The sequence below is a fragment of the Mediterranea sp. An20 genome, from assembly GCF_002160055.1.
In the GTDB taxonomy this organism is placed as follows: Bacteria; Bacteroidota; Bacteroidia; order Bacteroidales; family Bacteroidaceae; genus Bacteroides; species Bacteroides avicola.
In genome coordinates this window covers 1-57671 of sequence record NZ_NFJV01000023.1, presented here as the reverse complement: position 1 = coordinate 57671, position 57671 = coordinate 1, and the positions used below count along the sequence as shown (strand labels likewise).

39 protein-coding genes and 5 tRNA genes (1 of these 44 running past the window's edge) are annotated in these 57671 nt (G+C 53.3%); 35 read left to right on the top strand and 9 right to left on the bottom strand.

All coding sequences use genetic code 11. The features are described from left to right. The 3 genes from B5F34_RS12695 to B5F34_RS12685 form a co-directional block, all read right to left on the bottom strand. Window positions 1-891 carry the start of a glycoside hydrolase family 2 TIM barrel-domain containing protein gene (locus B5F34_RS12695; protein WP_087339621.1) on the bottom strand. Its footprint begins 2706 nt before the window's first position, so the window shows 891 of its 3597 coding nt (coding positions 1-891); its start codon is at window positions 889-891; the stop codon falls past the left edge of the window. 130 nt (window positions 892-1021) lie between these two features. Then, entirely contained in the window at window positions 1022-2854 is a 1833-nt protein-coding gene (locus B5F34_RS12690; protein ID WP_087339618.1) for an alpha-L-fucosidase, read from the bottom strand. Window positions 2855-2876: 22 nt separating this feature from the next. Continuing rightward, the gene (locus tag B5F34_RS12685) at window positions 2877-5198 is read right to left on the bottom strand and encodes a family 20 glycosylhydrolase (protein ID WP_087339615.1); all 2322 of its coding nucleotides are present in this window, start codon (window positions 5196-5198) and stop codon (window positions 2877-2879) included. Window positions 5199-5438: 240 nt separating this feature from the next. Between B5F34_RS12685 and B5F34_RS12680 the strand changes: the two genes are divergently transcribed. From B5F34_RS12680 to B5F34_RS12665, 4 genes are all read left to right on the top strand, one after another. Further along, window positions 5439-6029: a TetR/AcrR family transcriptional regulator gene (locus B5F34_RS12680; RefSeq protein ID WP_087339613.1), complete on the top strand. Its 591-nt coding sequence runs from the start codon at window positions 5439-5441 to the stop codon at window positions 6027-6029. 73 nt (window positions 6030-6102) lie between these two features. Further along, entirely contained in the window at window positions 6103-6849 is a 747-nt protein-coding gene (gene fabG, locus B5F34_RS12675; RefSeq protein WP_087339610.1) for a 3-oxoacyl-[acyl-carrier-protein] reductase, read from the top strand. Window positions 6850-6958: 109 nt separating this feature from the next. Next, window positions 6959-7642, top strand: a complete 684-nt coding sequence (locus B5F34_RS12670; RefSeq protein ID WP_087339645.1) for an RNA pseudouridine synthase — start codon at window positions 6959-6961, stop codon at window positions 7640-7642. Window positions 7643-7652: 10 nt separating this feature from the next. Further along, window positions 7653-10187 (top strand): S9 family peptidase, encoded by a 2535-nt coding sequence (locus B5F34_RS12665; protein ID WP_087339608.1) that lies wholly within the window; start codon window positions 7653-7655, stop codon window positions 10185-10187. Between the two features lie 765 nt (window positions 10188-10952). On the opposite strand, the gene B5F34_RS12660 is transcribed toward B5F34_RS12665, so the two are convergent. Then, the gene (locus tag B5F34_RS12660; RefSeq protein ID WP_087339642.1) at window positions 10953-12281 is read right to left on the bottom strand and encodes a sigma-54 dependent transcriptional regulator; all 1329 of its coding nucleotides are present in this window, start codon (window positions 12279-12281) and stop codon (window positions 10953-10955) included. An 89-nt stretch (window positions 12282-12370) separates the two neighbouring features. Here B5F34_RS12660 and B5F34_RS12655 point away from each other — a divergent pair, with 89 nt between their 5' ends. From B5F34_RS12655 to B5F34_RS12600, 12 genes are all read left to right on the top strand, one after another. Beyond that, the gene (locus B5F34_RS12655) at window positions 12371-13216 is read left to right on the top strand and encodes a peptidylprolyl isomerase (RefSeq protein WP_087339607.1); all 846 of its coding nucleotides are present in this window, start codon (window positions 12371-12373) and stop codon (window positions 13214-13216) included. Further along, complete coding sequence (locus tag B5F34_RS12650) at window positions 13206-14450, top strand: pitrilysin family protein (RefSeq protein WP_087339604.1); 1245 nt, start codon at window positions 13206-13208, stop codon at window positions 14448-14450. The genes B5F34_RS12655 and B5F34_RS12650 overlap by 11 nt, the downstream gene beginning before the upstream one ends. Continuing rightward, a complete protein-coding gene (locus B5F34_RS12645; RefSeq protein ID WP_087339601.1) occupies window positions 14443-15792 on the top strand; it encodes an MATE family efflux transporter in 1350 nt (449 codons plus the stop codon). The genes B5F34_RS12650 and B5F34_RS12645 overlap by 8 nt, the downstream gene beginning before the upstream one ends. Window positions 15793-15900: 108 nt before the next feature. Beyond that, window positions 15901-18234, top strand: a complete 2334-nt coding sequence (locus B5F34_RS12640) for an ATP-binding protein (protein WP_087339639.1) — start codon at window positions 15901-15903, stop codon at window positions 18232-18234. Between the two features lie 11 nt (window positions 18235-18245). Further along, a complete protein-coding gene (locus B5F34_RS12635) occupies window positions 18246-19388 on the top strand; it encodes a Gfo/Idh/MocA family oxidoreductase (RefSeq protein WP_087339599.1) in 1143 nt (380 codons plus the stop codon). A 295-nt stretch (window positions 19389-19683) separates the two neighbouring features. Beyond that, window positions 19684-24276, top strand: coding sequence for a translocation/assembly module TamB domain-containing protein (locus B5F34_RS12630; RefSeq protein ID WP_239448949.1), 4593 nt, complete (start codon window positions 19684-19686; stop codon window positions 24274-24276). A 43-nt stretch (window positions 24277-24319) separates the two neighbouring features. Then, the gene (locus B5F34_RS12625) at window positions 24320-26698 is read left to right on the top strand and encodes a BamA/TamA family outer membrane protein (protein ID WP_087339596.1); all 2379 of its coding nucleotides are present in this window, start codon (window positions 24320-24322) and stop codon (window positions 26696-26698) included. Between the two features lie 343 nt (window positions 26699-27041). Next, window positions 27042-27953 carry a nucleotidyltransferase gene (locus B5F34_RS12620; protein ID WP_087339593.1) on the top strand — a complete coding sequence of 304 codons (912 nt, stop codon included), beginning with the start codon at window positions 27042-27044 and terminating at the stop codon, window positions 27951-27953. 376 nt (window positions 27954-28329) lie between these two features. Beyond that, window positions 28330-29640, top strand: coding sequence for a TolC family protein (locus tag B5F34_RS12615; RefSeq protein ID WP_087339590.1), 1311 nt, complete (start codon window positions 28330-28332; stop codon window positions 29638-29640). Between the two features lie 19 nt (window positions 29641-29659). Next, window positions 29660-30694, top strand: coding sequence for an HlyD family secretion protein (locus tag B5F34_RS12610; RefSeq protein WP_087339587.1), 1035 nt, complete (start codon window positions 29660-29662; stop codon window positions 30692-30694). 1 nt (window position 30695) lies between these two features. Continuing rightward, entirely contained in the window at window positions 30696-32315 is a 1620-nt protein-coding gene (locus B5F34_RS12605; RefSeq protein ID WP_087339584.1) for a hypothetical protein, read from the top strand. A 257-nt stretch (window positions 32316-32572) separates the two neighbouring features. Then, on the top strand, window positions 32573-33355 hold the full coding sequence (locus B5F34_RS12600; protein WP_087339582.1) for a glycoside hydrolase family 16 protein: 783 nt from the start codon (window positions 32573-32575) through the stop codon (window positions 33353-33355). Window positions 33356-33499: 144 nt separating this feature from the next. Here the strand turns inward: B5F34_RS12600 and carB are convergent, their stop codons facing one another. Next, window positions 33500-36727, bottom strand: a complete 3228-nt coding sequence (gene carB, locus B5F34_RS12595) for a carbamoyl-phosphate synthase (glutamine-hydrolyzing) large subunit (RefSeq protein ID WP_087339579.1) — start codon at window positions 36725-36727, stop codon at window positions 33500-33502. Between the two features lie 660 nt (window positions 36728-37387). Between carB and B5F34_RS12590 the strand changes: the two genes are divergently transcribed. Both B5F34_RS12590 and B5F34_RS12585 read left to right on the top strand, forming a co-directional pair. After that, a tRNA-Val gene (locus tag B5F34_RS12590) sits at window positions 37388-37465 on the top strand. 30 nt (window positions 37466-37495) lie between these two features. After that, a tRNA-Val gene (locus B5F34_RS12585) sits at window positions 37496-37573 on the top strand. 85 nt (window positions 37574-37658) lie between these two features. Here the strand turns inward: B5F34_RS12585 and radA are convergent. Next, window positions 37659-39026, bottom strand: coding sequence for a DNA repair protein RadA (gene radA, locus B5F34_RS12580; RefSeq protein WP_087339576.1), 1368 nt, complete (start codon window positions 39024-39026; stop codon window positions 37659-37661). Between the two features lie 360 nt (window positions 39027-39386). On the opposite strand from radA, the gene thrA reads away from it, so the two are divergent. From thrA to B5F34_RS12560, 4 genes are read left to right on the top strand one after another with little or no spacing between them, the layout of a single operon-like run. Further along, window positions 39387-41825: a bifunctional aspartate kinase/homoserine dehydrogenase I gene (gene thrA, locus B5F34_RS12575; RefSeq protein WP_087339574.1), complete on the top strand. Its 2439-nt coding sequence runs from the start codon at window positions 39387-39389 to the stop codon at window positions 41823-41825. 37 nt (window positions 41826-41862) lie between these two features. After that, the gene (locus B5F34_RS12570; protein ID WP_087339572.1) at window positions 41863-43074 is read left to right on the top strand and encodes a cofactor-independent phosphoglycerate mutase; all 1212 of its coding nucleotides are present in this window, start codon (window positions 41863-41865) and stop codon (window positions 43072-43074) included. Between the two features lie 4 nt (window positions 43075-43078). Then, on the top strand, window positions 43079-44380 hold the full coding sequence (gene thrC / locus B5F34_RS12565) for a threonine synthase (RefSeq protein WP_087339570.1): 1302 nt from the start codon (window positions 43079-43081) through the stop codon (window positions 44378-44380). A 38-nt stretch (window positions 44381-44418) separates the two neighbouring features. Then, window positions 44419-45261, top strand: a complete 843-nt coding sequence (locus tag B5F34_RS12560) for a mechanosensitive ion channel domain-containing protein (RefSeq protein ID WP_087339568.1) — start codon at window positions 44419-44421, stop codon at window positions 45259-45261. Between the two features lie 140 nt (window positions 45262-45401). Here the strand turns inward: B5F34_RS12560 and B5F34_RS12555 are convergent, their stop codons facing one another. Together B5F34_RS12555 and B5F34_RS12550 are read right to left on the bottom strand one after the other, a co-directional pair. After that, window positions 45402-46052, bottom strand: coding sequence for a DUF4840 domain-containing protein (locus B5F34_RS12555; protein WP_087339564.1), 651 nt, complete (start codon window positions 46050-46052; stop codon window positions 45402-45404). Window positions 46053-46255: 203 nt separating this feature from the next. Then, window positions 46256-46329 (bottom strand) — tRNA-Met (locus tag B5F34_RS12550). 154 nt (window positions 46330-46483) lie between these two features. Between B5F34_RS12550 and B5F34_RS17390 the strand changes: the two genes are divergently transcribed. The 5 genes from B5F34_RS17390 (at window position 46484) to B5F34_RS12530 (ending at window position 51679) form a co-directional block, all read left to right on the top strand. Continuing rightward, window positions 46484-46861: a hypothetical protein gene (locus B5F34_RS17390; protein ID WP_162609335.1), complete on the top strand. Its 378-nt coding sequence runs from the start codon at window positions 46484-46486 to the stop codon at window positions 46859-46861. After that, the gene (locus B5F34_RS12545) at window positions 46825-47211 is read left to right on the top strand and encodes an START-like domain-containing protein (protein WP_087339561.1); all 387 of its coding nucleotides are present in this window, start codon (window positions 46825-46827) and stop codon (window positions 47209-47211) included. The genes B5F34_RS17390 and B5F34_RS12545 overlap by 37 nt, the downstream gene beginning before the upstream one ends. Window positions 47212-47286: 75 nt before the next feature. Next, window positions 47287-49191, top strand: a complete 1905-nt coding sequence (locus tag B5F34_RS12540; RefSeq protein WP_087339558.1) for an LptF/LptG family permease — start codon at window positions 47287-47289, stop codon at window positions 49189-49191. A 38-nt stretch (window positions 49192-49229) separates the two neighbouring features. Beyond that, window positions 49230-50444, top strand: a complete 1215-nt coding sequence (locus B5F34_RS12535) for a bifunctional 3,4-dihydroxy-2-butanone-4-phosphate synthase/GTP cyclohydrolase II (protein WP_087339555.1) — start codon at window positions 49230-49232, stop codon at window positions 50442-50444. Between the two features lie 41 nt (window positions 50445-50485). After that, entirely contained in the window at window positions 50486-51679 is a 1194-nt protein-coding gene (locus tag B5F34_RS12530; protein WP_087339552.1) for a pyridoxal phosphate-dependent aminotransferase, read from the top strand. Window positions 51680-51797: 118 nt separating this feature from the next. Here the strand turns inward: B5F34_RS12530 and B5F34_RS17610 are convergent, their stop codons facing one another. Continuing rightward, window positions 51798-51959, bottom strand: coding sequence for a hypothetical protein (locus B5F34_RS17610; RefSeq protein WP_162609334.1), 162 nt, complete (start codon window positions 51957-51959; stop codon window positions 51798-51800). 144 nt (window positions 51960-52103) lie between these two features. On the opposite strand from B5F34_RS17610, the gene B5F34_RS12520 reads away from it, so the two are divergent. The 8 genes from B5F34_RS12520 to B5F34_RS12485 form a co-directional block, all read left to right on the top strand. Continuing rightward, window positions 52104-52178: transfer RNA gene (locus tag B5F34_RS12520), tRNA-Pro, on the top strand. A 20-nt stretch (window positions 52179-52198) separates the two neighbouring features. Next, window positions 52199-52273: transfer RNA gene (locus B5F34_RS12515), tRNA-Asp, on the top strand. A 299-nt stretch (window positions 52274-52572) separates the two neighbouring features. Then, window positions 52573-53814, top strand: coding sequence for a site-specific integrase (locus B5F34_RS12510; protein ID WP_087339546.1), 1242 nt, complete (start codon window positions 52573-52575; stop codon window positions 53812-53814). A gap of 74 nt (window positions 53815-53888) precedes the next feature. Then, window positions 53889-54296 (top strand): virulence RhuM family protein, encoded by a 408-nt coding sequence (locus tag B5F34_RS12505; protein ID WP_087339544.1) that lies wholly within the window; start codon window positions 53889-53891, stop codon window positions 54294-54296. A 238-nt stretch (window positions 54297-54534) separates the two neighbouring features. Then, window positions 54535-54885: a helix-turn-helix domain-containing protein gene (locus B5F34_RS12500; RefSeq protein WP_087339633.1), complete on the top strand. Its 351-nt coding sequence runs from the start codon at window positions 54535-54537 to the stop codon at window positions 54883-54885. Then, a complete protein-coding gene (locus tag B5F34_RS12495; protein ID WP_087339631.1) occupies window positions 54878-55285 on the top strand; it encodes a helix-turn-helix domain-containing protein in 408 nt (135 codons plus the stop codon). Before B5F34_RS12500 ends, B5F34_RS12495 begins: the two co-directional genes overlap by 8 nt. Before the next feature lie 26 nt (window positions 55286-55311). Further along, entirely contained in the window at window positions 55312-56892 is a 1581-nt protein-coding gene (locus B5F34_RS12490) for a DUF4099 domain-containing protein (protein WP_087339541.1), read from the top strand. A gap of 152 nt (window positions 56893-57044) precedes the next feature. Continuing rightward, a partial coding sequence (locus B5F34_RS12485; protein ID WP_239448948.1) for a DNA topoisomerase occupies window positions 57045-57671 on the top strand: 627 nt, incomplete at its 3' end.

Below are 57671 nucleotides of genomic sequence, written 5' to 3'. Positions count from 1 at the left end.
GTTGTCATTGAATTTGGGGCGGGCGTTGATGTAGGGCGGCGTGTTATCGTGTGGATATTCCACGTTGGCGTAGATGGGGTGGTCATACCCTTGCATTTCCCAGTTGGAGGGAACGGGAATCTTGTCCCAGCCGCTTACGTCGTAGTCTTCTTTGTAGAAGTCGAGCGGACGTTGCGACGGTTCAGATACCAGGTGGAAAGACCATTCGCCGTTCAGCAGGAAATATCGTGAACTATGTACATCGGTCCAAGGTGTAGCATAGTATTCCTTGTCGGCCAGCATTTCGCTTTCCGAGGCGTAGGGCATGTAGGTGGCATGGCCCGGCTCTTTGTTTTCGGCAAAGATGGTTTCGTTTTCCCAATAGTTCTTTGAGCGGTCGCTCATGTTCTGCTCAGCCCCGGCCGGCATAGGCATTTTGCTCTCTTGAATCAGGAATAGAGTTGCCTCGTCGTTGCCAGCCTTGTCTTGGGGGAGCAGTGCCAGATGCCCGTCTTTGTCGCAGGCCAGCAACAGTTCCATGCCGTTGGAAGGAATCAGTTGCATGTATTTTCCCTTCTTTTTCAGCGTCCACAGTTGCGATTCGTCGGAACCGTTGTTTTCGGTGATGCCCAGCTTCTTGTCCGAGCGAGCGTGGAGTGCTTTGTTCTCGAAGGGATTGATGAAGCGGTAGCTGCCAGACAGCAGACTGATGCTCCATTGTTGCAGCCGGTCGTCTGCATCGGCAGGTTTCAGTACGGAGAGGTCATTGCCCGTGCGGTAACCGATGGCTTGTCCGTTGTGCGAGACCGGGATAAGGTTATAACATTTGTTCTTGTCGAATTTTACCTGAGCCTGCAAGATGCCGGCGGCACACAACAGCAGGAGCAGGAAGAGGGAAGATAATCGTTTCATAATAAAGATGGGATTGGATGAGGTTATAGCAAGGGGGAGAACAGTGATATACTGCTGTATGAATGGGTAATATCCTGTTCTCCCCCTTTTGTCGGATTGTCAGTTCACGGGCAGACCGTCCTGTGACTTATCATTTCTTGATAGCAGGTGCGGGAGTAGTCACGCCGATTTCGTCTGCGCTGACTTTGGCGGCTTGTCCGTCGGTGGTCTGGGCATCCAGCTTGATGAAGCGTGCCTTGACGTTGCTTTCAAATGATACGGTCTGCGGCACGGGGTTGTGCATGATATTGCTGAACTCGCCGGATGTCTTTACTTCAGTCCATTGCTGGCCGTCGGTGCTCACTGAGAACTTATACTTATAGGCCATAGTCGGTTTGGCTTCGCCATTCAGCGGCGCATAGGTGAATGCCTTCAGCGATACCTGTTTACCCAGGTCGATGGTCAGAGGCTGTTCGGCTGTCACCTTCCACGTGTCGCGTGGCAGATTGTTCCACTGCGCTTCGTCCTGCGTTTCAGCCAGCGGAGCAGCGTAATAGGCAGCCACGTTGCAGATGTTGGCTTTCAGTCGGGTAGAGCGCAACGTCAGGCGTAAGCTGGAAGCGTTTACTTCCGGGAAGCGGAGCAGGCGTTTGTAACCGATGGTCGTTCCTTTGCCCACCGATTTCCATTCGCCGTCGACGAGTGCTTCTACTTCGAATTCTTCCACGCGTTGTCCCTTGGCAATGTCTTCCTGCAGCAGCACCACATTGACGGGCGCGGCTTCTTTCAGTGCATATTCGCGGCTTTCGCCTCCTGCTGCATTCCAGAGCACTTGTCCGTCGGCCACGAGGTTGTTGGCGAATGTGCGGTCGCGGTAGTCGGCAAACTCTTTCAGGCGCTTCACATCAGCTTCGTGAATCAGACCACGACGGTCGGGCGGGATGTTGAGCAGGAGTACAGAGTTGTAGCCTACAGATTGAAAATAGATGTCTGTCAAGTGCTTCAGACTCTTCACCTGATTGTCCTGGTCGGCATGGTAGAACCATCCCGGACGGATAGATACGTCCACCTCCGAAGGATACCAGAACAGTTCGTTGGCTTTGGCCAGAATTTCGCGGCTGCCCAAGTCGGCAGAAGTAGAGCCGACGCCCAGAGCAGAGTTCACACTGTCCGAGCGGGTATAGATGCCCGGTGCCAGGACGGTAGCGCTCCATTCGGTTTCACGGCCCAAACCACGTTCGTTGCCCACCCAGCGAACGTCGTCGCCCATGATGGCCATTACGGCTTTGGGTTGCAGTTTCTGGATGGTCTTGTAGAAGGCATCCCAATCGTAGATTTGTTTCCTGCCGTTGGGGCCTTCGGCGTTGGCACCGTCAAACCACACTTCGTGCACTTCGCCATAATTGGTGAGCAGTTCGGTCAGCTGGTCAATGAAGAACTGGTTGTAGCGCGGAGAGTCGCCATAGCATTCAGCATTGCGGTCCCACGGCGAGAGGTAGACACCGAATCGCATGTCGTACTTGGTACATGCGTCGCGCAATTCTTTCACCACATCTCCTTTGCCGTCTTTCCATTTCGACGATGCCACACTATGTTTCGTCGTCTTGGTGGGCCACAGGCAGAAGCCATCGTGGTGTTTGGCTGTCAGGATGACCATTTTGAATCCCGCTTCCTTGAGCGAGCGTACCCACTGTTCAGCATCCAGTTCCGTGGGGTTGAACAAGGCGGGGTCTTCGGTTCCATCGCCCCATTCGCGGTCGGTAAAGGTGTTGATGCCGAAGTGCAGGAAGGCGGTCAGCTCCATCTGTTGCCACTCCAGCTGTTGGGGAGTGGGCACCAGCCGGGCTGCCATGTCCACTTTCTGTTCCATTGTGGCACCTTCGGGAAACTCCAGATGCTTCACGTAATACTCTTCGCTCCGTTGCGAGCATCCTTGCAACGAGGCGGCTGCCAGCAGGCAAGCTGCTGCCATCAGTCGGTTCATTCTTTTCATGGTTCTCTATTTATTATTTAATAATGACTTCGTCTATGTAAATCTTCGATGGCTGGCCGGGGCGTACATGGTCTGGCGGACAATTGCCGGGTGTTTCCAGGGTGAATTTCACGTAGCGTGCCTTTCTTCCATCGGTCTTTATGGCCAGGTCTTCAATGAAGTTGCCTTCCTTGAAGATGTCGGCGTCGGTAAATGCCAGGATCCCTGCCTCAGTGAATGTCTGATTATCAATGGACAACTCCACTTTGACGGTGCGGGGCTTGTGTACACCCATGCCGTAGTTGGTGATGCAGCCGATGGTACATTCCCGGATGTCTTTTTCTTCCTGTAAGTCAACCGTGAATGAGATGTCTTTGCCCAGGTCGCCGGTGTACCATTCGAAATCCGTCTGTTTCAGGCTGCCCCGCAGGCCGTTCACCAACACGTTGGCTGCTTGCGGTATCCCGTTCAGCGGGCGGGCAGTGGCCTCATTCCAGGTAATCGGAAGCACCAGTAGCTTGCCCTGCTGCTCATTATGGGCAAAGGTAACAGCTTTTATTGTAATATCCTTGTCAATCACTAACTTTTTCTCATACAAAGGTGATTGTGCTGTCGGCGTACTGCCGTCCGTTGTATATCTGATTTCCATGTCGGGACGTTCGCATTCCAGCTTCGCTTCCAGCTTGCCGTCCGCCGTGGGGGTCACGGTGTGCTGGATGTTGAACATCGAACGGGCGCTGGTGATACCTTGGGCGGACAAGTGGGCGATGTAATTGTCTAATCCTTTCAGGAACGAAGGCCAGTCTTTTTGTCCTTTGGGTGACCAGGCTGTTTCGGCTAATGCGGCCAGACGGGGGAAGGTCAGGTAGAATACGTCTTCGGGCTTGTTGCAGAATTCCGTCCACATACAACCTTGCACGCCCATCAGCAATGGTTCGTATTCCGGTTTCCAATCGGGCTGCACAGGTTCGTAGTCATAAACGTTCTTCAGGGTATTGTTGCCGAAATAGGTGAACGGTTCAAACCATTGCGGTCCCTGGTAGCGTATGAGGTAAAGTACCCGGGCAGGTGCCATGATGAAGCGGTGTCCTTGCGCGGCAGCTTTCAGGGCAGCTTGTCCGTAGCCTTGCCAGCCCAGGATGATGGATTCATCGGGCAGTTTGCTGTTGGTCAGTTCGTCCCAGCCGATGACTTGCTTACCTTTGCTGCGGACGTAGTCGGCCATGCGCCCCATGAAGTAGCCTTGCAAGGCTTCTTCGTCTGCCAAGTGCTCGCGGTGGATGCGTGCCTGGCAGAGCGGGCACTTCTTCCAGTTGGTTTTCCGGGCTTCGTCTCCTCCTAAATTTACATAACGCGAGGGGAAAAGACTCATCACTTCATCCAATATGTCTTGCAGGAAGGTGTAGGTCTTGTCATTACCGGCGCAGAAAATGATTTCAGAATTGTTTCCGCCCAATCCCGGCAACACGCCGATGAAGTCTTTTACCACTGGGCAGGCATATTCGGGATAGGCAGCCAATGCGGCATTGGAGTGGGCGGGGATGTCTATTTCCGGTATGACTTCAATCTGTCTTTCAGCGGCGTAGCGGATGATTTCTTTCATGTCTTCCTGCGTGTAGAATCCACCGATGGGTGTTGGCTCTCCCGGTTTGGGATTGCGTCGTTCGGGGAAGGTCTTGCCGGGGCGGTCCACACGCCAGGCGCCTACTTCCGTCAGCCGCGGGTATTTCTTGATTTCCAGTCTCCAGCCGTTGTCATCGCTTAGGTGGAGGTGCAGGCGGTTGATTTTCAGCATGGCGATGCAGTCTATCATGCGTATCACGTCTTCCTTGGGCAGGAAGTAGCGGGCCACATCGAGCATATAGCCACGGTAGCCAAAGCGTGGTTCGTCTTTGAGGGTTACAGCAGGCACGGCCCAGACGGCATCCGTTTCGGCTTGTTCTTCCACAGCGGGGGGCAGCATCAGGCGCAGGCTTTGCAGGGCATAGAAATAGCCCCGGTTGTCAGCAGCCTTGATGGTTATTTGCCGGAGCGTAACCTTCAGTTCATAAGCCTCCGCTTTCATCGTGGAGTCGGGGATAAGCACGATGTCACCTTCTTGCCCCGTCTGTACAGTGGGAGTAAATCCGGCGGAGCGGGTGAACAAGGCGGCGAAGTTTTCGGCCATCGGTCGTTGGGTCTCGTCGGCGATAGCCAGGATTGTGTTTCGATTGAAACGGAAAGCTCCATCGGATTTTTCCACGGATACAGGTCGGGGAACGAGTGTAGTCTCTTGGGGAGAAGTTGTCCCGTTGCAGGCGGCCAAGCCCAGTGTCAGGGTAGCCCAGCAGGCGGTAATCCATTGTTGTATCTTCATTGCAATGATGTTTTTTTAAGAAGAGATTGTGAATTTGGGACAAAGGTATAAAAAAGCCCGCACGATTGCAAACCGTAAAAAACAGAAAGCCATCCTGCGGGCTGAATCCTTTGCTCCTTGTTTGGAATATTGTTTGGAATATGCCTCCTTTGATAAATATATGGGCAGACGATTTGCTCGTTTCCGTTAAATGTCTTACTTTTGCTCAAATTATTACGCAGAATTGCAAGTAAGGAGTTTATGCCCGTATCGAAAACAAGAGAAAAACTGGTGGATGTGGCCCGTCAGCTGTTTGCCAAGATGGGAGTGGAGAATACCACGATGAACGACATTGCCATAGCCTCGCAGAAAGGGCGGAGAACGCTCTATACCTACTTCAAAAGCAAGGAAGACATCTATCTGGCCGTGGTGGAATCAGAATTGGACATCTTGTCGGACACCATGGAGCGAGTGATTGAGAAGAACGTTTCACCGGACGAGAAACTGATGGAGATGATTTACACCCACTTGGATGCCGTGAAAGAAGTGGTTTACCGCAACGGCACGCTCCGCGCCGATTTCTTCCGCGATACGTGGCGCGTGGAGACCGTCCGCAAACGGTTCGACACGAAGCAGGTGCTCCTTTTCAAGGAAGTGCTTCGCGAAGGGTGGGAGAAAGGCCTGTTTCGGATAGACGACCTGGACATGACGGCGGAGATTCTCTACTTCTGCGTGAAGGGCATCGAGGCACCTTATATCCGCGGCCACGTGGGTTCGAACCTGGATGACAATACGCGCGACGTGTTTGTGCGCCGCCTGGTGTTGGGAGCCTTGGGCAGGAATGTGGGATGAGAGCTTTGCAGAAAGATAACTCCTTCACTCCTATAAAGAAAAGATAGTTACTTAATATTTAAATATAGAAAATATGGGATTATTAGACGGAAAAGTAGCCATCGTCACGGGCGCAGCCCGCGGCATCGGCAAAGCCATTGCGTTGAAGTTTGCTTCTGAAGGCGCCAACGTGGCTTTTACGGACTTGGTGATTGACGACAATGCCAAGGAAACGGAGAAAGAAATCGCTGCTTACGGAGTGCAGGCCAAAGGCTATGCCTCGAACGCAGCCAATTTTGAAGATACGGCCAAGGTTGTGGAGGAAATCCACAAGGACTTCGGCCACATCGACATCCTGGTGAATAACGCCGGCATTACGCGCGACGGACTGATGATGCGCATGAGCGAACAGCAGTGGGACATGGTGCTGAACGTGAACCTGAAATCGGCTTTCAACTTCATCCATGCCTGCACGCCCATCATGATGCGCCAGCGTGGCGGCAGCATCATCAACATGGCTTCAGTGGTAGGCGTGCACGGCAATGCCGGACAGGCCAACTACGCCGCTTCCAAGGCCGGGCTGATTGCTTTGGCCAAGTCCATCGCCCAGGAACTGGGCTCACGCGGCATCCGTGCCAACGCCATCGCTCCAGGCTTCATCATCACGGCTATGACCGATGCTTTGTCTGACGAGGTTAAGGCTGAATGGGCCAAACGTATTCCTCTCCGCCGGGGCGGCACACCCGAAGACGTGGCCAACATCGCTACGTTCCTGGCTTCTGACATGTCTTCGTATGTGTCCGGACAAGTTATTCAGGTAGATGGCGGCATGAATATGTAACTGTTTTCCAGTGAAGAATGATGGATGAAGGATGAAGGCCCCAAGGCTGGTAGGCCGCTTTATGTCCTTCATTCATCATTCTTTGTTTCCTTATTTTATAAGTTATAAGATGACTGTCCTTTACGAAGACAATCACATTATCATTGTCAACAAGACCGCTTCCGAAATCGTCCAAGGAGACAAGACGGGCGACATTCCCCTTTCAGAAACTGTCAAGCAGTATCTGAAAGAAAAATATGCCAAGCCCGGCAATGTATTCATTGGTGTCACTCACCGGCTGGACCGACCGGTAAGCGGGCTTGTTGTATTTGCTAAGACCAGTAAAGCCCTATCGCGTCTGAATGAAATGTTCAGGGGAAGCGAGGTGCAGAAAACCTATTGGGCGGTGGTGAAGGAACGACCGCCTCGGGATGAGGATGAGCTTGTGCATTACCTGGTGCGCAACGAGAAACAGAATAAAAGCTATGCTTACGATACAGAACGTCCTCATAGCAAGAAAGCTGTGTTGCACTACCGGCTTATTGGGCATTCGCAAAACTATTACTTGCTGGAAGTCGACCTGAAGACGGGGCGTCATCATCAAATCCGGTGCCAGCTTGCCAAGATTGGCTGTCCCATCAAGGGAGATTTGAAGTATGGGTTTCCACGCTCCAATCCCGACGGCAGCATCAGTCTGCATGCCAGGCGTATCAGTTTCATCCATCCCGTTTCGAAAAAAAAGGTCGATGTGGAGGCTCCTCTTCCTCCTGGTAATTTGTGGAACGGATTTGAGTTTATAACCTTTACTGATTAGTTGTTTTTCCATGAAGAAAAAAATGATTTTCTTGTCAGGCTTGCTGCTGGTAACCGGTCTGACTGCCCGCTCACAAGAGAAAGTGACGGAATATGAAATGCGCCCTGCGGTGGTGGTGCGTACTCCCCTGCAAGGCGACAGCATCAACCAGAAAGGAGAAAAGTTTGGCGCAGCCCAGTTGCTGCAGACCGGCATTCCTCTCGATTTTGACCAAGCCACGCGGGTGACTGCTGATACGGCCGGTTATGTGACCGTGGACAAACCGGCTGCTGACAATCTGCTGTATCTGTTTTCTACTCGTTTGCGTGCCGAACGCTTTATGAAAGGCAAGTTGAAGATTTCTTCGCCTGCCCGCTTCGAAGTCTTTGTAAATGGAGATTCCAAGCGTAGCAAGACTACGGCAGAAGACAGTCTCTCGCAGGTGCAGCCGGTCGTTGTCGATTTGCGCCTGGAGCCGGAAGCAGATTATGACATTGTCATCAAATTGCTGTCCGCTTCTGATGACAAGGCGCAGCCTGTGTTGAAATGCGAACTGGAGAAAGACGCCGCCTACTCAGACGTGCCGTGCCGCATGGCTCCCGACCTGAAGCGACGCCTTTCGCTGTTTAACACCAATTTCGGTTGCCGTGTGGCTTCTGTCTCACTGTCTCCCGATGGTAAATATTTGCTGACGCGTTACAGCGACAGCTACGACCTGAACCGTGGCCGTTCGCATACGGAACTGACTGAAGTGAAAACAGGGCGGGTGTTGCTGCCCAATGTCAATGAGGGCATGAGGTGGATGCCTACAGGACATAAGCTGTATTATACGGTTACGGGACGCGAACGCAACGACTTGCTCGTCTACGATCCGGAAACCGGCACCGAAGAAACGCTTTACCGCAATATCCCGGAAGGGGGATTCTCTTGGTCGCCCAACGGAGATTACCTGATTTATGTGCAGACAGACGAAGGCGAGAAAGTGAACGGACCGTTGAAACGCATGTTGCATCCGGACGACCGTATTCCCGGTGCGCGCAACCGTTATTACATCATGAAGTACGACCTTGCCACCGGAGTGTCCGAGCGACTGACGTATGGTAGCCACAGCGTTTACCTGAATGATATCTCGCCCGACGGCAGTAAGTTGCTTTGCATGTCTTATAAGCCCAATATCACGAAGTGTCCTTATTCGCTCTCTGCCTTGTTCGAGATAGAACTGGCTACACTGAAGACTGATACTTTGGTGGACTGGGAACCCTACCTGAACGGTGCTTCTTATTCACCCGACGGCAAGCAGCTGTTGCTCTTTGGAGGACCCGATGCCTTGGGCGGTGTGGGGCGCAATTGTGGTAATCATCCCATTGCCAACTCGTTTGATGTGCAGGCTTTCTTGATGGATCGTGCCACACGGGAGGTGAAGCCCATTACCCGCAACTTCAATCCGACCATTATCAACGGTACATGGAACCGTGCCGATGGTTGTATCTATTTCAATACGACCGATAAGGATTGTCAGCACATCTACCGCTATACGCCTTCGGAAGATGCTTTCGAAATGCTGGTTTTGGAGCAGGATGTTATCGGTAGTTTCTCTGTGCCCGACGACAATGCTTCGCTCATGGCATACGTGGGTGGCGGAAACACCAGTGCGGGGGTGGCTTATCTGTATGACCGCAAGAAAGGTAAGTCGACCTTGCTGGCCGACCCGATGAAGGAGGCTTTGGATGAGATTGAACTGGGAGAAATGCAGGAGTGGAATTTCACGTCGGCTGACGGCACGCTGATAGAAGGCATGATGTGTCTGCCGCCCGACTTTGACCCACAGAAGAAATATCCGCTCATTGTTTATTATTACGGAGGCACTACGCCTACTACGCGCAGCCTGATGACGCCCTACAGTCCGCAGCTTTTTGCTTCGCGCGATTATGTGGTCTATGTGATTAATCCCAGCGGTGCCATCGGCTACGGGCAGGAGTTCTCTGCCCGCCATGTCAATGCTTGGGGCGATTGGACTGCTGACGAAATCATCGAAGGCACGAAGAAGTTCTGCGAGGCTCATCCGTTTGTCGATGCCAAGCGTATCGGTTGCCTGGGAGCTTCCTACGGAGGCTTCATGACTATGTATCTCCAGACCAAGACCGACCTCTTTGCCGCTGCCGCTTCGCATGCCGGTATCAGCAATGTCACCAGTTACTGGGGCGAAGGTTATTGGGGATATTCTTACAACGCCGTAGCCGCTGCCGACAGTTATCCGTGGAGCAACCCGGAATTGTTTACCAAACACGGTGCTTTGTTCAATGCCGACAAGATTAAGACTCCGTTGCTGTTGCTGCATGGTACGGTAGACACGAATGTGCCCATCGGCGAGAGCATCCAGTTGTATAATGCCCTGAAAATTCTGGGTAAGCCTGTAGAATTCATCACGGTGGATGGCGAAAACCACTTCATCAGCGATTACGAGAAGCGGGTGCAGTGGCACAATTCCATCATGGCTTGGTTTGCCCGCTGGCTGCAGGATAGTCCGGAGTGGTGGAATGACCTCTATCCGGAGCGTCACTGGTAAAATTCTTCCCTGTCGGGGTTTCCCGATGGGGAGGAGTTGAAAAAGATGCATTCGCATCTGCATGGATGCAAAAAAGCCGTTCCCCAGAATAGACAAGGAGGGAACGGCTTTTTTGTGTTAGTGTGCTTACTGTTCTTCGGCTGCTTGGGTAGCTGTCGGCATCTGTTCGGATTTGGTTTTAGTCCCTTCCCGTCCCGCCCAGTGTCACCACTAAACGGAAACGGAAAGGAACCACCACAAACAAACATAAACAGGACTGCTACTAATACTAACTTTGGGGTTAACTTATCTAATTCGTATGCTTGATAAGAGGTATGGGTTTAAAGTTAGTTCTTAAATTATCAACTCACTGAATATTCTTCTATCAAATACTGTGCCAAAGTCTGAGAAAAGAACAGAACCGGCAGGATTTCTTTTGCGATTCGGACATTTAGGCGGTCATGCCGGCTGCTGACTTCCCACCGTGTCAGGGCTGTCATGGAGGCTGTCAGGCTTCGCTCAGGTATATCTTTGTCAGACAGCCGATTACTTCTTCGGTATATGGAGCTTGCTTCTTAGCGCTTGGAAGTCAGCTTCTTAGCGCTTAGATGTTTCTTGCTTAGCGCTCAGGTATTCTGTTTTGTTGCCAAGAGGCCGGATAAACTCCGTGTGCGCTCTGTGCTGCAGCATAAAAAGTGCAAGTTCTTCCATTATGACTGAATGGCAGAGTGTGGAAAGTTGTGGAAAGTGTGGAGCGGGTTCGTGGAATTATTCCACACTTTGCGGTTACACTTCGATGCCATATAGCTTCAGTTTGTTGTATAAGGTCTTTCGGTCGATGCCCAACAGTTGGGCGGCTCGGCTCTTATTGTTGCCAGTTTGACGGAGTGCCTCGATGATGTGTTGTTTTTCTGTCTCTTCGTTGCGCAGGGGCAGGGTGGCAGCCGGTGTGTTGGTCTCAGGCAGGTCGCTCAGTTCGAGAGGTGTGATGTATTTGCCGGTAGCCAGCAGGGTGGCGCGGCGGATGACGTTTTTCATCTGCCGCAAGTTGCCGGGCCAGGGATAGTCCAGCAGTAGGCGGCAAGCCTTGTCGTCGAAGCCCACCAGTTGCTTGTCCATTTCGCGGTTGGCCTGGTCCAGGAAGAAATTGGCGAAGAGCAGGATGTCTTCTCTGCGGTCCTTCAGCGGAGGCATGCGCAGGGTAAATTCGTTGATGCGGTGATAGAGGTCCTCCCGAAAGGTGCCTTTCTCAATGGCTTGCTCCAGGTTTTCGTTGGTGGCCGATACTAAGCGGACGTCTACCTGTATTTCCTTGCTTGAGCCTACGGGTCGGATTTTCCGTTCCTGCAAGGCACGCAACAGTTGTATCTGCACCTCGTAGCTCAGGTTGCCTATCTCGTCTAAGAAGATGGTTCCACCGTTGGCTTCCACAAAAGCCCCTGTCTTGTCGGTCAGTGCGCCGGTGAAGGCACCTTTCACATGGCCGAAGAATTCGGATGCAGCCAGTTCTTTGGGGATGGAGCCGCAGTCAATGGCCACAAAAGGCTGGCTGGCCCGTTTGCTCAACTGGTGAATGCGGTGTGCCACATATTCTTTGCCCGTTCCGCTGGCGCCGTTGATGAGCACCGACATATTGGTGGGAGCCACTAATTTCACGTAGTTGTAAAGTTGTCTGGCAGTGTCGCTTTCGCCTTCCAGGAAGTCGGAGGATTCTGCGGCCGGTCGGGTGGGGGTGGCTACCGGTTGCGGGGTAGCGGCAGTCTGTAGGGCTTCGTTGATTTTCTTGAGCAGTTCGTCGGGGTTGACCGGTTTGGCAATGTAGTCGCAGGCACCTAACTTCATGGCCTGAACCGCCGACTGTATGTCGGCATAGCCGGTCATGATGATGAGGGGGATAGGCAGCTTTTTCTCTCCTAACCATTTCAGCAGGTCGGTACCGTCGCGGTCGGGCAGTCGGAGGTCGGACAGAATCAGGTCCACGCTTTCCGTTTCGATGTACTTTTGTGCGCGGGCTATGCTGCTGGCCGAAGCCATCTGGAAACCTTGTTTGCCCAGCCATGTTTTCAGCATCATGGCGTAGGTGATGTCGTCTTCTACGATTAAAATAGATTTCATTGCCATCTCTTTAGTTCTTTTTCTATACAAAGGTAAGCGGTTTTGGCTGAAAGTCGTATATTTGCAGACTTAAATTAAACAAAAAGAAAATGAGACGAAATATCATTGTCATATTAACCCTGCTGCTGACGTGTGGGCTAAGTGCTTGCAAGCCGGGAGCTAACCGAGGAGAAAACATGGAAAAAGAAACCCGATTGAAAATCGAAACCACTGCAGGCGATATTGTGGTGAAACTCTACAACGAAACGCCGAAACACCGTGACAACTTTATCAAGCTGGCTAAGGAGGGAGTGTACGACGGTACGCTCTTCCACCGTGTCATCAAGGATTTTATGATTCAGGCCGGAGACCCTCAGAGCAAGAGCGCGTCCAAGGGCAAGTCGCTGGGAGCTGGCGATGTGGGCTATACCATTCCCGCCGAGTTTGTCTATCCCCAATATTTCCACAAGCGCGGTGCCTTGGCTGCCGCCCGTCAGGGAGACAATGTCAATCCGGAGAAAGCTTCGTCGGGCTGCCAGTTCTATATTGTGACAGGCAAGGTGTATAATAATGGTTCGCTGGCCAACATGGAGGAACAGATTAACCAGATGCGCCTGCAGAGTGTCTTCAACGCACTGGCGCAGAAACATCTCAAAGACATCTATAAGATGCGCCGGGCGGGCGACGAGGACGGACTGATGAAGTTGCAGGATGAACTGATTGCCGAAGCCGAGAAAGAAATGGCAGGAAAAACCCGTTTCCAGTTTACGCCCGAACAGCAACAGGCTTATACCACGCTGGGCGGTGCCCCTCACCTGGACGGAGAATACACCGTATTTGGTGAAGTGGTGGAAGGAATGGATGTCGTAGACAAGATTCAGCGTGTGAAGACGGACCGCAACGACCGGCCCGAGGAAAATGTAGTCATCAGCAAAGTTACTGTCCTTGAAGATTAACCGTCACATATTGGATAACGGTCTGCGGCTGGTACATCACGAAGATACCGGCACGCAGATGGTGGCTATGAACATCGTCTACGATGTGGGTGCTCGCGACGAGCATCCCGACCACACCGGCTTTGCCCATCTGTTTGAACATCTCATGTTCGGGGGATCGGTGCATATCCCTGATTATGACACGCCCCTGCAGCATGCCGGCGGTGAGAACAATGCCTGGACTAACAACGACATAACCAACTATTACCTCACTGTGCCTGCTGCCAATGCGGAGACAGGTTTCTGGCTGGAGTCGGACCGTATGCTGGCGCTGGCGTTCAGCCCCCGCAGTCTGGAGGTACAGCGGGGTGTGGTGATGGAGGAGTTTAAGCAGCGTTGCCTCAACCTGCCCTATGGCGATGTGGGGCATCTTATCCGTCCTTTGGCCTACCAGGTGCATCCTTACCGCTGGCCTACCATTGGCAAGGAGTTGTCACACATAGCTCAAGCCACGCTGGACGAGGTGGAGGAGTTCTTCTATCGCCATTATGCACCCAACAACGCGGTGCTGGCTGTGACGGGACATATCTCCTGGGACGAGACACGGCGCCTGGCCGAAAAATGGTTCGGACCTATACCGTGCCGGAAAGTACCGTTGCGTTGCCTGCCTCAGGAACCGATACAGACAGAGGAGCGCCGGTTGACAGTGGAACGTGAAGTGCCGGTAGATGCTTTGTATATGGCTTTCCATATCTGTGGACGCGATGAGGCCGACTTTTACATCTATGATGCGCTGTCGGACATATTGAGCAACGGACGTTCCAGTCGTCTTACCCAGGCTCTGTTGCTGGAAAGGAAACTGTTTTCGGCTATCGATGCTTATGTGTCGGGGTCGAGGGAACCTGGTTTGCTGCACATCAGCGGGAGACTGGCGGCAGGCGTGACCTTGGAGCAGGCAGAAACGGCTGTGTGGGAGGAACTGGGGCGGCTGAAGGAGATGCCTGTGGATGAGACGGAATTGGAGAAGGTGAAGAACAAATTCGAGTCTACCCAGATATTCGGTAACATCAATTATCTGAACGTGGCCACCAACCTGGCCTGGTTTGAATTGACGGGGAAGGCAGAAGACATTGACCAAGAGGTAGACCGTTATCGGGCTGTTTCTGCCGAGCAGTTGCAGAATTGTGCCCGTCGGACTTTCTGCCGTTGCAATACCAATGTGTTGTATTACAAGAGTTGCGTTTCTCATGAATAGACTTCTGAAGAATTACGGTGATCATTATCGGGCATTGCTCAAGTTGGGGTTGCCCATCGTGGTGGGACAACTGGGTGTTATTGTGTTGGGCTTTGCCGATACCTTGATGATAGGGCACCATAGCACGGTGGAACTGGGAGCCGCCTCTTTTGTCAACAACATGTTCAATCTTTGTATCATCTTCAGTACGGGTTTCAGCTATGGGCTGACTCCTGTGGTGGGTACGCTCTATGGAGGAGGCCGACTGGCAGAAGCAGGTAGCGCCTTGCGTTGCAGTCTGGTGGCCAATACCCTGGTGGCCCTGCTGGAGATGGCTGTAATGACGGTGCTTTACTGCAACGTGGAGCGTTTAGGGCAGCCGGAAGAACTCATTCCCCTCATCAAGCCCTACTACCTGGTGTTGTTGGTGTCGTTGCTCTTTGTCATGCTGTTCAATGCCTTCAAACAGTTTGCCGACGGCATTACAGATACGCGTACGGCGATGTGGATACTGCTGGGGGGTAATGTGCTGAACATAGCCGGCAACTATGTCCTTATCAACGGTAAGCTGGGGCTGCCGGAACTGGGTCTGTTGGGGGCGGGGCTGAGCACACTCCTGTCACGCATCCTGATGGTGGTTGCCTTTGCCTGGATTGTGCTGCGTGCTCCGCGTTTCCGTCGCTATCGGGTGGGATTGCTGCGCAGCCCCTGGTCGGGTGTTTTGTTCCGTCGGCTTCAGGCTTTGGGGTGGCCCGTAGGTTTGCAGATGGGCATGGAAACAGCATCGTTCAGCCTGAGCATCATTATGGTAGGATGGCTGGGAACCATAGCTCTTGCCTCTCACCAGATTATGCTGACCGTATCGCAGTTCACCTTTATGATGTACTACGGCATGGGGGCTGCGGTGGCTGTACGAGTCAGTAACTATCGTGGGGTGGGCGACGTGCTTAATGTGCGCCGTTCTGCCAAGGCCGGATTTCACCTTATACTGGCCATGGCGGTAGTCTTGTCGGCCATAGTGTTTGCCTGCCGCAGAGAAGTAGGCGGATGGTTTACGGATAATGCCGAGGTAACCATGCTTGTGCCTGCCCTGTTTGTACCCTTCTTGCTATACCAGTTCGGCGACGGGTTACAGATAACATTTGCCAACGCTTTGCGCGGTATTTCCGATGTAAAGCCAATGATGTTCATAGCTTTCATAGCTTACTTTGTCATCTCTCTGCCTTTGGGCTACCTTTTCGCTTTTGTGGCAGACTGGGGGTTAGTAGGAATATGGGCGGCTTTTCCCTTTGGACTGACTACGGCCGGTCTGCTCTTCTGGCTGCGTTTCCGGAGGAAAACGATGCTGCATAATGCCTGCTGAGGTTGTCGGATGTAGCCTGTCGGGCAACCTTACGGGATGTTGGTCGCTTGTGTTTAAGAAAGACTTTCTTTCTTTTTCAGTACATATAATAATCAAAGTATGGGAACAATAAACAAGGTATCCAGGCTCAAGGTGGTGGCCGGCTTCACGCTACTGTTGGCTGTCTTGTTCTATTCTCTGGATTTTGTGCAAAAGGAGGTGGATACCCTCTTGCATACCGAGGGGCAGGACACGCAATGGATGGACAGTCTCTCGGTGCTCCTGAAGCAGAAGGACGAGAACACGGTGCGTATACTGCGCACGTTGACCGAGGTGAACGACAGTCTTATATCGAAGTCGCAAATCGAGAGCATTATAACCAGTCAGGATACCATGCTGGTGCGTCCGCGGGTGCAACGTCGGGTGGTAAGGCATGAAGACACGTTGGTGACGCAGCACGAGAAGAAAGGATTCTTCCGCCGCCTGCGAGATGCCTTCGTGCCTCCCAAGCAAGACTCTGCCATACAGGTAAAGACCAGGGTAGAGTACGTAGAAGACACGTTGCTCGAAGCTTATAACCCTGTGGATACCTTGCAGGCACGACTCCGTGCGGTGGTGGAGCGGGAGCGCAGGGCCGACACCGTTATTCGTCGGCGCAGGCGACGCCTCCAGGCTGTCAATTCACGCCTCTCTGCCCGTATTGACACCCTGCTCAAGCATTACGAAGAAGGCCTGCTGCTGCGGGCACGTGCTGAGGCCGAACACAGGCAAGAGGTACGCTCACGCTCGGCACAGACCATAGGCGGCATTGCTACGGGAGCTGTAGTCTTGGCGGCACTTTTCCTCCTGCTTATCGGGAGAGACATCGGGCGAAACAACCGCTATCGGAGAGAACTGGAGGAGGCACGCCGCCGGGCCGAAGACCTGCTGGCTGTGCGCGAAAAGATGATGTTGGCCATCACACACGATTTCAAGGCACCGCTCGGCTCCATCATGGGCTATGCCGACCTTCTGTCCAGACTGACAACGGATGAACGCCAAAGGTTCTACCTCAATAACATGAAGACCTCGTCGGAGCATTTGCTCAAGCTGGTGACCGACCTGCTTGACTTCCATCGCCTCGACTTGCACAAGGCAGAGATAAACCGTGTGCCTTTCCATCCAGCCCGCCTGCTGGAGGAGATACGCGTGAGCTTCGAGCCACTCACGGCAGCCAAGGGGTTGGAACTGCGGTGCGATATTTCCCCCGAACTGCATGCCACTTACATCAGCGACCCTTTGCGGATCCGTCAGATTGTGAGCAACCTGCTGTCCAACGCCGTGAAGTTCACCGAACACGGCAGCATCACTCTCCGTGCTTCCTGGCGGGAGCATCGCCTGATCCTGGCAGTGGCCGATACCGGATGCGGGATGGACCCTGCTGACCGCGACCGGATATTCCAGGAGTTTACCCGGCTACCCGGTGCCCAGGGACAGGAAGGTTTCGGACTCGGCCTTTCTATCGTGCGTATGCTGGTGAACCTGCTTGGTGGCAGCATCAAGGTCGAGAGTCGGTTGGGGCAAGGAAGTACCTTCACCGTAGACCTGCCGTTAGACAAAGCTTTAGTCAATGAAGAAGTAAGCGTGGAGAAAGAAGAACCTGCCCGTCTTTCTGTCCCTGCCGCACAAGCCAGACACGATCATCCTTCTCACGCTTTTCCACCGTCTTCCCCTAAACGCCTGCTGCTGATAGACGACGACCGCATTCAGCTTACTCTGACCGTGGCGATGCTCCGTCAGGGAGGGATAGAGGCCTTAGCTTGCCAGCAGGTAGACGAGTTGCTGGAAGCCCTGCGCACGCAAGATTTCGATGTACTGCTTACTGATGTGCAGATGCCCGCCCTCAACGGGTTTGAGTTGTTGCGTCTGTTGCGTGCATCCAACATCTCTCTGGCACGTACCATTCCCGTGGTGGCCGTCACCGCACGTAGCGATATGCAGCGTGCCGACTTCGAATCCCACGGCTTTGCCGGTTGCTTGCACAAGCCGTTCACGGTACAGGAACTGCTGGGCGAATTGCAGCGCATCGGTGGCGACAATGCTTTCGTGTCTCCCTCTCCACCGCCTTCTTCCACCCCGTCTGCCGGTATCGACCTCTCTGCTCTTACTGCCTTTTCGGCCGACGATCCCGAAGCTGCCAGTTCCATCCTCCGTAGTTTTGTCGAGGAAACCCGCGGCAATGCCGACCGCCTGCGCCGGGCAATAGAAGCAGCCGATGTAGCAGGCTCGTCTGCAGTGGCCCATAAGATGATACCGCTCTTCACCCTCATAAAAGCCACCCGTATAGTGCCGCTGTTGCGCAGGCTGGAGGCTGCCCGTACCGGTACCCTCACCCCGGAGTTGCATGCCGTTGCCGATGAAGTGCTGGCAGGGGTAGAGCAAGTGTTGAAGGAGGCAGAACAAACAGTCGAACCCATTAAATAGACGATGAGATTATGAAACAGATAAGAACTGCCTGTATAGGCCTTGGATACCGTGGACGCCAGCTTTTTACCCTTTTGTGCCGCATTCCTTCTTTCCGGCTGGTGGCCGTGGCCGACCCCTGCCTGGAAGGAAAGGATTTGCCCGATGAGGTGGCCCGTTACGACCGGGGACCGGACGATTATTTGCGTATGCTTGATGAGCAGCACCCCGACTTGGTGGTGGTAGCTTCGCCCTGGACTTTTCATCTGCAACATGCCTTACATGCGGTGCAGGCCGGTTGCCATGTGGCGCTTGAAATCAAAGGTGGCTTGGCCGAAGGGGAGTATGAACCGCTCTCGCAGCTGGCCAGGCAGACCAGGCGTTGTGTATTGCCGCTGGAAAACACGCTCTTCCTGCGCGAAGTGCTGGCGGTATATACCCTGGTGCAGGCAGGCGTGCTGGGCGACCTGGTTTATCTGCGCGGCGGATACCGACACGACCTGCGCGATTTGTTGCTGGACGACCAGGGGCGCTTGGGCAATCGGGCGAATACGGAGAGCATCTGGAGAGCACGTTTCTACCGCGAAGCGAACGGCGACATTTACCCCACGCACGGACTGGCACCGCTCTGTCTGTGGGCAGGCATCAATCGGGGCGACCGCCTGCGAAGGCTGACCTCGTTTGCCTCCCGTTCCGCCGGACTCCTGCACCGCATCCGCCTGCTGGGTGGCGACGAGCAGGTGCAGGTGACGATGGGCGATGTGGTAGTGACCCAACTGGAGTCGGAGAAGGGCGTGCTGATGTCGCTCATACACGATACCACGCTTCCGCGCCCGCGCAGCCTGGACTTTGAAGTGCAGGGCACACGGGGAATCTGGCAGGGCGATACGCGCCGCATCTATGTGGAAGGCGACGGGCAAACCGAAACCTGGCAAGACGATGCGCCTTACGTGGAACGATACGAACACGAGTATTGGAAGCGCTGGGGCACAGAAGCGCTGGATGCCGACCGGCATCACAAGGGCATGGACTACATTATGTTGCGGGCCGTGGCAGAGGCTCTCTTGGGTGGTATGCCTTATCCGGTGACAGTGGACGACCTGGCAACGTGGACGGCTGTCACACCGCTTTCCTGTCGCTCTGTCAGGGAAAGACGCACGGTGGATTTTCCTTGATTGCTCTTCATCCGGGTAGAAAGGTATAAGGCTTTTGTTCCATCTATATATCGAGCCCGCTTCCTGTACCTTGGAAGCGGGCTTCTAAGGTATAAGGACCATCGCATGTGAGAGGGGGCATGCCGGAGGGTTGGCAACCTTGTTCGCAGTCGGTTCAGTGCTCTGTATTTCTGTTCGTTTGTCCCAAAAAGAAAAAAAGGGGATGCTTTCTCCGAGCCGGTTAATTTTCGTTTCTCCAGAATGGCTTTTCTGCAAAATATTTGTTTACTTTGTATTTCATAAGCACAGATGTGTTATGACCGAAGAAGAAAACCTTGACATAAAGAAGAGAAGACCTTGGCTGCGGGTGGCTTTGTGGATAGTGCTCACGCCGCTCATGCTGTTTGTCCTGCTCATGGTGCTGCTTTATGTGCCGCCTGTGCAGGATTTCATCCGTCGCCAGGCGGTGTCGGTGGCATCCGACGCCACGGGCATGCAGATTGCTGTAGACCGCATCGACTTACGTTTCCCTTTAGATTTGGTGGTACGTGGTGTGCAGGTGGTACAGCCGGCCGACAGCTTGCCGCCTGGTGCCCAGTCGCCCGACACCTTGCTCACGCTGGGAAGCCTGGCGGTGCGCGTACAGGCCTGGCCCTTGCTGAAAGGACAGGTCGAGGTAGACGGTGTGTCGCTGGAGGATATTACCGTCAACTCGTCGGACTTGATAGAAGGCATGAGGCTGGAAGGCACGCTGGGACGATTCTTCCTGCGTAGTCACGGCGTGGATTTGGAGCAAGAAAGCGTCATATTAAATAATGTGGAACTGGAGAACACGCACCTGCGACTGGCTTTGGCAGACACATCTGCTGCTGAGCCACCAGATACGACTGCTGCGCCGGTGCGCTGGAAGGTGCTGCTTCATACGCTGCAACTGAAAGATGTTTCCGTAGATTTATGTATGCCGCTCGACTCGCTCGGACTGACAGCCCGGCTGGGCCATGTGCGCCTGGATGAGGCCGAAGCCGACTTGGGACGTGGTATCTACGGCTGGCAGAAATTCTTGTTGACAAATACTTCGTTGGGATATGATATGGGCGGGCAAGCCGCCGATTCGGCAGCAGTGGGGTTCGATCCTTCGCATATCGCTGTGCGCGATGTGCGGATTGGCATCGATTCGGTGCGCTATGCGGGACGGGAAATGAAGGCCGTTATCCGCGAATGCTCCTTGAATGAGCGTTCCGGTCTGAGCATTGCTTCGCTGACGGGACGTTTGCTGGCCGATTCGGCTTTGATTCGTGTCCCTGACCTGCAGTTGCTTACCCCTCATAGTGAGATTAGTCTGACTGCACAGACCTATTGGGAACTGATTAACATGCCTACCTCTGGGCGTCTCAGTGCGCGGCTTGATGCCCGTATCGGCAAGCAAGATGTGCTGCTGCTTGCCGGAGGACTGCCGGAAAGCTTCCGGGCTGCATATCCTTTTCATCCGCTGGTCGTACGGGCCGGTACGGAAGGTAATCTGAAGCAGATGCAAATCAGCCGTTTCTCCATCGACCTGCCTGGTGCGTTCTCGTTGAGCGGGGGAGGCGAATTCTGGAATCTGACCGATAGCTTGAGACGCAGTGGAAACATGGACTTGGAGATGCGGACGCAGGACTTGAACTTCTTGACGGCTCTGGGGGGAGTGACGCCCGACGGTTCGGTGGTAATTCCCGACAGCATGAGGCTGGATGCCCGCTTAGCTGTAGAAGGCAACCGCTGTACGGCGGCTTTGGACTTGCAGGAGAGGCAAGGCACGCTGAAGTTGGCGGCGGCTTACGACCTGCAGGACGGACGCTACCAGGCTGACCTGGCTGCCGACTCGTTGCAGGTACACCATTTCTTGCCCAAAGACTCCATCTATACCCTTTCGGCCAGGGTGTCGGCACGAGGGCAGGGTTTCGATTTTACTTCGCCAAAGACAGCCGCGCAGGCAGACCTTTTACTGGAACAGTTGCAATATGGTCCTTGGAATTTGTCAGATGTGGGCTTGCAGGCGGTTTTGCAGCGTTCTGTAGCCTCGGTGCAGATGCACAGCCAGAACAGCTTGCTGCAGATGAAACTGGACGGTAACCTGCATCTGAATCGTCCCTACTTGGACGGAAAGGTCGATTTGGACGTGCGCGATGTCGACTTGCACAGTCTTGGTCTGTTGCCCCAGCCGCTGGAACATCCACTGGCTTTCGGCTTGTCTGCCGAGGCTGGGCGCGATTCCATCAGGCTGCATTTCGGTGCAGGCGACCTGAACCTGGACTTTGGGGCACGCAGCACGCTGAAAGAACTTTTGCAGAAGTCTGACGAGTTCATGGCTCTGCTGATGCAGCAGTGGGAAGACCGTCATCTGGATCATGCTTCCTTACGCCGTGTGCTTCCCACTGCCGGTATGCAGCTGACTGCCGGACGTGAGAATCCTGCTGCCTGGCTGTTGAAAGAGCAGGGCATGTCTTTCAGGCACATGAAACTGCAGTTCGGCTTTACACCCGATTGGGGCATTAACGGACGGGCCGCAGTGGAAGGTCTGAAGACCGATTCCTTGCAGTTGGATACCATCTTCTTCGCTGTCCATCAGGATACTACACGCATGACTTTGCAGAGTGGTGTGGTTAACGGTCCTAAGAATCCACATTTTACTTTCCGTAGCACACTGACGGGGGAGATTCGCAATGAAGATGCCGAACTGACCTTGCGCTTTACTGATGCCCAGGGACGCACAGGGGTGTTGCTCGGTGTCAATGCCCGACCTTTGTCAGAGGGACACGGACGGGGCAACGGGGTGCTGCTGCACCTTACTCCCGAAGAGCCTGTCATCGCTTACCGCAAGTTCCGTTTTGTGGACGGACGGAATGACCTCTATCTGCATAAGAACATGCGTGTATATGCCAATATAGATATGCAGGGAGGCGATGGCATGGGCTTTCGGATGCAGTCCGATGTGCGCGATACCGTCTCTCTTCAGAATATCAATCTTGCGTTGAGTCGTTTCCGCCTGAGTGAGTTGAGTAAGGTGATGCCTTATTTGCCTCAGCTGAGGGGGCTTTTTACGGTGGAGGCAAACTACATACAGACGGACAATTCGTTGCAGTTGGCAGCTGAGGCCGACATCGATTCTTTGAGTTACGAGGGGCGCCCCGTGGGTAACTTGGGTGCAGGAGTTACTTGGTTGCCTGCTTCGTCTGGAAGTCATTACCTCAGTGCATACTTGGACTACAACGACCGTCAGGTTGCCGCAGTGGACGGTATGCTGGGCAATGCAGATACCTTGTCGCTGAATGCATCCCTGAATCGCTTGCCGCTGGCAATCGCCAATGCGTTCGTGCCTGATGGCATGGTAGCTCTGAAGGGGTATCTGAATGGTAGCTTGTCGGTAGAAGGTACGGCCGAAAAACCGGAGCTTGGCGGTAGCTTGGCTATGGACACGGCATCGGTATTCATTCGGCAAATGGGGGCACGTTTTTATTTCGACGGAAGGCCTATCCGGCTTAGTGGCAACCGCCTGACTTTCGACAAATATTCTATTTACACTACGAACCGCAATCCTTTCGTCATCAACGGTTCGGTGAATTTTGCCGATATGTCCCGTCCGACGGCCGACCTGACTCTGAGGGCCGTGAATTATAACTTGCTCGACGCCCCGCAAACGCGTGAAAGCATGGTCTACGGCAAAGTCTATGTCGATGTGAATGCGTCTGTGCGCGGTCCGCTCGATGCTCTGACTATGCGCGGCAATATGAGTCTGCTGGGCAATACCAACGTGACGTATGTCTTGACCGACTCTCCGCTGACAGTGGAAGACCGTTTGAGTGGACTGGTTACCTTTACGGACTTTACAGATACGGTGGCTGTTGATTCGGCGGCAGTCCCTGTGCTTTCGCTGGGAGGTATGGAGATATTTATGGGTGTGCACATTGACGATGCCGTGCGCTTGCGGGCCGATTTGACTCCGGCTGGTGATAAGTACATTGAACTGGAGGGTGGAGGAGACTTGAACCTGCAATACACGGCGCAGGGAGACATGAGCTTGACTGGACGTTATACCTTGTCGGGTGGTGTCATGAAGTATTCGCTGCCCATCATTCCACTTAAGGCGTTCAGTTTCAATACGGGCAGTTACGTGGACTGGCGGGGTGACCTGATGAATCCCACGCTCGACCTGAAAGCTACGGAACGGATGAATGCTTCGGTGAGCGACGGTGATGAGGGAGCTTCGCGGTCGGTGGACTTTGATGTCAGCATCGGCATCAACGGCTCGCTGGAGTCGCCCAACCTGGTGTTTGATATCGCTGCACCCGAAGACGCCACCGTACAGAACGAACTTCAGGCCATGGGTGCCGAAGAGCGCAGCAAGCAGGCCATAGCCATGCTTGCCACGGGCATTTATCTGAACAGTGGTGCCAAAGGCGGAGGACTGACCATGGGCTCGGCGTTGAACAGCGTGCTGCAGAGCCAGATCAACGCTCTGGCTGGTTCGGTAAAGAACGCCAGCATCAGCGTGGGAGTGCAAGACCGTACTTCGTCGGAGACAGGCGAGACGCAGACAGACTACAGTTTCCGCTATGCGCAACGTTTCTTCAACGACCGCATACAAGTGGTTATTGGTGGCAAGGTTTCTACTGGAGCCAATGCCACGAACAGTGCCGAATCATTCATCGACAATATCTCTCTGGAGTATAGGCTCGACAATTCGGGCACCCGATACGTGCGGGTCTTCCACAACAAGAACTATGAGAGTGTGCTTGATGGAGAAATCACCGAGACCGGTGTGGGTCTTGTCTTGCGCCGCAAGATGGATCGTTTAGGCGAACTGTTTATCTTCCGCAAGAAACGTCCCAGGGCCGATGCGGAGGAGAAAGACAAGGACAAGGATAACTGACGTATGCCCTTGGGGAAGTAACTTTTTAACCAGAAAACAAGATATGAAAAGACATCAGACGGGCTTCAGGTCCGGATATATATACATGGTGATATGTGTAGTTCTGCTGGGCGCATGTTCTACCACCAAGCACCTGCCCGAAGGAGAATTGCTCTACATCGGACAGAAACCTACGGTGATTGACAACCCTGTGCCTACTCCGGTAGGAGAAACAGCCTTGGAGGAGGTAGACGCAGCCTTGGCTAAAGCACCCAACAATTCTTTGCTGGGAAGCAGCAGCGTGCGCATCCCTTTCCCTCTGGGACTGTGGGTCTACAACGGTTTCAGGAAATACAAGAAGGGATTGGGGCGCTGGATATACAACCGTTTCGCTGCCGAGCCCGTGCTGATTTCCAGTGTCAATCCGGCCATCCGCAGTCAGGCAGCCACCAATCTGTTGCACGATTACGGCTACTTCAACGGCACGGTGGGGTACGAAGTCTTTCCTCAGGCGAAAGACTCGCTTAAGGCACGTGTACAGTACACCGTCCGCATGGGCCGTCCTTACTTTATCGACAGCGTGGCTTATCTGGGCTTTACTCCCCGCACGAAGGCTATCATGGAGTTGAGTCGTCGTCGTTCGCTGATTCGTCCCGGCGAGCAGTTCAACGTGCCCGACCTCGACGGTGAGCGTACCCGCATCAGTACTCTGCTGCGCAACGTGGGCTGTTATTATTTCCGTCCCGATTACCTGACTTACCAGGCCGATACCGCCCTGCTCGATTCCAACCGTGTGGCTATGCGCATGGTTCCTGTGGCTGGTATGCCTGCCGTGGCAGAAAAGCCTTTCCACTTGGGGCGCAAATCGTTCTGGCTGACAGGCAAGAACGGTGAGATGCCCAACGACAGCGTGGTCTACAAGGGACTTACCATCCACTTTTACGATAAGCTCAAAGTGCGGCCCAACATGCTGTACCGTTGGATGGACTATCAGAACTTCCGCAACAAGCGCCAGGTGGAAGACAGCGCCGGCATCTCGCGCCAACGTTCTGCACGAAGCCTTTACAGCCTTTACAGACAGACACGTGTGCAGGAACGACTGGCCAATGTAGGCATCTTCAAGTACGTGGAGATGCAGTACGTACCCCGTGATACCGCTTTTGTCAGCGATACTCTCGACGTGCGGGTACTGGCTACCTTGGACAAACCTTACGATGCCGAACTGGACTTCAATATCAAGATGAAGAGCAACAATCAGACGGGGCCCGGAGCTACCTTTACGCTGACCAAGAACAACGTCTTCGGTGGCGGCGAGAAGTGGAATGTAGAGCTGAAAGGCTCTTACGAATGGCAGACGGGAAAAGACCGCTCTTCGGCCATGAACAGCTATGAACTGGGGGTGTCTACCTCGTTGATTTTTCCCCGCGTTGTCTTTCCCAGCATGGGTGGAAACGAGTACGATTTTCCCGCAACGACTACTTTCCGACTGTACGTCGACCAGATGAGCCGGGCCCGTTACTATAAATTGCTGGCTTTTGGAGGCAATGCTACCTACGACTTCCAGCCCAATGCCACGGGCAAGCACAGCTTTACACCTTTCAGGTTGACATTCAACGTGCTGCGCGACCCTACTGCCGAGTTCCAGCAACTTCAGCAAGACAATCCCGCACTCTACGTCAGCTTGCGCGACCAGTTTATCCCTGCCATGGAATATACTTATACCTATGACAATAGTTCACAGCGCCGCCACCGTAACCCCATCTGGTGGCAGACCACATTGACATCGGCAGGCAATGTCACTTCGACCATCTACCGCATCTTCGGTCAACCTTTCAGCAAAGAAGGCAAAGAACTGCTGGGAGTGCCGTTTGCCCAATTCCTGAAGATTAACACCGAACTGCGCTACAACTACCGCATCGACCGTAACCAGTCTCTTGCCTCGCGTCTGGCCTTGGGGGCTATCTGGTCGTATGGCAATGCCACGACGGCTCCTTACACCGAACAGTTCTACATTGGAGGCGCCAACAGCGTCCGTGCCTTTGCTGCCCGCAACATCGGCCCTGGCGGCTATCCTGCCGACGAGAACGACACTTATTCCTTTATCAACCACGTGGGCGACATCCGCTTCGAGGCCAATCTGGAGTATCGTTTCCGTATCATCAGCGACTTGCATGGGGCCGTCTTCCTCGATGCGGGCAACGTGTGGCTGATGCGCAAGGACCCTGCGCGGCCCAACGGCGAATTCCGCCTGAAAGACTTTCCCCGGCAGATTGCCCTCGGTACTGGAGTGGGTGTACGCTACGATTTGGGGTTCCTTGTCTTCCGCCTCGACTGGGGTATTGCTCTGCACGAGCCCTACGACACCGGCAAGTCGGGCTACTACAACATTCGCAAGTTTATGGACGGCACGGCCCTGCATTTTGCTATTGGCTATCCCTTCTGATTTTCTTGGATTTAGTATATATAGCTGTCCGCTTTCTTTGTAAAGGCTTTGAAGTGCGCTGGCAAAGGCTTGGCAGCGGCGTTGTACGCCTTTGGCACCAGCGCTGCAAAGCTATGGCAAAGGTGTCTCGCCTAAGAGAGAGCCGAAACCGGGCGACTGTCTATGTTGGTCGACCGGTAGGAGGGTGGTTTGTCTGCCTCCCTTTGCCATCCGATTCGGGCAAGTGAACATTCAATGAAAATAATAAGCAAGTGTGGTGACGACTTCTGTATTTATTTCGTACATTTGCACGACACTCCGGCAACGGATGTACATTATTAACCTTTAAACAACTTACAGCACAATGAAACCTACTCTTTTCCTCTTGGCTGCCGGTATGGGCAGCCGTTACGGTGGTCTGAAGCAGTTGGATGGCCTGGGTCCCAACGGCGAAACCATCATGGACTACTCTATCTATGATGCCATCCATGCCGGATTCGGCAAGCTGGTGTTTGTTATCCGCAAGGACTTCGAACAGGACTTCCGCGACAAGATTATTTCCAAATACGAAGGACACATCCCCTGCGAGCTGGTGTTCCAGTCGCTCGATGCACTGCCCGAAGGCTTCACTTGTCCCGAAGGCCGTACGAAACCTTGGGGGACAAACCACGCCGTGATGATGGGCGAAGAGGTTATCAACGAGCCGTTTGCCGTTATCAACTGCGACGACTTCTACGGCCGTGATTCCTTCCAGGTGATGGGCAAATTCCTGGCTGCCCTGCCCGAAGGAGCAAAGAATACGTATGCCATGGTGGGCTTCCGCGTAGGCAACACGCTGAGCGAGAGCGGTACCGTGTCGCGCGGCATCTGCGGAACAGATGCCAACCGCATGCTGACTTCGGTGGTAGAACGCACCAAGATTCAGCGCATGGACGGCGAGGTGAAGTATCTGGACGATGACGACCAGTGGGTAGCTACGCCCGAAACGACTCCTGTCAGCATGAACTTCTGGGGCTTCACGCCCGACTATTTCGGTTATAGCAAGGAATATTTCAAGACATTCCTGGCCGACCCGAAGAACATGGCCAACCTGAAGAGCGAGTTCTTTATCCCGCTGATGGTAGACAAGCTCATTAAGGAAGGTACCGCCACGGTCGAGGTGTTGGATACGACGAGCAAATGGTTTGGCGTAACCTATCCCGAAGACCGTCCTGCCGTAGTGGCCAAAATTAAGGCTTTGGTCGAGGCAGGAGAATATCCCGACAAGTTGTTCTGATTATTCTCTGAATAGCCATAAGCTCAGCAAGACCGCTTGCAGGCACCCTCGGCAGGAGGGGCGGCAAGCGGTCTGTTTGTGTTAAAGAAGCTCAAAAGTTGAGTCCTGTAAGGTTACAACTTATTCTTCGATTTCCTACCTTTGCGCCCGAAAATCAAACAAGGAAACCTCATGAAGGATTTACTCTGCCCTCATTCAGTCCGTTACAAGAATAAGATTCACGACTTCCATGCCTGGGGAGCCGCTTTCCTGATTTAGTCCCTTTCTTTCTCTCCTTCATACACAGCGGTGGGGAGTGCAGCGTGTTGCATGTGCCCTGGGCGTGCTGTGTCATAGACTGTCGACAAAATCCATTTATTCATACATTTTTTATCTTATGAGCAAAAAGAACCGGCTCATGGTGCTGTGTTGTGCAGCACTGTGCAGCCACTACGTATGTGCCCAGTCGCAAGTGCTGGGCATGGAAGAGATGTTTCGTCTGGCCGACGAAAACAGCAAAAGCATCCAGACCTACCGCACAGGCAAAGAAGCGGCCGTTGAGGCTCTGCAGGCTGCCAAAGCCCGTCGTTTGCCCGATATTACGGCTTCGGTATCGGCCAGCTATTGGGGCAACGGGCGCTTGTGGGACCGCGATTTCGGCAACGGCATGAAGATAGATATGCCTCACTTCGGCAATAACTTTTCTATCGAGGCCACACAGGTTATCTATGCAGGCGGAGCCATCAGCAGTGGCATTGCTTTGGCCGAACTGGAACAGCAGTTGGCGGAACTGGACTGGCAGAAGAACCGACAGGAAATACGTTTCCTGCTGGCAGGTTACTATCTGGACCTCTACAAGCTGGACAATCAGGTAAAAGTGCTGGAACATAATCTGCAACTGGCAGAGCAGGTGATTGCCAACGTCAGGGCACGTCGGGAACAGGGTACAGCCCTGAAAAACGACATCACGCGCTATGAGTTACAAAAGGAGACTCTGAAACTGCAATTGGCTCGTGTACAAGATGCCCGCACCATCTTGAACCATCAGCTGATTACTACCCTCCATTTGCCGGAAGGCACGGAAATCAAGCCCGATACCGCCTTGTTGAACCAGGCTGTCAGTACGCTTTCCGAGGCAGACTGGCAACGAATGGCTACTCAGACTCACATCGGTTTGAGGCAATCGCAGTTGAATGTGAAGACGCACGAACAGCTGGTGAAACAGGAACGTGCCAACCGTTTTCCGCAGATAGCTCTCGTGGCCGCCGACCATTTAGATGGTCCTATTACCATCGAGGTTCCGGTGCTGGACAACAACTTTAATTATTGGTACGTGGGGGTGGGGGTGAAATATAGCTTCTCATCTCTCTTCAAGAACAACCGCAGACTTCGGCAGGCTCGACTGAATATGCGCCGGGCACAAGAGCAGAGCGACCTGGCCCGCGAACAGGTGGAGAATGCCGTGCAGGCGGGTTACGTCAACTTTCTGACTGCCTTTACCGACCTTCACACACAGGAGAAGAGCGTCCGCCTGGCCGATGAGAACTATAGTGTGGTGAGCAACCGCTATGCCAACGAAATGGCTCTGCTGACCGATATGCTTGATGCCGGCAACATGAAACTCAGCGCCGACCTGAATCTGGTCAATGCCCGCATCAACGTGATATACCATTATTATAAAATGAAATATCTGACACATACCCTTTAATTCTATCTTATTATTCATTATGACAACACGTAAGACTCAGAAACTTGTTTACAATATTGTTATTGTCTGTCTGTTGCTGGCAGGCATCATCTACGTTTGCTCGCGATTCATCCATCCGGGGGTGGAGTATACGGATAATGCGCAGGTGCGCCAGCACATCACTCCGGTCAACACCCGTGTACCGGGGTTTATCAGGCAGATTTGCTTTGAAGAGTACCAGCCCGTGCACCGGGGCGATACTTTGCTTATTATTGAAGATGCCGAATTTTGCCTCCGATTGGCACAGGCAGAGGCTGACTTGGCCAATGCACTGGCAGGAAAGCAGGCTACGGGAGTGAGCATAGCCACTACGCAAAATAACCTGCGTGTGAGCGATGCAGCCATCGAAGAGGCTCGTGTGCAGTGGGAGAATGCCGAGCGCGACTACCGCCGTTATGAGAAACTGTTGGCTCAGGATGCTGTTACTCCCCAACAGTATGACAATGCCCGCACGGCTTGCGAGGCCACCCGCGCCCGCTACGAACAACTGCAGCGCGCCAAGCTGTCTACTTCATTGGTGAAGAGTGAGCAGACGCACCGCCTGGACCAGAACGAAGCTGCTGTGCGTCTGGCTGAGGCTGCCGTAGAACTGGCCCGCCTGAATCTGTCGTACACGGTCATTCTGGCGACGTGCGACGGTGTCACCGGGCGCAGGGATATTCACGAAGGGCAGCTCGTGCAGGCAGGTCAGACGATGGTGGACATTGTGGACGGTACCGGGCTTTGGGTGGTAGCCAATTATCGCGAGACGCAGCTTCCCGACATACGCGAAGGGGCACCGGTGACACTGACAGCCGATGCCGTGCCGGGCGTGACATACAAGGGCGTGGTGGAATCGGTGGCCGATGCTACGGGAGCCGCCGTCTCCCTTATCCCGCAAGACAACGCTACGGGCAATTTCGTGAAGGTGGAGCAGCGCGTCCCGGTGCGTATTCGTCTGACAGACGAAAACCGTCCTGAAGACCTGCGGCGCCTGCGTGCCGGATTCAATGTGGAATGTAAAGTGAAACGCTGACATGGGGGCTCCTGTATTGAACGGGCCCTTCACCATGCCCATGTTCCGCACCTTTGTGCCCCGGTGCCTACAGCCCTGGCTGTATGTGCTGATGGCGTTCACCTTTCAGTTTTCGGGTGGTTTGTATCTGGGCACGCTAAACCAGATGATGGGCGAGACCGCCCTGATGCGCGAAGACCTCTTGATGTGTCTTTATGCCAACTTGGCGGGCATGGCCATCTGGTTCCCTCTGTTGTTCCGCATGAAGTTCCGTTTTACCAATAAGACGTTGCTTTGTGCTTCGGCCACGGGGGTGATGGTGTGCAACCTCGTGGCCCCTTATCTTACGCTGCTGCCTTTGCTTTGGGCGGTGTGTTTCGTAGAAGGCATCTGCAAGATACAGGGAACCTTTGAGTGTATGAGCAACATCCAGTTGTGGATGACGCCCCGGCGCGACTTCACCGTGTTCTTCCCTTGGCTGCATATCGTCATACTGGGAAGCATGCAACTCAGCGACCTGCTAGCCACGGCGTTGATGCACCATTACCACTGGTCGTACATGCACCTCTTCATGGCTGGTGTCATGATGCTCGATCTGTTGATGCTCACTCTTTGTACCCGTCATTTCCGTCTGATGAAGAAGATGCCCCTGCTGGGCATCGACTGGTTGGGAGGAGGGTTGTGGGCCTTGCTGCTGCTGGAGGTAGCCTTCTTTTTCTGCTATGGTGAGTACTACAACTGGCTGGTCAGTCCGGTGATGCGTGCCTTGGGGCTCTGCATCCTGTTCACATTATATATATGTATAGGGCGCATGCGCCACATCCGCCACCCCTTTCTGGAGCCGAAGATGTGGACGTACCGTCATCTGGCTCCTATTCTGCTGCTTATTTTCCTGGTAGAGATGCTGCTGGCCTCGGAGCGTGTGTTGGAAGAAACCTTCCTGGAGGGGGTGATGCACTACGAAGAGACGGTCAGCGTCCGGTTGGACTGGGCTGCTTTGGCGGGCATTCTGGGCGGGTGTGTCTTTGCTTGGTGGTGGATGCACGTGCGCCGGTTCAATTATCTGCGTCTACTCATGGTGGGCATCTTGGCACTGGTGGGATACCTGCTGGGCTATTATTTGCTCATGACGCCTGCACTGCACATTTCGCAACTCTATCTGCCCACTGCCTTGCGTGGTTTTGGTTATGCGGTACTTAGTGCCACGTTCATGGTCTGTCTGGAGGAGATTATGACCTTCCAGCATTTCTTCCAGGCACTGTCGGTGTTCAACATGATGCACATGGTGGCGGGAGGTGTCGTGGGGTCTGCCCTTTACGGGCATGGACTCCGTTACTTAGTGGCGGACAATGTGGCGCGCCACGGAGGTTGGATGGACCATACGGCTTTGAGCCGTCTTCCCGGCGATTGGAATGGCGTGGTGGAGCCTTTCATGCAGCAGATGATGGAAATCAGTCTGAAGCAACTCTACGGTTGGGCTCTCTATGCAGCCGTCTTGCTCTTGTTGCTTTTCCTGCTCTACGACTTGCCCGTGCGTTCGCGGCTGAAGCCCATGCCTTTGTGGAGACGGCTGCGGAGGGAGATGGAGCCGCTCGTTGCCCTGCGAAAGAAGGCAAGGGAGGGTACGGCCACTGCAGGTTGACGTCAATAGTACTGGTGTTTGTATGGTGTTGACAACCAGTGTGTTGTTCGCTATATATAACGAGTCTGCCTCTTATAGCTTAGAAGCTTGCTTCTGATAGCCCGGAAGTAGGCTTCTTACCGCTTGGAAGTTTGTGCTTGCTGCTACGGCGGGAAATCCGGCAGGCGTTTCTTATATTTTTCACCCGTTATTGTCGTTGAATGCTTACTTTGTTGTACCTTTAGCCCTGTATTTTATCCTTTAACAAACAAACTGAAATGAAGACAAAAAGAATGTTTGCCGCTTTCTGCGGCTGTTGCCTCGCCGTGGCCATGCAGGCCCAGCAGGCTCGGTATGAATTGGTGTGGGAAGACAATTTCAATGGACCCACGTTCGACGAACAGTATTGGAGCAAGATTCCGCGTGGCGTGGTCGACTGGAACCGCCACATGTCCGATGCCGACTTCCTCTATGAAGTGAAGGACGGCAATCTGGTGCTGCGCGGCATGGTGAACGATGGCAAGGTGCCGCAAGACACGGCGCGCTACATCACGGGCGGACTTTATACCAAAGGAAAATTCAACATCGGCTATGGTAAGGTGGAAATCTGCGCCAAGTTGGGAAGGGCACAGGGGGCCTGGCCTGCTTTCTGGATGCTGCCCGAAAAAGGGGAATGGCCCAAGGGAGGAGAGATTGACATCATGGAACACCTGAGTCATGACACTATTGCTTACCAGACTGTGCATTCCTACTACACCTATGTGCTGAAGCAGGAAAACAATCCGCCTCACGGGGGCATTGGGCCCATCGACCGCGACGGCTACAACACTTATACCGTGGAAATCCTGCCGGACAGTCTGGTGTTCTCCATCAACGGACAAAAGACGTTGGCTTATCCCCGCATCGAAACGGACAAGCCGGGGCAGTATCCCTTCGGCACACCTTACTACCTGTTGGTAGACATGCAAATAGAAGGCTCGTGGGTGGGCAAGGCCAAGCCCGAAGAACTGCCGGTGGAATTGCAGGTGGATTGGATAAAGGTGTATAAACTGGATGAATAAGGGGGAGTGAATACCTCGAATCCAGTGACAGAAAATAAGGATTAAACATGGAAGAGGCAAGCTCCCGACGGGAACCTGCCTCTTTCTATGTTCGTCTGATGACGATAACTGATTAACTATTTATCATTTGCCACTCGTCTTGGCTCACTTGTACTCCTGCCAGCTCTTGATAGCGATGTACTGGGGCTGAAGTCCGCAGAAGGCTTCAATGAAAGCACCTGCTAAGCGGGCATTGGTGATGAGCGGGATATTGTGGTCGATGGCGGCACGGCGAATCTTGTAACCGTTGGTCAACTCACGCTTCGTGTGGTTCTTCGGGATGTTGACGATGAGGTCGAAGGCGTGGTTGGCAATCATGCGCATTACGTTGTTCTCCGCATCGGGTTTCTCGTCTGGCCAGTAGACGGGTGTGGTTTCTACGCCGTGGGCGTTGAGGAAGGCCGATGTACCCGCTGTGGCGTATATCTTATAGCCTTTGGCATGCAGCATGCGACTGGCATCCAGCAAATCCACCTTCGACTTCATGGCGCCGCTGGAGAACATCACGCCTTTCTCCGGCGAAGGAATTTTGAAGCCTACGGCAATCATGGCGTTGAGCAGTGCCTCGTCGAAACTGTCGCCCAAACAACCTACTTCGCCCGTACTGGCCATGTCTACGCCCAGTACGGGGTCGGCCTTGTGCAGGCGTGAGAAAGAGAACTGGCTGGCCTTGACGCCAATCCAATCAATGTCGTAAGCCGACTTGTCGGGACGGGTGTAGGGCGCGTCGAGCATGATGCGTGTGGCTGTCTCAATGAAGTTACGCTTCAGTACCTTGCTGACGAAGGGGAAGGAGCGGGAGGCACGCAGGTTGCACTCGATGACCTTCACCTCGTTGTTGCGCGCCAGATACTGTATGTTGAACGGACCGGAGATGTTCAGTTCCTTGGCAATGCGACGGCTGATTTGCTTGATGCGGCGGGCGGTGGCGAAGTATATCTTCTGTGCGGGGAATACTAAAGTGGCATCGCCCGAGTGTACGCCGGCAAACTCAATGTGCTCGGAGATGGCGTACTCCACAATCTCGCCGTTCTGTGCCACGGCATCAAATTCAATTTCTTTCGTGTTCTGAAGGAACTGCGATACCACTACGGGATATTCTTTCGATACCTTGGCGGCCATCTGCAGGAACTGCTCCAGTTCTTCTTCGTCGTAGCACACATTCATGGCTGCGCCGGACAGTACATAGCTGGGACGAACCAGCACGGGATACCCAACCTTCTGAATGAACGCCTTCACATCGTCCAAGCTGGTCAGTTCCTGCCAGGCAGGCTGGTCGATACCGAGCAGGTCGAGCATGTGGCTGAACTTGTTGCGGTTTTCAGCGCGGTCGATGCTGACGGGTGATGTACCCAATACGGGCACCGACTGACGGTAGAGTTTCATGGCCAGGTTGTTCGGAATCTGTCCACCTACAGAAACAATGACACCGCGCGGTTGCTCCAGGTCGATGACATCCATCACGCGCTCAAACGATAACTCGTCGAAGTAGAGGCGGTCACACATGTCGTAGTCTGTCGATACCGTCTCCGGGTTGTAGTTGATCATGATGGATTTGTAGCCCAACTTACGTGCCGTCTGTACGGCATTCACCGAGCACCAGTCGAACTCTACGCTGGATCCGATTCGGTAAGCACCGGAACCGAGTACGACAACCGACTTCTCGTTCTTGTAATAGTTTACGTCGTAGCCCTGCACATCATACGTCATATACAGATAGTTGGTCAGTTCAGGATGTTCGCTGGCTACGGTATTGATACGTTTCACTCCCGGCACGATGCCTAACTCCTTGCGGCGGGCACGTACCAGAAGATTCTCTTTCTCCATGTTGCCTTCTGGATGAAGGACAAAGCGGGCAATCTGGAAGTCGGAGAAGCCCAGTCGTTTGGCTTCGCGCAGCACATCGGCAGGAATGTCTTCTATCTTGTTGTATTCGGAGAGCTTGTGCTTGTAGTCTACAATGTTCTTCAGCTTACCAAGGAACCACGGATCAATCTTGGTCAACTCGTAGATGCGGTCGATGGCGTAGCCTTCTTCCAAGGCCTGGGCAATGGCGAAAATACGCAGGTCGGTGGGGTGAGACAATTCATGGTCGAGGTCATTGAAAGTCAGTCCTTCGTTACCCACAAAGCCGTGCATGCCTTGTCCGATCATACGGAGTCCTTTCTGGATAACCTCTTCGAAGGAGCGGCCGATGGACATGATTTCGCCTACCGACTTCATAGAAGAACCAATCTCACGGCTTACACCTACGAATTTAGTCAGGTCCCAGCGTGGAATCTTGCAGATGAGGTAATCGAGTGAGGGTGCCACGTAGGCAGAGTTGGGTGTGCCCATCTCGCCGATTTGGTCGAGCGTGTAGCCCAGGGCAATCTTGGCAGCCACAAAAGCCAGCGGATAGCCTGTCGCCTTAGAGGCCAGAGCGGAAGAGCGGCTGAGGCGGGCGTTGACTTCGATGACGCGGTAGTCGTTGGTTTCGGCATTGAAAGCATATTGGATGTTGCATTCGCCCACAATGTTGAGATGGCGGACACACTGCCGTGAAAGGGCTTGCAAAGTCTCGACTTGTTCCTGGCTCAGCGAGCAAGTGGGGGCCACTACGATGCTCTCGCCCGTATGGATGCCCAGCGGGTCGAAGTTTTCCATGCTTGCCACGGTGAAGCAATGGTCGTTGGCATCGCGGATAACCTCGAACTCAATCTCCTTCCAGCCTTTCAACGATTCTTCCACCAGAATCTGCTTGGAGAAGGTGAAGGCGCTTTCGGCCAAGCGCAAGAAAGTCTCTTCGTCGGGACAAATGCCGCTGCCCTGTCCACCCAGCGCGTAGGCTGAGCGCACCATGACGGGATAGCCTATTTCCTGAGCTGCTTTCAGTGCGTCGGCCATGGTTTCCACGGCGTGGCTTTTGGGCGTTTTCATGGGGATTTCGTCCAGCTTTTTCACAAAGAGGTCACGGTCTTCGGTATTCATGATGGCCTCTACGGAGGTGCCGAGAACGCGCACGCCGTATTTCTGCAGCACGCCTGTCTGGTAGAGTTCTGTACCGCAGTTCAGTGCCGTCTGTCCGCCGAAAGCCAGCAGGATGCCGTCCGGTCGTTCTTTCTCGATGATGCGCTCCACGAAGTAGGGAGTGACGGGGAGGAAATACACTTGGTCGGCAATGCCTTCCGAGGTCTGGATGGTGGCGATGTTGGGGTTGACCAGCACCGATGCGATGCCTTCTTCGCGCAATGCTTTCAAGGCTTGCGAGCCGGAGTAGTCGAACTCACCGGCCTGTCCGATTTTCAATGCGCCCGATCCGAGAACGAGCACTTTCTTCAGTTTTGTTTCCATAACTCTCTTATTGTAGTTGTTTAAGTTTGGTCTAAGTCTTTCTTCTTCCGGTGCAAAAAAAATGCGTCACCCCCACATGGGGATAACGCATCCATCAAGGAACGGAGAAAATATCTTGCTCGAAGAAAAGAAACCGCTATCCCCCGGGTGGCAGGCATCCGGATGCAGGAGGCGGATATAAGCTTTTCTTGTCAGTAGCATAAGTGTCGTCTAAATTTTTGCAAAGTAACGATTATTTTTGCTTTTTCGCAAATCTATGGGAGGTTATCTTTGCCGCGACTTCAACTTTTTGCGATGCGGTGTCGGTTTCTAAGCGCTAAGGAGCCAATTTCCAAGCGCTAAGGAGCCGGGTGCCAAGCGCTAAGGAGTCTGCTCCTTATATATAAGAAGTAAGTGTCTGTTGATGTGCGTGGTGGATGGGGCCGTCCGGAGCTTCTGTTCTTTCTGCTTGAGAGGCGTTCCTGCTCCGTTATCGATAGTGGCAGCATAGGAGGCTGGTTGGAGGGTGGGGCGAGGAAGAAAAAAGTTTTTGTGCTAACTTGTTGTAAAACAGGTGTAAGTGAAAATTCTTCGAAAAAAGAGCGAAAAATAATGCGAGAAAGTTTTGGAGGTTTCAAAATAAGTCGTACCTTTGCATCGCTTTTGAAACGGAAGTGTAACGGACGTTTAGCTCAGCTGGTTCAGAGCGTCTGCCTTACAAGCAGAGGGTCGGCGGTTCGAATCCGTCAACGTCCACCAGCATACCTCTTCACTTCTGTATAGAAAGAAGGACGTTTAGCTCAGCTGGTTCAGAGCGTCTGCCTTACAAGCAGAGGGTCGGCGGTTCGAATCCGTCAACGTCCACCAGTTAATTTTATTTTTATAATAGTTTTCATGGTAAAATGTGAGGCTTGGCAAGTGATTGTCGAGCCTTTCTCATTTATTCCCTCTATTATCCGAAGAGGTTGCGGAAGGCTTCCTCCACCTTGCGCACGGGCACCAGCTCTATTTTTATTTTAGCCGTATTCAGCCCCTGCAAGTTTTGCCGGGGCAGGATAAACCGTTTGAAACCCAGTTTTTCCGCTTCGCCGATGCGTTGTTCGATGCGGTTGACAGGACGGATTTCGCCCGACAGACCCACCTCGCCGGCCATGCACACTTCTGTCTCAATGGCAACGTCCATGTTGCTGCTCAGTATGGCGCTGATGACAGCCAGGTCGATGGCCGGATCGTTCACTTTCAGTCCACCGGCAATGTTCAGGAATACGTCTTTCTGTGCCAGTTTGAAGCCCACGCGCTTTTCCAGCACCGCCAGTAGCATGTTCATGCGCCGCGTGTCGAATCCGGTGGCAGAGCGTTGCGGATTGCCGTAGACTGCGCTGCTCACCAATGCCTGTGTCTCGATGAGAAACGGGCGTATGCCCTCGATGGCCGAAGCGATGGCTACGCCACTCATGCCTTCGTGGTCCTGGCTGAGCAGCAGCTCCGAAGGGTTGCTTACCTGGCGCAATCCGTCCTGCCGCATCTCGTAGATGCCCAGTTCGGCAGTGCTTCCGAAGCGGTTTTTGATGCTGCGCAGGATGCGGTACATATAGTGCTGGTCGCCTTCAAACTGCAATACTGTGTCTACGATATGCTCCAGCACCTTAGGTCCGGCGATGCTTCCTTCTTTGTTGATGTGCCCGATGAGGATGACCGGTGTGTGGCTTTCTTTGGCGAAGCGTAGGATGGAGGCGGCGCACTCTCTTACTTGGGCGATGCTGCCCGGCGATGATTCCAGGCTTTCGGTCGAGATAGTCTGTATGGAGTCGATGATGACCAAGTCGGGCTGTGTATTTTTGATATGTACGAAGATTTGCTCCAGCGAAGTCTCGCAGGCAATGAGGCAATCGCTCGACGTGTGTGTCAGCCGGTCGGCTCGTAGCTTCAGCTGGCGGGCACTCTCTTCGCCCGATATGTAGAGGATGCGTTTCTCTGGCATCCGCAGTACGGTTTGCAGGATAAGCGTAGACTTTCCGATGCCCGGTTCGCCGCCCAGCAGCACCAGCGAGCCGCGCACCAGTCCGCCGCCCAGCACGCGGTTCAGTTCGTCGTCGTGCATGTCGATGCGCGGTTCGTCGTCGGCATCTATTTCGTTCAGTGTCACCGGTTTCGATTTGGTCTTGGCAAGCCCGGCGAGGGAAGGGCGTGCTGCCGGTTCCTTGCGCACGATTTCTTCGACGAAGGTGTTCCATTGTCCGCACGAGGGACACTTGCCCAGCCACCTGGGCGATTCCTGCCCGCAGTTGCTGCATACGTATACGGTTTTCTCTTTTGCCATTTCGTTGCTTATTTGCGGCCAAAGGTACGATTAATATGGGTAGTTTTTGCCTTTTTCTGCACTTTTATCGCAAAAAAGTGGGAGAATGTGATAGAATGTATGCTTTTATTGTTACATTTGCAACATCTTATCCTTTAAAGACGTTAGAAACGAGACTATGAACAAGTATTATCCGCATACCGTCACATCGATGCGCACCATGACCCTTCGGGGTTAGGGATAGTTTTTCGTGTTTCTACGTGTTACACATCGTTTTCGGTTATTTCCTTATCTCCGCAGGCGGAGGCGCCCGTTCGGGAAGCGGGTTTTTTCCTACACATATTTATATATATTATAGTAACTTCATTAAAACAGCATAGGATGAAAGTAATGAAATTCGGCGGAACGTCGGTAGGTTCCGTGGAGAGCATATTGAGTGTGAAGCGCATTGTTGAAGCAGAGGCCGGGCGCGAACCGGTCATTGTGGTGGTGTCGGCATTGGGTGGCATCACGGACAAACTGATAAAGACCTCGCGCATGGCGGCGGCAGGCGATGCGGCGTATGAAGACGAATTCCGCGAAATTGTGAGCCGGCACGTAGAGATGGTGAAGCGGGCGATTCCGGAGTTTGACGCGCAGATGACCATGCAGCGCCGGGTGGGAGAACTGCTCAATGAACTGAAGGACATCTTCCAAGGCATCTATCTCATCAAGGACCTGTCGCAGAAGACATCGGACACGATAGTGAGCTACGGCGAACGTCTGTCGTCTATCATTGCCGCTCAGTTGACGGGCGCACGGTGGTACGACTCGCGCAGCTTCATCAAGACGGAGAAGAAGTTTGCGAAGCACGTGCTGGATACGGAACTGACAAACCGGCTGGTGCGCGAGACTTTCAGTGAATTGCCTCCGCTGGCGCTGGTACCGGGTTTCATTGCCACGGACAAGGATACGGGCGAGGTGACCAATCTGGGACGCGGTGGCTCGGACTATACGGCGGCCATCATTGCGGCAGCACTGAACGCCGACTCGCTGGAGATTTGGACGGACGTAGACGGGTTTATGACGGCCGATCCGCGCGTCATCTCTACGGCATACACCATCAACGAACTGAGCTACGTGGAGGCAACGGAACTGTGTAACTTCGGTGCCAAGGTGGTTTATCCGCCTACGATATATCCTGTGTGCCACAAGAACATACCTATTCTTATCAAGAATACCTTCAACCCAGAGGGAGCAGGCACCGTCATCAAACAAACGGTGAGCAGTCCGCAGGGCAAAGCCATCAAAGGTATCTCGTCCATCAACGATACGAGCCTTATCACGGTACAGGGCCTGGGCATGGTGGGTGTTATCGGCGTGAACTACCGCATCTTTAAGGCCTTGGCGAAAAACGGCATCAGTGTCTTCCTGGTGTCGCAGGCTTCGTCGGAGAACTCCACATCTATCGGTGTGCGCAATGCCGATGCCGACTTGGCGTGCCGCGTACTTGGCGAGGAGTTTGCCAAGGAGATTGAGATGGGAGAGATTTCGCCCATACAGGCCGAGAAAGACTTGGCCACGGTGGCCATCGTAGGCGAGAACATGAAGCATACACCGGGCATCGCAGGCAAGCTGTTCGGCACGCTCGGCAGAAACGGTATCAACGTCATAGCTTGTGCGCAGGGTGCCAGTGAGACCAACATCTCGTTTGTGGTAGACGGCAAGTCGCTGCGCAAGTCGCTCAACGTCATCCACGACTCGTTCTTCCTCTCCGAATACCAGGTGCTCAATCTCTTCATCTGCGGTATCGGTACGGTGGGCGGCAAACTCATTGAGCAGATTCAAAGTCAGCGGCAGCGACTGATGCAGGAAAACGGCTTGCAACTGAACGTGGTGGGCATTGCCGATGCCTCACACTCGATGTTCTGCCGCGAGGGATTCGACTTGTCCCGCTTCCGCGAGGAGTTGAAGGAAAAGGGGCAGGCGAGCGACACACAGCGGCTGCGCGACGGCGTCATTGGCATGAATATCTTCAACTCGGTCTTCGTCGATTGCACGGCCAGTCCCGACGTGGCAGGTATCTACGAAGACTTGCTGCGGCATAATATCTCTGTCGTGGCTGCCAACAAGATTGCTGCATCCAGCGAGTACGAGAATTATCTTCGCCTGAAGCAAACAGCCCGGCAGCGTGGTGTGAAGTATCTGTTCGAGACCAACGTGGGAGCGGGGCTGCCCATTATCAACACCATCAATGACCTTATACACAGCGGCGACAAGATACTGAAGATTGAGGCCGTGCTTAGTGGTACGCTGAACTATATCTTCAACCAACTCAGTGCCGACGTGCCCTTCAGCCAGACGATACGCATGGCGCAGCAGGAGCGTTATTCTGAACCCGATCCGCGTATAGACCTCAGCGGCAAGGATGTCATCCGCAAGCTTGTCATCCTGGCCCGTGAGGCGGGCTACCGCATTGAGCAGAGCGATGTGGATCGTCACCTCTTCGTACCCGACGATTTCTTTGAAGGTTCGTTGGACGACTTCTGGCGCAAGGTTCCCACGCTGGATGCCGACTTCGAGGCCCGCCGCCAGAAACTGGAAGCCGAGCACAAGCATTGGCGTTTTGTAGCGCGGCTGGACGGTGGCAAGGCGTCGGTCGGACTGATGGAGGTAGCCCCTGGTCACCCGTTCTACGGACTGGAGGGAAGCAACAACATCATCCTGCTGACTACCGAGCGTTACCGCGAGTACCCGATGATGATTCAGGGCTACGGCGCGGGAGCTGACGTGACTGCTGCTGGCGTCTTTGCCGACATCATGAGCATTGCCAACGTTTGATGCCCTACCTAAGTATAATCCCAAAACACGAAGAGATATGAAACACCTTATTATATTGGGTGACGGCATGGCCGACCATCCCGTTTCCTCGTTGGGCGGGCGGACACTGCTCCAGGCCGCCCATACCCCTTGGATGGACCTGCTGGCGCGGCAAGGACGATGCGGGCGGTTGGTCACTGTGGCACCCGGCTTCCATCCCGGCAGCGAGGTGGCTAACCTCTCTGTGCTGGGCTACGACTTGCCCACTGTTTACGAAGGCCGCGGTTCGCTCGAAGCAGCCAGCATCGGCGTGGATCTTATGTCGGGCGACATGGCTATGCGCTGTAACTTGGTCTGCATCGAAGGTGACCTGCTGAAGAATCACTCTGCCGGACACATCACTACGGAAGAGGCAGATGTGTTGATTCGCTTCCTGCAAGAACGCCTGGGCGACGGGCGTGTACATTTCTATACCGGTGTGCAATACCGTCACCTGCTTGTTATTCGCGGAGGGGACAAACGCGTGGACTGTACGCCGCCACATGACGTGCCAATGAAACCCTTCCTTCCGCTGATGCCTAAAGCTAAGTGCCTCGAAGCGCAGGCGACAGCCGGACTGCTGAACAGTCTTATTCTCCGTTCGCAAGACTTGTTGAAGGAGCATCCACTGAATAAGCAGCGCATCGCTCAAGGCAAAGACCCCGCCAACAGCATCTGGCCCTGGAGTCCCGGCTACCGTCCCCGGATGGAACCTTTCTCTGTCCGCTTTCCTCAGGTGAAGAGAGGAGCGGTTATCACAGCCGTCGACCTTATCCGCGGTATCGGGCGTTATGCCGGACTGCGACGCATCGATGTACCCGGCGCTACCGGACTTTACGATACCAACTACGAGGGCAAGGCCCGTGCCGCTCTCGATGCTCTGCGCACCGACGACTTCGTCTACCTGCATATCGAGGCCAGTGATGAGGCAGGACACGAGGGGGATGTCTCTCTGAAGATGCGCACTATCGAAGACTTGGACCGTCGCGTCGTCGGTCCTATCTATGAGGCGGTGAAAGACTGGTCGGAACCAGTCGGCATAGCCATCCTGCCCGACCATCCCACGCCTTGTGAGGTGCGCACCCATACTGCCGAGCCCGTGCCCTTCCTCATCTGGTACCCTGGCATTGTGCCCGATGCGGTGCAGACTTTCGATGAGGTAGCTGCCTGCCACGGCTCGTATGGCTTGCTGAAAGAAGACCAGTTTATCCACGCATTCATCAACGATTAATCTTATGAACTATTACAGTACCAACCACCACTCGCCCGCCGCCACCCTCCAAGAGGCTGTGGTGCGCGGACTTGCCCCCGACAGGGGACTCTACATGCCCGAGCATATCCACCCCCTTCCGTCAGACTTCTACGACGGCATCGACCGTCTCAGTCTGCCTGACATCGCCTGCCGCGTGGCCGATGCTTTCTTTGGCGACGACATCCCGCAGGATACGTTGCACGAACTGGTGCGTGACACGCTCAGTTTCGATATACCGCTTGTGCCTGTCACCGGCCGTATCCATTCGCTCGAACTCTTCCACGGGCCCACGCTTGCCTTCAAGGATGTCGGTGCTCGCTTTATGGCTCGCCTTTTGGGGTACTTCATCCGCCGAGAGGGCGCTGGCGAGGTCAACGTTCTTGTGGCTACGTCGGGCGATACGGGCAGCGCTGTAGCCAACGGTTTCCTGGGCGTGGAGGGCATCCGCGTCTATGTGCTCTACCCCAAAGGCAAGGTGAGTGAGATACAGGAGAAGCAGTTCACTACCCTGGGCCGCAATATCACAGCCCTCGAGGTAGACGGCACCTTCGACGACTGCCAGGCCCTGGTGAAAGACGCCTTCATGGACGGTGAACTGAATGCCCGCTTGCGCCTGACCAGTGCCAACAGCATTAACGTGGCCCGTTTCCTGCCGCAATCGTTCTACTACTTCCATGCCTATGCCCAGCTGAAACGCGAGGGACGGGTGGACAACGTGGTGGTGTGTGTGCCCAGCGGCAACTTCGGCAATCTTACCGCCGGACTCTTCGCTGCCCGCATGGGACTGCCAGTCGGTCGTTTCATCGCCGCCAACAACCGCAATGACATCTTCTACCAGTACTTGCGCACCGGTGTATATTCTCCCCGTCCCAGTATCGCTACTATCGCCAACGCCATGGATGTAGGGGCACCCAGCAACTTTGCCCGCATCCTCGACCTTTACGGTAACAATCATGCTGCCATCTGCGCCGACATCAGCGGTGCCACTTATACCGACGAACAGATAGCCGACACCGTGCGCACCACGTGGCAGCAGCACCACTACCTGCTCGACCCGCACGGAGCCTGCGGCTTCAGGGCCTTGCAGGAAGGACTGCGCGAAGGCGAGACGGGTATCTTCCTGGAGACGGCACATCCAGCCAAGTTCAAAGACACGGTGGAGCACATCATCGGGCAGCCCGTCGATATTCCTGACAAGCTTCGGGCCTTCATGCAGGGCACCCGACGGAGTGTGCCGATGTCGAAAGACTTCCCCGCTTTCAAGGACTACCTGCTTCGGCAGTAAGACCTATGTATAACCCTTTTAAACGATTCAAACAAACTATGTTATTATCTTCTATTCCTTTGCTGGAAATAAATCTCGGCGACCTGGTGTCTAATCTTCTCAACAGTGGCATCAGCTTGGGCGGTCGTATTCTGGCTGCCTTGGTCATCTTCATTGTCGGCCGTCTGCTCATTTCGTTCCTTAACAAGATGTTTGCCCGCATTCTGGAGCGGCGCAAGGTAGATGCCGGCATACAGTCGTTCCTCAAAAGTCTGGTGAATATCCTGCTGATGATTCTGCTCATCGTGGCGGTGATAGGCAAGTTGGGCATCGAGACCACGTCGTTTGCCGCCCTGCTGGCTTCGGCGGGTGTAGCTGTAGGTATGGCTCTCTCCGGCAACCTGCAGAACTTTGCCGGCGGACTTATCATTCTGCTGTTCCGCCCCTACAAGGTGGGCGATTGGGTAGAGTGCCAGAATGAAAGCGGTACGGTGCGCGAAATACAAATCTTCCACACCATCCTGACCACGGCCGACAACAAGACAGTCTACATCCCCAACGGTGCGGCATCGAGCGGTGTCATCGTCAACTACAGCCGCGAGGAGACACGTCGGGTAGAATGGGTGGTCGGTGTGGAATATGGCGAGCATTACGACCGGGTGGAGGATACCGTGCGCCGCATCCTCTCGGCTGAAAAGCGCATCCTGGAAACACCGGCTCCGGTCATTGCCCTGAATGCGTTGGATGCCAGCAGCGTCAACGTGGTGATTCGCGTGTGGGTGAAGAACAGCGACTATTGGGGGGTGTATTATGACGTGAACCGCTCTATCTACGAAGAGTTCAACAAGGCCGGCATCGGCTTCCCCTTCCCGCAGCTTACCATCCACCAGGCCAAAGGCTGAACCGGGCCATCCTTGCTGCGGGGCAGGCGGTTGCTGTCTGCGTACAAAGAAAAGAGGATACCTTTATGGGCATAAGGTATCCTCTTTCACTTTATTCCGCAAGGGCGGAATGCTTGCCGGCGGTCTGCCGACCACCGTATTTACTCTTTGCTTTTGTTCATTTCAAAGTTCAGAGTAAGCGGGTTGAAGCCGGGCAAGGGTTGCAAGTCTTCGCCGGTACCCAGCGATACCTCGTCGGCGCCTAATTGGAAATTCAGGGCAGAGGTCGCCACTTCGTAGCTGGCACCTTCTGCACCGACGATGTTTACCTGGATGTTCATGCTGGCGGCCTCCTCGCTTTCCGCAGCAGCCGGAAGAGTAAGAGTCAGTTGCAGGGGTTCCGGTTTCATGTCGAAGTAGATGCTGTCTTGGGCAGGCGTGAGGGCAGGTTCGTAGCCCACGTTATAGTTTACGGGACCTACGGCAGCTACTATCTGGTCGGCTGTGGTCTCATCGCCCACTACGGCCATTACCAAGTCTTTGATTGGGAAGTCTTTAAAGTAAATGGTATCATTGTCTATTGTAGCAGTGGCGGTGGTGCCTTCCGGTTCGCCGCTTTCATCGGTCAAGGCAGATATGCCCGGTGCGACAGACAAGATGGACAAGCTGCCCGTGTAGTTGCCAAACATGGATTCGGTGGTAACAATGCCGGGAATCGGGGAGGGCTCGTCGTTGCTGCAAGAAGTGAAGCCCCATGCACATCCCAAGGCCAATGTGGATATAATTAAGCGGTTTAGTTTAAAATCTTTCATTTTGTTTTCGTTCGTTTCTAAATGAATACTTGGTTTAAGTTGATCAGCTGATTCGCTTAACTAAATGACGGATAAAGGCGATTACTGCTTGAAGAAAAGTTAAAAGCTGTAAACGCTTGGGTGGCGTGTGGATAAGGAGGGGGAGGGATAAATAGCAAAAAGACCGCCCCGGATATTTCTCTTGGGTCGGTCTTTTGTGTGAGTAGCGGGACCCGGGATTGAACCGGGGACCTCATGATTATGAATCATGCGCTCTAACCAGCTGAGCTATCCCGCCATCATTTTCTCGATTGCGGGTGCAAAGATAGAGCATTTCTTTGAATTGGCAAAATAAACCGCAGACTTTTTCGTGTTTTTTTTATCTCTCCGTTTTCTTTGTGTTATAATCTTCTGTAAATGAGCGTATTTGTGAAATGCGTGCTCCCCAATGCTTGGCTGCAAACTTCCAAGCGCTTGGCAGCGTCCTGCTAAGTGCCTGGCAGCAATCTTCTAAAGGCTTGGCAGCGTTGGCGCTTGGGCTGGCAGATGCGGGTGGATGCCTTTGCTGGTTTTTACCCCGGGGAGAAAGCTCGATTGGCCTCATGACGTCCGTGGTGCAAGTTGTTGCCGGCTGTCGTTTTTTTGCCGGGCAAGCCGTGCGCTTGGGCAATGTTCATGCGTCCGTTGTTGTGTATGGAAGTGAAAAAGAATACCTATTCCTTAAAAGAGATAAAATATGTGCGGTATTTAAGAAAAAGTCTTTAACTTGGCGGCACAAACTTGAATCAAAAACATGGAAAGAAGAAAGATACATTTGGAGTATTTGTTAAATGCTACTTCCCGGAACATCTTGTGGGAGGCTATCAGTACCCCCATAGGGCTGGAGGGGTGGTTTGCCGACCGGGTGTTGTCCGACAACAAACACCTCATATTCTGTTGGGGAAAGACAGAACGGCGTGCAGCCGACATCGTAGGTATGCGTGCCTATTCGTTCATCCGGTTTCATTGGCTGGACTCGCCTGTCGAGCGTGAATATTTTGAATTGCGGATGACCAACAGCGAGCTGACCAATGACTTTGTGTTGGAGATTATCGACTTTGCCTCGGCAGAAGAAGCCGATGACGCGTGCGAATTGTGGGAGTCGCAGGTGGAAACTTTGCGCCGGACGTGCGGATTTTAGTTACTTTCTGCTAAAAATTTCTCCTACTCCCGTTTTTGTACTACTTTTGCACTTCAAAAGTATGTTACGGAACTCATGCTGCACATCAAAAAGTTAGATATATTCATTTTGAAGAGCTTCTGCCTGCTTTTTGCGGGTACCTTTTTCATTTGTCTCTTCATATTCATGATGCAGTTCCTGTGGAAATTCGTAGACGAGTTGGTGGGCAAGGGACTTGAAGTAAGTGTGTTGGCCCAGTTCTTCTTCTACGCAGGACTGACGCTCGTCCCTCTTTCGCTGCCTCTGGCTGTGCTTCTGGCCGCATTGATTACCTTCGGAAACTTCGGCGAGCGTTTTGAACTGCTTGCCATGAAAGCGGCCGGTGTCCCTCTGCTGCGCATCATGTGTCCGCTTATTCTGTTCATTGCCCTGGTTTCCTGTGTGTCTTTCTATTTCCAGAATGTGATTGGCCCGCGCGCACAGACCAAACTCTATACACTGATGTTCTCCATGAAGCAGAAGTCGCCCGAGGTGGATATTCCCGAAGGCGTGTTCTACGACGAAATCAAGGGATACAATCTTTATGTGAGGCACAAGGACAAGGACACGGGGATGCTCTACGATGTGCTTATCTATAACTTTGAGAAAGGCTTTGAAAACGCGCAAATCATCAAAGCCGACTCCGGACGCCTGGAAATGACGGCCGACAAGAAGCATCTCTACCTTCATCTGTACAGCGGTGAGCAGTTTGAAAACCTGAAAGACCAGCGCACGTTGCGCAAGAACGTACCTTATCGACGCGAGAGTTTTCGTGAAAAGCATGCCGTCATAGAGTTCGATTCGGAGTTCAATATGGTCGACGAGGGCATTATGGGCAACTCGGAGAAAAGCAAGGACATGTGGACCTTGCAGGCCGACGTGGACTCGATGACGCATCGTACCGACAGTATCGGACGCGCCTTCTTCACCGAAGCCATGCAGGGTACGTACAGCATGCCTTCCAACCTCAAACGGGAGGATACGCTGAAAATAGAGAAAGCCGTGCTGTCCAATTACAACGTAGACAGCTTGCTGGATGCCGCCACCCTGTCGGAGAAAGAGAAAATCCTGTCTACTGCCGTCAGCCGGGCAAGCAGCGCGGAGAGCGACTGGAACTTCAAAAGCTTCAACATGTCGCAAACCGATACCGGCATACGTAGGCACGAAGCAGCCTGGCACGAGAAAATCACCCTCTCGCTTGCCTGCCTTATATTCTTCTTTATCGGGGCACCTTTAGGAGGCATTATCCGTAAAGGGGGGCTGGGCATGCCCGTGGTAGTATCGGTGCTGATATTCATTGTCTATTACATCATCAACAATACGGGCTTCAAGATGGCACGCGACGGCAAGTGGATTATCTGGATGGGTATGTGGACCAGTACTGCCGTGCTGGCTCCTTTGGGGGCTTTCTTCACCTACAAGGCCAATAAAGACTCTGTGGTGTTCAATGCCGAAGCTTACCTGCATTGGATTAAGAAGGTGTTGGGCATACGCAGCGAACGTCATCTCTTCCGCAAAGAGGTCATCATACACGACCCGGACTATGCCCGCCTCCCCGCCGACTTGGAGGCGCTGTCCGAATCCTGCCGTGCATACGCTTCGCGGCACAACCTGAAACGTATGCCCAACTACGTGCGCCTTTGGATGAATACGGACGAGGACCGCGAGGTGGAAAGCATCAGCGCACGCATGGAAACGCTCATCGAGGAAATGTCCAATACGAAATCTCCCCGCCTGATAGGGGTGCTCAATACTTATCCCATCCTTTCGGCGCAGGCCCATGTGCGTCCTTTCCGCCTCTACTGGCTCAATGTGGCGTGCGGTGTGCTTCTGCCCGTCGGCCTTTTCTTCTTCTTCCGCATCTGGGCATACCGTCTCCGTCTCAGCAAAGATATGGAGCGTATCGTCAAAGCGAATGAAGATGCCGTCTATGTCATCCGCTCGATGGAAAAGGACCGGTGATGATTGAATCTTGAATATCAACCCTCAATTATAAAGTTATGGAACACATTAAACTGAATACGATAGAAGAAGCCATTGAAGACTTCAAGGCCGGCAATTTTGTCATCGTGGTGGATGATGAAGACCGTGAGAACGAAGGCGACCTGATTATAGCCGCCGAACTGATAACCCCTGAGAAGGTGAACTTCATGTTGAAGCATGCACGTGGTGTGTTGTGTGCCCCCATTACAATCTCCCGCTGCAAGGAGCTGGACCTGCCGCATCAGGTGCTGGACAATACTTCGGTATTGGGTACGCCTTTTACAGTGACCATCGACAAGCTGGAAGGGTGTAGCACGGGTGTGTCTGCCGCCGACCGTGCCGCTACCATCCGCGCTTTGGCCGACCCGGCTTCTACGCCAGCCACCTTCGGACGCCCGGGGCATATCAATCCGCTCTACGCTCAGGAAAAGGGCGTGTTGCGCCGTGCCGGCCATACGGAGGCTGCTGTGGATTTGGCACGTCTGGCGGGACTCTATCCGGCCGGTGCTTTGATGGAGATTATGAGCGATGACGGCACCATGGCCCGTCTGCCCGAACTCCGGCAGTTTGCCGACAAGTATGGCTTGAAGCTTATTTCCATCAACGATCTGATAGCTTATCGCCTGAAACAGGAATCTATTGTAGAGAAGGGCGTGGAAGTGAACATGCCTACCGCTTACGGCGATTTCCGCCTGATTCCTTTCCGGCAGAAGTCTAATGGCCTGGACCATGTGGCTTTGTTCAAAGGGACGTGGAAGGAAGACGAACCCATCCTGGTGCGTGTGCATTCTTCTTGCGCCACGGGTGACATTTTCGCTTCCAAACGTTGCGATTGCGGGGAGCAGTTGCACAAAGCCATGCAGATGATTGAGGCAGCGGGCAAAGGCGTGCTGGTTTATCTTAACCAGGAAGGGCGTGGCATAGGCCTGATGGAGAAGATGAAAGCTTATAAGCTGCAGGAAGACGGGATGGACACCGTGGATGCCAATATCTGCCTGGGACATCTGGCTGATGAGCGTGACTACGGCGTAGGTGCACAGATATTGCGCGAACTGGGAGTGCATAAGATGCGGCTGATGACCAACAATCCCGTCAAGAGGGTGGGGCTGGAAGCCTACGGTCTTGAAATAACCGAGAACGTACCCATCGAAACCACGCCCAATCCTTACAACGAGCGTTACCTCCGTACCAAGAAAGAGCGCATGGGGCATACGCTGCACTTCAGTAAATAAAGAAGCCAAGTAATTAAACCATCTTTTAAAACAAATAAATTATGAACCAATTATCAGACCGTTTGAACAGCTTGTCGCCTTCTGCGACATTGGCCATGTCACAGAAAAGTGCCGAACTGAAGGCACAGGGGGTGGATGTTATCAACCTGAGTGTAGGAGAACCCGACTTCAATACTCCCGAGCATATTAAGGAAGCCGCCAAGAAAGCCATCGACGAGAACTACTCGCGCTATTCTCCCGTTCCCGGTTACCCCGCTTTGCGCAATGCTATCGTGGCCAAGCTGAAAAATGAAAACGGACTGGATTACACCGCCGCCCAAATATCCTGCGCCAACGGTGCCAAGCAGTCCGTCTGCAACACCATACTGGCACTGGTCAATCCCGGCGACGAGGTTATCGTGCCTGCTCCCTATTGGGTGAGCTATCCTGAAATGGTAAAGCTGGCAGAAGGAGTGCCCGTTATCGTATCGGCCGGCATTGAGCAGGACTTCAAGATGACGCCTGCCCAGTTGGAGGCCGCCATCACACCCAAGACCAAGGCGCTGATTCTCTGTTCGCCGTCCAATCCTACGGGTTCTGTCTATAGCGGTGAAGAACTGGCAGCCTTGGCCGCCGTGCTTCAGAAGCATCCTCAGGTCATTGTCATCGCTGACGAGATTTACGAACACATTAATTATATAGGCCGTCATCACAGCATTGCCCAGGTGCCCGGCATGAAGGAACGCACGGTGATTGTCAACGGCGTGTCCAAAGCGTATGCCATGACAGGCTGGCGCATCGGCTTCATTGCCGGTCCCGAATGGATTGTGAAAGGTGTCAACAAGTTGCAGGGCCAGTACACGTCCGGTCCTTGCTCGGTGTCGCAGAAAGCAGCCGAAGCTGCCTACACCGGCACGCAGGCTCCCGTAGAGGAGATGCGTCAGGCCTTCCAGCGCCGTCGTGACCTTATTGTCCGTTTGGCCAAGGAAGTGCCCGGTCTGGAGGTGAACGTACCCGAAGGTGCTTTCTATCTCTTCCCCAAGTGCAGTTCCTACTTTGGCAAGTCTGCCGGCGACCGTTCCATCCACAACGCCGAAGACCTGGCCATGTATTTGCTTGAGGTAGGACACGTGGCCTGCGTGGGCGGCACGTCGTTTGGTGCTCCCGATTGCATCCGCATGAGTTATGCCACCAGCGATGAGAACATCGTAGAAGCTATCCGTCGTATCAAAGAAGCTTTGGCTGCCTTGAAATAAGAGCCGTTTTTTTCTTGTTATAAAAGGCGTGGATAACGCATTTTTGCGGGAGAAGGTTTCCCGTAGAAAATGCCGTTATCCACGTTTTTTTGTCGGATACATGCCGTTGAGGTGGATTTCAGGCTGTGTAGACAGTCATGTGGTTGATAATCAGGTTGCTGTTTCTTATATACAACGAGCCTGCTGCTTGTAGCTTGGCACCCGACTGCTTATCGCTTGGCTGTTTTCTCCGAAGAGCCTGTCGGCGCATCCGGTAGGGGCTGCATTCGTGTTTCGGCATAAAAAGTAGGAATTACGTGGCGGTGAAAGGGCAGAAATATAGGCTTTTCCCACTTTTTTTGAGATTTTCTGCAAAAAAAAGCTCGAATAATTTGGAGGTTCAAAAAAAAGCCGTACCTTTGCACCCGCAAACGACGGAAATCTTCGGGGTGTAGCTCAGCCCGGTTAGAGTACACGTCTGGGGGGCGTGTTGTCGCTGGTTCGAATCCAGTCACCCCGACGCTTTATCGAAGGTTTCCTGGTGCGGTAGTTCAGCCTGGTTAGAATACATGCCTGTCACGCATGGGGTCGCGGGTTCGAGTCCCGTCCGCACCGCAAGGCTTCAGAGACATCTGAAAGCCAGCGAATGACAAAGCCCACAAAATCAATGATTTGTGGGCTTTGTTTTTTCTTTTTAGAGCCATTCTGAAGACAAACAAATTCCCCAAACAGACAAAGTTGAGTTACCAAATCGTTACAGAAAAAACGGGCTTTTGGAATTGTAACGATTTTCTTTGTAAGTCGCTGATTTGTCGTCTGTTGTCATTAAAATGTCCGCTTGTAAATCAATTATTAATCTTTCCTTTGCAGGCAATGTGTAACAGTTGTAACGAAGGAGCAAAATTAAAAGGTTTATGAGCAAAAGTACATTCCGAATCCTCTTTTATCTGAGGAAAAACTACCTGAACAAGTCAGGCAAGGCGGGTATCATGATCCGCCTGACGGTGAACGGTGACATGGTGCAGTTCAGTTCCAAACTGGACATAGAACCGTCATTGTGGGACACGAAAGCCGGGAAAGCGGCAGGAAACAGTGTCAAGGCAAGACAGATGAACTCTATGCTGGAGGACATCCGCACAGCCCTGAGCAATCATTACCGGTACGTGGAATCGCGTGATTCGTTTGTCACGGCGGAGAAGGTACGCAATGCGTTTCTGGGGTACGAGGTAAGGCAACAGACCCTGTTGGAGTTATTCAAGCAACATAATGAGGACGCTTCCAAACTGAACGGCATCAGCAAGGCTCCGGCTACGCTGGTGAAATATGACCGGACTTACCGCCGGCTGGAAGAATTTATGAAAGTGAAATATAAAGTGTCTGACATCGCCCTGCGGGAGATTGACCACAAGTTCGTGACGGACTTCGAGTTTTATCTCCGTACCGTCAGCCGGTGCAACGAGAATACTACGGGCAAGTTCATGCAGATATTCCGCAAGATAGTCCTCATCGCCAAAAACAACGGATGGATAACCATCGACCCGTTTGCAAACTATCATATTCACATGAAAGCGGTGGACAGGGGCTATCTGACGGAGCAGGAACTGGAGCGTATTCTCCAAAAGGACTTTAATTCGCGTCGATTGGAACAAGTTCGAGACGTATTCATCTTTTCTTGCTTCACGGGGTTGTCATACGTGGATGTAAAGAACCTTACCAAAGAAAATGTCTGTATTTCATTCGACGGAAAACAATGGTTGCGGCTGCACAGGCAAAAAACTTCCACTGCGGTCAATCTCCCCCTGCTGAAAACTCCTTTGGCAATATTGAAAAAGTACGAGGACAAACTATCAGACGGACGGTTGCTGCCTGTATTAAGCAATCAAAAACTTAACTCTTACCTGAAAGAAATTGCTGACATATGCGGGATTAAAAAGAATTTAACATTTCACCTCGCAAGACATACTTTCGCTACGACAACTACGTTGGCAAAGGGTGTTCCCATCGAAACGGTATCTAAGATGCTGGGACATACGAACATAAAAACCACACAGATTTATGCGCGTATCACCAACGATAAAATACGTGAGGACATGGAAATGCTTGCCGGGAAACTGGAGGGCATCGAAAACATTGCATTGCAAGCGGTAAATCATTGAACGGATTGTAACAGCGAAATGACAAATCGTCCCTGCTTATATGGAAAATTATATCACTTAAAAAATATATCGGTATGGTAAGAAAAGGATTTTTTGAGATAGAGCCTGCGCCGGGGAAACCGGAGGGGATTTCTGTAAGGATAGAACCGGGGGCGGACGGTGACGTGTGGATGACGGTAAACGATATTGTAAAGGCATACGGTGTGTTCTACCAGACGGTACGGGCAGGGCTGAAAGCCCTGAAAAAGTCCGGGGATTTTGACGAATACCGGGATGTAAAGATTGAGCGTTTCACCTACAAGGGAAAAACATGCAGCATAGAACTGTATAATTTGCGAATCGTTATCGCCCTCGGATTCAAAATGAACGGGCTGACATGTCAGCGGTTCAGGAAATGGGTGGCATCGCGACTTGCAGAATCCTACCAACGGAAACCATCTGCCTTGTTCCTATACATGGGAAAGGATACTTTCATAAGCTGAAAAAGATTCCCGGATTATGAATCTGAGTATATCCGGTCTGCTCCAAGTATAAACCAGTCCAGACTGGATGAACCATAAAGCCCTGTCCGTGCAGCAATGCCGGGCAGGGCATTTTTGTGCCCCGACCTTGCGTTCCGGGAAGAAAAATCAAGAAAATCATTATGTAGTATGTACATACTATATAATCCTCCTCTTGCAGATTGCACATCTTTGCAGCGTAATCAAAAACAAGAACGATATGGAAATAGTAACAATGGACCATGAAGTCGTAAAAGCGATGATGTCGAAAATCGACCGGATAGCGGCTTATGTATTCAAAAAAGAGAATGTGCCCAAAGAGGAGCCGGAAATTCTGCTGACCAGCGAGGAAACCGCCGACCTGTTGAAAATCAGCACAAGGACGCTCCAACGGATGCGCAAAGACCGCACTATCCCCTATGTGATGATGCGGAACAAATGCCGCTACCGCCTCGCGGATCTGGAGGAATGTGTACGGACAAAAATCGTGAAATGCAACCCGCAGACACTGGAAGAGTTCAGACGGAACTATCTGTTGAACGGAAGGGATGGAGGACGGGAATATGATTGAGCGGGAATTGTTCGAGGCATGGATGCAACGCATCATGGAACGACTTGACCGTCAGGATAAAATCATCTCAGTGCTGATAAACAAGGATGCCGCCGGAGTGAAGTACATGGACGGTGAGCGCCTGTATGACAATCAGGACCTGTGCGAGATGCTGCGCACCAGCAAGCGGTCGCTGCAACGCTTCCGCAGCGAGTACGGACTGCGCTACCGGAAAATCAGCCGCAAGAGCTACTATACGGAGTCAGACGTGCTGGACTTCATCAACCGGAACATGGAGGAAGTCGTGCAAGGAGGGGTGAAAATTCTGAAAATGAAAGAGAATGCGAAAAAAAGTCCCTGGTCAAGGCAAAAAGAAAAGGCAACGGGAATTGAAAACAGAAAAAACGGCGAAAGCCTGTGATTCTATAATTATTAAAAACATCGAAAATGGAACAGAAAAAGAAAAACGAGAAAGACGTGCTGGTCGTCCGTGACGAGAAGACGGGCGAAATCAGCGTAGTAGCCGGACTGGACAGCAAGGGCTATCCGAAGACAACTCCGGCAAAGGCGGAACACTCGCAGGACTTCCTGCGCTTCGACCGCCACGGCGACATGGTGGACAACTTCTTCAGGAACTTCTACCGCCAGTGCAAGGAGCCGACACGCTTCGGCTTCTACCGGGTGGCGGCGGACATGGCGGATGCGGTACTGCCGGTCATCAAGGATTTGCTGAAAGACCCTGCGGCAAATGCGGAAATGCTCGCGGCGCACAAGGTGGACACTTCGGAATACCAGAAGCAGGCGGAAACGGAGAATGTAAAACAAGAAAGCGACAATGAACCCCTTAAAAAGACAGAAGAAATGGAACAGAAAAAAGAAGAACAGAAACAGGAAGTGCAACAGCCTCAAACGGCTGAAGCGCAAGATGAGCAGCAACCGCAGAAACAGGAGAAGCCGAACCTGATAGCGGACGACCAAGTGGACTGGAATGAGCTGCTCAAATGCGGCATCGACAAGGAAAAGCTTTCAGAAAAGGATTTGAAAGCCCTGATGAATTACGGCAAGACGGGGCTGGTGACGGTGAAGCCGACCCTCGGCTATGAGACGTATCAACTGCAAGCCCGCCTCTCGTTCCAGAAAATGGAGGACGGCAAACTGAAACTGACACCCCATTTTATCCGTAACGAGCCGCGCCTTGACATCCCCCACAACGGCTACACCTTCACGGACGAGGACAAGAAGAACCTGAAGCGCACGGGCAATTTAGGCAAGGTGGTGGATGTGGCGGATACGAGAACCGGGGAAATGCGCCAGTCGTATATCAGCATCGACCGCCTGACGAATGAAATCGTGGACGTGCCTGCCGACAAGGTGCGCATCCCCTATCAAATCGGACAGACCGGCTTGACAAAGGAAGAAATGGACATCCTGCGTGCCGGGCTTGCCCTGCCCAAAGAAGTGACATTATCCAACGGGCGCAAATTTCAGGCATTACTTCAGGTGAGCGCCGAAAAACGCGATGTGGAGTTCGTGCCGGGGCAACGACGTCAGCAGCAGTCGCAGCGTCAAAGCAAGCAGCAGGACAATCCCGATGCACAGGGGCAGACGCAGGAAAACGGCGAAAGGCAACGGCGCAACCGCTCGTGGACGAACGAGGACGGAAGCATCCGCCCGATAAGCAAATGGAAAGACGACCTGTTCAACGAACAGCAAATCGCCGACTACGTGGCGGGCAAGACGGTGGTGCTTGCCAACGCGAAGGACGACCAAGGGCAGCCCTGCACGAAGTACCTGAAGTTCAGCCATGAGAAAGGCCGTCCGCTGACCTACTCGCAGAATCCCGACCTCGCGCAGACCGTCGCCCCGTCGAACGAGAGCAGGACGCAGCTTGCCGTGAACAACGAGGGCAAGACCAACGAGGCGACCAAGCACGTGAAGGAGCCGTTGCAGCAGGGTCAGACCGCACCGAAGGACGAAACCCAGCAGAAACGGCAGACAAGAAAATCCAAAGGTGTGAAGGTGTCCTGATTGCCGCCACTAAATCCATCCGACAATAATCAACGGATTGAAACGGGGAGCAAACACCGCCCTGTACCGCATATCCCACGGACAAGGCCGTGCCCCGTTTCATTTCCACCCGAAAAGAAACAAAAGTATCAACAGATTAGACAGAAAAAGACATGATTACCATATTGGCAGAAAAACCGAGCGTCGTCCGTGAAATAGCACGGATTGTCGGCGCGATGAAGAAAGAAGAAGGGTATTTCACCGGAAACGGCTACCACGTGACATGGGCATTGGGGCATCTGGTACAGCTTGCCATGCCCGATGGGTACGGCATCAGGGGCTTCCGGCGCGACAGCCTGCCCGTCATTCCCGAAAGGTTCGAGTTAATCCCCCGTCAGGTGAAGACGGACAAGGGCTACAAGGCGGACGCAGCGGCGGTGAAGCAGATTAAGGTGATAACCAAGCTGTGGAACGAGAGCGACAATATTATCGTGGCAACCGACTGCGCCCGTGAAGGAGAATTGATATTCCGCTACCTCTATGCCTATACCGGCTGTACCTTGCCCTTTCAAAGACTGTGGATAAGCTCGCTGACCGACACCGCCATCCGCAAGGGGTTGAAAGAACTGAAGGACGGCCACGAGTACGACAACCTCTACCAAGCCGCCAAAGCCCGTAGCAAAGCCGACTGGCTGGTGGGCATCAACGGCACGCAGGCATTGACCGTCGCCGCCGGACGGGGCACGTATTCCGTAGGGCGTGTGCAGACACCCACGCTGGCGATGGTCTGCAAGCGTTTC

Excerpts from the sequence above, each read along its gene's own strand:
- B5F34_RS12690 (WP_087339618.1), bottom strand. The coding sequence starts at position 2,854 with ATGAACCGACTGATGGCAGCAGCTTGCCTGCTGGCAGCCGCCTCGTTG.
- B5F34_RS12685 (WP_087339615.1), bottom strand. The coding sequence starts at position 5,198 with ATGAAGATACAACAATGGATTACCGCCTGCTGGGCTACCCTGACACTG.
- B5F34_RS12680 (WP_087339613.1), top strand. The coding sequence starts at position 5,439 with ATGCCCGTATCGAAAACAAGAGAAAAACTGGTGGATGTGGCCCGTCAG.
- fabG (WP_087339610.1), top strand. The coding sequence starts at position 6,103 with ATGGGATTATTAGACGGAAAAGTAGCCATCGTCACGGGCGCAGCCCGC.
- B5F34_RS12670 (WP_087339645.1), top strand. The coding sequence starts at position 6,959 with ATGACTGTCCTTTACGAAGACAATCACATTATCATTGTCAACAAGACC.
- B5F34_RS12665 (WP_087339608.1), top strand. The coding sequence starts at position 7,653 with ATGAAGAAAAAAATGATTTTCTTGTCAGGCTTGCTGCTGGTAACCGGT.
- B5F34_RS12660 (WP_087339642.1), bottom strand. The coding sequence starts at position 12,281 with ATGAAATCTATTTTAATCGTAGAAGACGACATCACCTACGCCATGATG.
- B5F34_RS12655 (WP_087339607.1), top strand. The coding sequence starts at position 12,371 with ATGAGACGAAATATCATTGTCATATTAACCCTGCTGCTGACGTGTGGG.
- B5F34_RS12645 (WP_087339601.1), top strand. The coding sequence starts at position 14,443 with ATGAATAGACTTCTGAAGAATTACGGTGATCATTATCGGGCATTGCTC.
- B5F34_RS12635 (WP_087339599.1), top strand. The coding sequence starts at position 18,246 with ATGAAACAGATAAGAACTGCCTGTATAGGCCTTGGATACCGTGGACGC.
- B5F34_RS12630 (WP_239448949.1), top strand. The coding sequence starts at position 19,684 with ATGACCGAAGAAGAAAACCTTGACATAAAGAAGAGAAGACCTTGGCTG.
- B5F34_RS12625 (WP_087339596.1), top strand. The coding sequence starts at position 24,320 with ATGAAAAGACATCAGACGGGCTTCAGGTCCGGATATATATACATGGTG.
- B5F34_RS12620 (WP_087339593.1), top strand. The coding sequence starts at position 27,042 with ATGAAACCTACTCTTTTCCTCTTGGCTGCCGGTATGGGCAGCCGTTAC.
- B5F34_RS12615 (WP_087339590.1), top strand. The coding sequence starts at position 28,330 with ATGAGCAAAAAGAACCGGCTCATGGTGCTGTGTTGTGCAGCACTGTGC.
- B5F34_RS12610 (WP_087339587.1), top strand. The coding sequence starts at position 29,660 with ATGACAACACGTAAGACTCAGAAACTTGTTTACAATATTGTTATTGTC.
- B5F34_RS12605 (WP_087339584.1), top strand. The coding sequence starts at position 30,696 with ATGGGGGCTCCTGTATTGAACGGGCCCTTCACCATGCCCATGTTCCGC.
- B5F34_RS12600 (WP_087339582.1), top strand. The coding sequence starts at position 32,573 with ATGAAGACAAAAAGAATGTTTGCCGCTTTCTGCGGCTGTTGCCTCGCC.
- carB (WP_087339579.1), bottom strand. The coding sequence starts at position 36,727 with ATGGAAACAAAACTGAAGAAAGTGCTCGTTCTCGGATCGGGCGCATTG.
- radA (WP_087339576.1), bottom strand. The coding sequence starts at position 39,026 with ATGGCAAAAGAGAAAACCGTATACGTATGCAGCAACTGCGGGCAGGAA.
- thrA (WP_087339574.1), top strand. The coding sequence starts at position 39,387 with ATGAAAGTAATGAAATTCGGCGGAACGTCGGTAGGTTCCGTGGAGAGC.
- B5F34_RS12570 (WP_087339572.1), top strand. The coding sequence starts at position 41,863 with ATGAAACACCTTATTATATTGGGTGACGGCATGGCCGACCATCCCGTT.
- thrC (WP_087339570.1), top strand. The coding sequence starts at position 43,079 with ATGAACTATTACAGTACCAACCACCACTCGCCCGCCGCCACCCTCCAA.
- B5F34_RS12560 (WP_087339568.1), top strand. The coding sequence starts at position 44,419 with ATGTTATTATCTTCTATTCCTTTGCTGGAAATAAATCTCGGCGACCTG.
- B5F34_RS12555 (WP_087339564.1), bottom strand. The coding sequence starts at position 46,052 with ATGAAAGATTTTAAACTAAACCGCTTAATTATATCCACATTGGCCTTG.
- B5F34_RS12545 (WP_087339561.1), top strand. The coding sequence starts at position 46,825 with ATGGAAAGAAGAAAGATACATTTGGAGTATTTGTTAAATGCTACTTCC.
- B5F34_RS12540 (WP_087339558.1), top strand. The coding sequence starts at position 47,287 with ATGCTGCACATCAAAAAGTTAGATATATTCATTTTGAAGAGCTTCTGC.
- B5F34_RS12535 (WP_087339555.1), top strand. The coding sequence starts at position 49,230 with ATGGAACACATTAAACTGAATACGATAGAAGAAGCCATTGAAGACTTC.
- B5F34_RS12530 (WP_087339552.1), top strand. The coding sequence starts at position 50,486 with ATGAACCAATTATCAGACCGTTTGAACAGCTTGTCGCCTTCTGCGACA.
- B5F34_RS17610 (WP_162609334.1), bottom strand. The coding sequence starts at position 51,959 with ATGCCGAAACACGAATGCAGCCCCTACCGGATGCGCCGACAGGCTCTT.
- B5F34_RS12510 (WP_087339546.1), top strand. The coding sequence starts at position 52,573 with ATGAGCAAAAGTACATTCCGAATCCTCTTTTATCTGAGGAAAAACTAC.
- B5F34_RS12505 (WP_087339544.1), top strand. The coding sequence starts at position 53,889 with ATGGTAAGAAAAGGATTTTTTGAGATAGAGCCTGCGCCGGGGAAACCG.
- B5F34_RS12500 (WP_087339633.1), top strand. The coding sequence starts at position 54,535 with ATGGAAATAGTAACAATGGACCATGAAGTCGTAAAAGCGATGATGTCG.
- B5F34_RS12495 (WP_087339631.1), top strand. The coding sequence starts at position 54,878 with ATGATTGAGCGGGAATTGTTCGAGGCATGGATGCAACGCATCATGGAA.
- B5F34_RS12490 (WP_087339541.1), top strand. The coding sequence starts at position 55,312 with ATGGAACAGAAAAAGAAAAACGAGAAAGACGTGCTGGTCGTCCGTGAC.